A 40,993-nucleotide genomic window follows, 5' to 3' on the forward strand; every position below is an offset into this window, starting at 1 on the left:
GCCGTGTTTACGATCATCCGGGTAACGAGACTCAGATAACGCAAACAAACCTTTCTCACGCATTGAGAGCAGCTGTTCATAACGGCGATCTGTGAAGAAGTAATCTTGTTCGGTGTATTGATGGCCTTGTTCAAAAGCAAACTTCTCAGCGCCTTCACCAACCAACAACACATGGTTGCTGCGAAGCATCACATCCCGAGCCAACTCGATCGGGTTTTTAATGTGTCTAACGCCCGCGACAGCACCTGCGGCAAGGTTGCGACCATCCATCACAGAGGCATCCATTTCTACCATTTCGTTGTGAGTAAGAACCGAGCCTTTACCCGCATTAAAGTTGGGAGAGTCTTCCAGTACTTTTACCGCAGCGACCACCGCATCAAGCGCTTCTCCGCCTTGTTCGAGTATTTGGTGTCCTGCTTTTACCGCTGCTTCTAAGTCTGCCAAGATGGATTGCTGAAGTTCATCACTCATTTGTTCACGCAAAATGGTGCCTGCTCCGCCGTGAATGGCAATTGAGAACGGTTTCGTCATCGCTTTGTCCAACTGTTATTCCTTGTATGATTTGCACTACACCGCAGATAAACAAAAAGCGCAAGTTGAAACCTCAACTTGCGCTTTTTTAAAGCTTTACTAGATGCGTTTATCTAGTGAAGAGCATGCGATTAGTGAGAACCGCAACCGCCGCCGCCACAACATTCGTGGTCGTCGCCTTTCTCTTCGCCGCCACAGCAGCCGCCTTCATGATCGTGATCGTGGTCATGACCACCACAACAACCACCAGCTTGGTGAATGTGACCGTGTTCGATCTCTTCTGCTGTTGCTTCACGAGTTGCCATTACTTCAACTTCGAATGTTAGCGTTTGACCTGCTAGCATGTGGTTACCATCAACAACCACTTCGTCGCCGTCTACTTCAGTTACTTCCACAGGGATTGGACCTTGGTCAGTGTCTGCTAGGAAACGCATGCCAACTTCGATTTGCTCAACACCTTGGAACACGTCAGCAGGAACGCGCTGAACTAGAGCGTCGTTGTGCTCACCGTATGCATCTTCAGGAGCTACAGTTACTGAGAACTTGTCGCCAGCCACTTTGCCTTCAAGCTCTTTTTCAAGACCTGTGATTAGGTTGTTGTGACCGTGAAGGTAATCTAGAGGCGCGTCTGCAGTTGATTGGTCAACTACTACACCGTCTTCCATCATTACTTTGTATGCAAGGCTTGCAACAACGTTCTTTTCAATTTTCATACTAACTCCAGAGAGATTAATTGACTTAACCAGAATGGGGTTAAGTACTGCGATGGTAGTATTATGGGGATCAATTATCGAAGTTCAATTACTCAGGCTTAAAAATCCCAATCATTTCCTGCGCGGAGTGTTTATTTTTCTCTACAGATTGCGGTTTACGCTGCTCGGTGTAGTCACACTCAACGCACTCGACTAACTCAATATTGTTTTCTATCCACCAGCGTAGGGTATCTTGCTGGCTGCACTGTGGGCAAGTTGCCCCCGCGATAAAACGTTTCTTGGCTTTCACTTTTGTTCCTTTTCCCGCTTAGGTCTGCGGGTACTACTTCCAATGATTAGGCGACAGGTGATCACTTTCCATCTCACGACCAAAAATTTCTTCTAGCTCTTTACGAGCTTCTTTGGCTCTTTGGGCGAGCTTCTTATCTTCATTATGCTGAGGCAGCAAGTCTTTAAGCATAGCATTATCGAGCTTACGAAAATGTGCTTCTGCCCGCTTTGCTTGATATGGGTGCATGCCTAACTCAACCAGAGTTTGACGACCAAGATCCAGTGCGCCTAAAAAAGTCTCACGCGAATAGTTTTGCACACCATGGCTCATCAACTGATAGGCCTCAACTCGGCTTCGAGCACGAGCGAGCAATTTGAGATTCGGAAAATGCGTACGGCAGATATCGACAATCGCCATCACTTCATCCGGCGAGTCTGTACAAATCACTAACGCTTCCGCTTTGTCTGCGCCAGCGGCGCGCAACAAATCGATTTGCGTGGCATTGCCATAAAAAACTTTGTAACCGTACTTACGCAGTAAGTGAATTTGGCTGGCGTCACTTTCCAATACCGTAACTTTGATTTTATTGGCGTACATTAAGCGCCCAACGATTTGCCCAAAACGACCAAAACCCGCAATGATGACACGAGGACGACGATCAACCACGTGACTGGTGACGCTCTCTTCTTCCTGATTAAGCGTATGAGCGAACCACTTCTTTTGTCCCATCAACAAGAGTGGCGTGGTCACCATCGATAGGCTCACCACAACCAACAAAAACGCCACTTGTTCTTTGGATAAAATGCCTTCTTGGCTTGCCGCGGTGAAAATCACAAAAGCAAACTCACCACCTTGGCTCAAGATGGCGGCCATACGGCTACGTGCTTTTTCTCGCACTCGACCCGCCCTGGCTAGGGCGTACAACACCAAACCTTTCACCACAACCAAAGCCACCACCGCACCAAGAATTTCAAGAGGATGCAACGCCAGTAAGCCTAAGTTTACCGCCATGCCAACCGCAATAAAAAACAGACCAAGCAGCAAACCTTTAAACGGCTCGATAGCGATTTCTAGCTCATGGCGATATTCACTTTCAGCCAGCAGCACTCCAGCTAAGAAAGTTCCTAGCGCCATGGACAAGCCCAGTTTTTGCATCACCACCGAAATGCCTAGCACCACCAAGAGTGAAGCCACGGTAAATAACTCGCGAACCCCACTCATCACGACAAAACGAAACAGAGGACGCAATAAAAAGTGACCACCAATCAACAAGGCTACGACACTGCCTAAAACGGTAAAAGCATCGAACCAACTGCCTACATTCTGTTCACCAGCTAAAAGCGGTAACATAGCCAACATCGGTATGACGGCGATATCTTGAAAAAGCAGCACAGCAAAACCAGACTGCCCGGTTTCGGTGCCATTGAGGCCTTGCTCTTCAATCACTTTGAGTGCAATAGCCGTAGAGGAAAGAGCGAGGCCCATGCCGATGACCAAACTCACCTGCATACTCAAGCCAAACAAGCTGACAATGCTACCAATAACCGCCGTCGTCACTACAACTTGCGCGCCGCCAAGACCTAAAATCGGCCCTCGCATTTGCCATAATTTTTTCGGATTCAATTCCAAGCCAATTAAGAACAGCAGCAACACAACCCCGAGCTCGGCAAAATGCAGAATCGCATCGACATCGCTAATCAAGCGTAATCCCCAAGGGCCAATCAATACTCCTGCCAACAAATAGCCAAGCACCGAACCTAAGCCAAATCGCTGCGCCAAAGGAACAGCAATCACCGCCGCCGACAGAAACACAACACTGCTTTGTAGAAACTCACTGGTTATCGCCATGCTGACCTCCTTGGTGCTCTGCTTCCCACTCATCAAGAGGATTACTCAGCCATCGACGATACTGCTCCGCGTGTTCATAGCGTTCAATATCAGAAACATTGCGCGACCAATACAACACCAGCGGCTCCATCCAATGCATCTGACATAGTGCAGCCGTCAACTCGAACGGTTGCAGAATCTGCTCTAACGGATACTTGTTATACCCCCTAGCACTGAAGGCTTCTTCTTTACCACCCGTGGTGATCACACTGCGCCAATATTTGCCTTCCAGTGCAGAACCGTCGCCAAACGCAAAGCCCTTGCCGAGTACACGGTCTAACCACTCTTTCAACAACGCCGGACATGAATACATATAAAGAGGATGATGAAAGACAATCACATCATGATTCATCAGTAGATCATGTTCGTGATTCACATCGATAAAGAAATCAGGATAAGCGCCATAAAGATCGTGCACCGTCACGTGCTCAAGTGATTGCACTCGCTTTATCATCACTTGATTGGCAATGGAGTTGTGTGGCTCTGGGTGAGCATAAATGACCAGAACTCTTGGGAGAATAGACGCTGCTACAGCCAAATGGTCGTCCTTGTGGTGATTTTTATCCGTTATCAAATTGTTATACTTTTTTGTATAGCATAATGCAATTAAAGCTCAGTGATCGACTTTTCCCGTCAATAGCCCTACTATTCATCGCGAGATCAACGACCAAGAAACGCGCGCTGCGCAAAGTGAACAAAAACCCTATGATTACCTTCTCTGATATTCAGTTACTGCGTGGCGGTAAACCTCTTTTAGACCAAGCATCGGCAACCATTCACCCAGGTGACAAAGTGGGTCTGGTTGGCAAAAACGGCTGTGGTAAATCGACCTTATTTGCTCTACTGAAAGATGAACTGTCGATTGACGCGGGCTCGTTCAGCCAACCTCAGCATTGGGAATTGGCGTGGGTAGCGCAGGAAACACCTGCTTTAGAACGCAGCGCACTGGAATACGTCATTGATGGTGATCGCGAATACCGCGGTCTTGAGCAGCAGCTAGCGATTGCCGAAGAAAAAGACAACGGTACGCTGGTGGCCGAAATTCACGGCAAGATCGAAACCATTGGCGGTTATAGCATCCGTGCCCGTGCGGCAGAATTGCTTGACGGCCTTGGCTTTAGCCAAGAACAGATGAGCTGGAACTTAACTCAGTTCTCTGGTGGTTGGCGTATGCGCCTTAACTTGGCTCAAGCACTATTGTGTCGTTCCGATCTACTACTGCTCGACGAACCAACCAACCACTTGGATTTGGACGCCGTAATGTGGCTAGAACGCTGGCTGCAAAACTACCCTGGCACACTGATCTTGATCTCGCACGACCGAGATTTCCTAGATCCGATCGTTGGTCGCATCATCCACATAGAAAACCAACAGCTGAACGAATACACGGGCAACTATTCGTCATTCGAAAATCAACGTGCGCAAAAAATGATGCTGCAACAAGCGATGTTCGAGAAGCAACAAAAGCAAATGTCGCACATGCAAAGCTACATCGACCGCTTCCGCTACAAAGCGTCGAAAGCGCGCCAAGCGCAAAGCCGAATCAAAGCGCTAGAACGCATGGAAAAAGTCTTGCCCGCGCAGTTCGATAACCCATTCAGCTTTGAATTCCGTCAACCAGCTGCGCTGCCAAATCCAATCATGATGATGGACGACGTATCGGCAGGTTACGGCGACAACCTAATTTTAGAAAAGATTCGTCTGAACTTAGTACCGGGCAGCCGTATTGGTTTGCTTGGCCGCAACGGCGCAGGTAAATCGACCTTAATCAAACTGCTTTCAGGTGAACTTAAAGCGCAAGGCGGCGATCTCACCTATTCGCAAGGCGTAAAGATCGGCTACTTTGCTCAGCACCAGTTGGAAACGTTGCACCCAGAAGAAACACCACTGCAGCACATGATGCAGATTGCACCGGATCAAACAGAGCAGCAACTGCGCGATTACCTAGGTAGTTTTGGTTTCCAAGGCGACAAAGCGCTAGAAAAAGTCGCACCGTTCTCTGGTGGTGAAAAGGCACGCTTGGTGCTGGCATTGATCGTGTGGCAAAAACCAAACCTATTGCTACTCGACGAACCAACCAACCACCTAGACTTAGACATGCGCCAAGCGTTAACCATGGCTCTGCAAACGTTCGAAGGTGCGATGGTGATTGTTTCACACGACCGTTACTTACTGCGCGCAACCACTGATGATTTGTACTTAGTGCATGATCGTCAAGTTGCACCATTCGATGGTGACCTAAACGACTACTACAAATGGTTGACCGAACAACAAAAAGCCGAGCGAAAAGAAGCACAAGCGTCGCAACCAGTTAAAGATACCGCAAACAGTGCCGCTGCGAAGAAAGAGCAAAAACGTCGCGAAGCGGAATTTCGTAAACTGACGGCGCCAATTCGCAAAACCCTGACACAATTAGAAAATAAAATGGATAAGTTAGGTGTAGCACTGGCAGAGGCTGAAGAACAATTGGCGGATAACTCACTGTATGAAGCCGAAAATAAAGCTAAACTAAATGAAGTGCTGGCCCTTCAAGCTTCGAGCAAATCAGAACTTGAAGAAGTGGAAATGGAATGGATGTCTGCTCAGGAAGAACTGGAGCAGATGGAGCTAGAGTTTAACCAATGACAAACAAACACGCGGAATACACTCTTACCCTAGAACACCTTTGGCAGTTCAGCCTGCAGTTTTATGGCGTGCGAGAAGTAAAAGAAGCGTGTTTATCATTGCAAAACAATTACCACGGTAACGTGAATCTATTACTGCTGCTCCGTTGGCTCGACGAGCAGCAGCTTATCTTCCAAGAGAAAGATTGGCATTTGGTTCAAAGCTGTCTTGGCCGCAGTGAAACGCTGCTGCACTCTTTTCGCGACCTGCGACGTCATCTAAAATCCCAAGTGAACGATGCGTTGTATCGAGAAAGCCTGCAGTTTGAGCTGCAACTCGAAAAGCAACAACAAGCCGATTTAGTCGACTGTATTAACTCACTTACACTGGTTAAAAACGATGGCGATCCACTCACGCTCAGATACTGTCGTCAGCTTGGTGGAGAGCATTTGCAACAAGCCTTTGCTATCCCTGTGCCAAACATTCACCCACCAAAACACTCATAACGCTGTAGAATACCTATAATCTTTATAAAGGATTATATTAATAAGTTCTTCAACTGACATGAAGGACCATATAAGAGCAGTTAGGTATGACACAATTTTTCGCAGCCGCCGGGATCAAGAACCCGCACCTTCAGACCCTTTTACCGCGCTTTATTCGTAAAAAAGCACTGTTTACGCCTATTTGGCAGACGCTGGATACCGACGATGGCGACTTCCTCGATCTCGCTTGGAGTGAAGATCCCACCAAAGAACGTGCGCAGAACAAACCCATCTTCGTTTTGTTTCATGGCTTGGAAGGATGCTTCTACAGCCCGTATGCAAACGGCCTGATGAATGCGTTTGCGAAATCTGGTTGGTTATCGGTGATGATGCATTTTCGTGGCTGTAGCGGCAAACCGAACAAAAAAGCTCGCGCATACCATTCAGGAGAAGTAACGGACGCTCGCTTCTTTTTGGAACACCTTCATCTGCGCTTTCCAAACAATCCAAAAGTCGCCGTCGGCATCTCCCTTGGTGGCAATATGCTGGCGAACTACTTAGCCCAATACAAAGATGACCCGATTTTAAAAGCGGCCACCATCGTCTCTGCACCACTGGATTTGGCGGCTTGTGCCAATCGAATTGAGCAGGGCTTTTCCAAAGTGTATCGCCGTTACCTACTCTCTTCGCTCAAACGGAATGCTCTACAAAAACATCATTTACTGCATGGCGAATTGGCGCTGTCGTACAACTCCATCAAGCGCGTTACTCGTCTGTACGAATTTGATGACTTGATCACTGCACCTCTGCATGGTTTTAAGGATGCACAAGATTATTACGATCAATGCTCAGGATTGAGCAAGTTACAGCAGATCACCTTGCCAACTTTGATCATCCACGCCAAAGACGACCCGTTCATGACCGAAGAGGTGATCCCCAAATTTGTTCTGCCAGATAACATTGATTACCGTCTGTTTGAGCACGGCGGACACGTTGGTTTTCTGACTGGTACGGCATTAAAACCAAAGTTCTGGTTAGAGGAAGCCCTGCCCGCGTACTACGAAAGTGTCGCGGCAGAGTACCTTTCAGCTGTATCCAAACCGCGAACACAGTAAACTAGCCTTTCATCATAAAAGTTTGAGGTATTTATGATCATTCCTTGGCAAGACATCGCGCCAGAAACACTGGAAAATCTAATTCGTGAGTTCGTACTACGCGAAGGCACCGACTATGGCGCGGTTGAAATTTCACTGCAAAACAAAATCGATCAAGTGAAGACGCAACTAGAAAAAGGTGAAGCCGTCATCGTGTTCTCAGAACTGCATGAAACGGTTGATATTCAACTCAAAGCAAAGTTTTAGCACGTTCACATTTTTACCGTATCCCACTCGATGACAAGTCGTTGTTACATGCTATAGTGGGTTATCGACCGTGCAGCGGTTCGCTGCTGCACTTTACAGGTACGTAATTTTCGACAAGGTTTGTCATGTCAGCTAAACACCCAATCATTGCGGTTACTGGTTCATCCGGTGCCGGCACAACCACGACGTCTGAAGCATTCCGCAAGATGTTCAATATGATGAACATCAGGCCGGCATGGGTGGAAGGAGACAGCTTCCATCGCTTTACTCGCCCTGAAATGGACATCGAAATTCGCAAAGCCCGCGAGCAAGGCCGACACATCAGTTACTTTGGTCCGCAAGCGAATGACTTCCCGGGATTAGAAGAGTTTTTCCGTAAGTTCGGCCATGACGGCACTGGCAGCGTGCGCCGTTATCTGCATACGTTTGACGAAGCGGTTCCCTACAATCAAATGCCAGGCACATTTACACCGTGGCAAGACTTACCTGAAAACAGCGACGTGCTGTTTTATGAAGGGCTGCATGGTGGTGTGGTTGATGGCGATGTTAATGTTGCTCAGCATGTGGATTTCTTGATTGGCATGGTGCCAATTGTGAACTTAGAGTGGATCCAAAAATTCGTGCGCGACACTCGCGATCGCGGCCATTCGCGTGAAGCGGTGATGGACTCAATCGTGCGCTCAATGGACGATTACCTCAATTACATCACTCCGCAGTTTTCTCGTACTCACATCAACTTTCAACGCGTCCCAACCGTCGATACCTCCAACCCGCTTAACGCCAAAGGCATTCCGAGTTTAGATGAAAGTTTTGTGGTGATTCGTCTGCGCGGCATTAAGAATGTCGACTTCCCATATCTACTGGCCATGATTGATGGCTCATTTATGTCGCGCCACAACACCATTGTTGTGCCAGGCGGCAAAATGAGCTTTGCAATGGAGCTCATAGTTAGGCCTATCCTACAACAGCTGATTGAAACAGGAAAAATTGGCTAAAAACGTAGCGGGCTAGATGTTTACTTTTCATACCGTGATCATGTGCACAGTTTTGCTTACAAAATCTCAATCATGGCACGATTAAAATCAAGAAATCGTTTTCGAAAAAGGATACTATTTCTTACCGAAACACAAGAGAGCTTGCAGCATATAAAAAGTGCTCTTATTCTAGTAAGCCTAATTCAGGCTTAGCTAAAATATGGATAGCGCAAGCGTACCCTGCAGAGGAAGTGAGATATTATGGTTCTAGGTAAACCTCAAACCGACCCAACATTAGAGTGGTTTCTTTCACACTGTCATATTCATAAGTACCCATCAAAGAGCACGCTAATTCACGCAGGTGAAAAAGCTGAAACGTTGTACTACATCGTTAAAGGCTCTGTTGCGGTTCTTATCAAGGACGAAGAAGGTAAGGAAATGATTCTTTCTTACCTAAACCAAGGTGACTTTATTGGTGAACTTGGTCTATTCGAAGAAGACCAAGAGCGTACAGCTTGGGTTCGCGCTAAATCTCCTTGTGAAGTTGCTGAAATTTCTTTCAAGAAGTTCCGTCAGCTTATCCAAGTAAACCCAGACATCCTAATGCGTCTTTCTGCGCAGATGGCTCGTCGTCTTCAAGTAACTAGCCAAAAAGTGGGTGACCTAGCGTTCCTAGACGTAACTGGTCGTATCGCTCAGACGCTTCTGAACCTTGCTAAACAACCAGATGCGATGACTCACCCAGACGGCATGCAAATCAAGATCACTCGTCAAGAAATCGGTCAAATCGTTGGCTGTTCTCGTGAGACAGTAGGTCGTATCTTGAAGATGTTAGAAGAGCAGAACCTAATCTCTGCGCACGGTAAAACTATCGTTGTTTACGGTACTCGTTAATCTCAATTTAGAGTGACACGAACAAAATTATAAAAGCCACCAATGGCGACATTGGTGGCTTTTTATTTACTTTGTTATTTACCTTGCAACTCAGTCAAACCCTAGGTCGCAAGAGGCTAACAAACAACAACGTTAGCCCGAGGTATTCCATGGCGTTTAGGCATTAGTACTTTCAAAAATTTTGTCTGCTGATGCTGCAACAAAGCCTGGATACAACTCGCCATTCGCCATTGGGTAACGTTTAGCAAACTCGTAAAAGCCACCTGGGATAATTTCCGAACCTTCTTCGAAGGTCACAGACACTTTGTCTGCCATCGTCGACGATTGCTCAAGCAGCACTTCCGGCGAGCCTTTCACCTCACCGCCCGACTCATTGATCACAAACCTTGCCTGACGAAGATGGTCGTTAACCTGTTTGACTTCATCGTGTTGATTCAACTGATTCACACTCACCGTAAAGTGATTAGCACCATAACCGTGCGCGGCCAGCCAAGACGCATACTCGCTCTCTTTAGCCAACGTTTGGTAATCAGCAAAGCTTAGCTCCCATAAGCGACCGCCATGCAGAAATGCACTGCCCGACAGTGTTTCAGCATCCACTTGCGCAACCAGTTTCGCCACAATATCTTGCAGCTCTGGCGAACACTCTTCGACTTTCAGCTCACTGATGAAGACTTTAGGCTGCTTCGGATCTGGGTGCTCATAGTGTTTTGCGACCAGTTTTTTGTTCTCAAATACGTAGTCCCCACACGCTTTATAGCCAGCAGCTAAAAACGGTTTCGCCAATGTCTCGATACCTAGCGGTTCAACATTGAAAGTGCGTAAAGCAATATGATCATTAATCAGAGCCTCATCTTCTTGTAGAAGCTGATGCACCTTAGCAGCAGAAGGACAAAGACGTTGGATGTAGTCTTGCCATAGCGATTCAAATAACACATCGGGCGTCATAACGACTCCTTGTTACGAGATGTAGGATTAAGATAAGAGTGTGGTCGCTCGTTCACAGCCCAAAAGCTGTCCAGAATAATGAACGAGCAACCATCAACCTGTGACGGTAAATGTCAGTCAGTCAAACACGCTTTTTGAGTCTGTGCTCACTTGCCGTGTAATGCCAACGCGTACTACCCAAACCTAAATGATGCGTCAGCACATTGGGCCACGATGCATGGTCGTGACCCTGTTATTGAAACTTAAAGCGTCACGCCAGGGCTCAATGTCGCAGGTAATTCCGTCTCCTGCCCTTCCATAGATGCCATAGGGTAAGCACAGTAATCCGCCGCGTAGTAGGCGCTTGGACGAAGGTTGCCTGATGCACCAGGGCCACCAAACGGTGCGTCACCACTTGCGCCCGTCAATTGACGGTTGCGGTTTACGATGCCTGCGCGAATGTGGTCAACAAAGTATTCCCATTCTTGATCGTCTGTTGATACAAGACCTGCCGACAGGCCAAAGCGCGTGTCATTCGCCAGCTCTACGGCTTTATCCAAACCTTCATAGCGCACGACTTGCAGCAGCGGTCCGAAGTATTCTTCATCTGGCAACTCGGCAATGTTAGTCACATCGATGATGCCTGGAGAAACAAACGCCGCCTCTCCTGCTTTCGCTTCAATCAAGCTTTCACCGCCTAGAGATTGCAGGTTTGCTTGCGCATCAAGTATGAACTTCGCCGCAGCCACAGAGATTTGTGGGCCCATAAATGGCGCAGGTTCTGCGAATGGTTGATCCATGCGAATGTTTTTCGTCGCTTCCACCAGCTTAGTGATCAGAGCATCCCCTTTCTCACCAAACGGCACGTATAAACGACGAGCACAAGTACAACGTTGACCAGCACTGATGAATGCCGATTGGATGATGGTGTACACCGTTGCATCCAAATCACCGTAGTTATCAGAGATGACCATCGGGTTGTTGCCGCCCATTTCTAGCGCTAACATCTTGCCTGGTTGACCTGCAAACTGACGATGCAGAATGTGACCCGTGTTCGCACTGCCCGTAAACAGAATGCCATCAATACCTTTCGCATCAGCCAACGCAATACCGGTTTCCTTCGCACCTTGAACAAGGTTGATCACGCCTTTTGGCAAACCCGCTTCTTCCCACAATTTCATAGCTAGCTCGCCAGTCCAAGGCGTTTGCTCAGATGGTTTGAACACAACTGTGTTCCCCGCTAGCAAGGCAGGAACGATGTGGCCATTCGGTAAGTGACCAGGGAAGTTATATGGCCCAAACACCGCCATTACGCCAAGAGGGCGATGTCGCAATACAATCTGGTTGCCCGCAGCTTCGCGAGTCGCTTCACCAGTACGGTCATGGTAGGCACGAATAGAAATAGCGATTTTTCCAGCCATTGCAGCCGCTTCTGTGCGCGTTTCCCAAATTGGTTTACCCGTTTCTTTCGCGATCACTTCGGCAATTTTTTCACTGTTTTCTTTCACTTTTTCAGCAAAAGCCAACACAATTGCTTCGCGTTCAGCGAATGGACGTTTTTTCCATTCGACGAACGCAGCACGCGCTGCAGCAACGGCTTGGTCTACTTGTTCCGCCGTTGCACCGTTACCGCGCCAAATTACTTCTTGGTTGTACGGCGACAGAGACACAAACTCTTCACCCTGACCTTGTACCCATTCACCTGCAATCCAATGTGTCATTGTTACTATCCTTAAATTCTGTCGTCTGTTACTGCGGTAGAAGGCGAACGAAATCCCCTTCCTTCACCAAGAGCGCATCAGCTAATTCAGGCGCCAACACAACGCTTTGCGTTTCTGCGTCGTACGCAGCTTTTGCTGCAGCGGCACGGAAGTTCTCGAATGACGAGTTACACATCAAGAAGTCTTGAGTGCTGGTATGCGCTGAGATTTTGACTTGAGCACGGAATGAGTGACGCACCGATTCGATATTGCGTAAGTCACACTCAACCGTTGGACCGCCATCGAAGATGTCGACGTAGCCACGGTTGGTAAATCCTTCACGCTCCAACAGCTTAAGCGCAGGGCGCGTGTTGTCATGCACTTGGCCAATCACCGCTTGTGCTTCTGGGCTCAATAGGTTGATGTAAATTGGCAGCTTTGGCATCAAGTCAGCGATAAAGCCTTTCTTGCCGATGCCGGTAAGATAATCTGCAAGAGTGAAATCAATAGAGAAGAAGTGCTCTTGTAACCATTGCCAGAATGGAGAATTACCATTCGCATCAGAGACGCCACGCATCTCGGCAAAGATGGTTTTAGAGAAACGCTCTGGGTGCTCCGCCATCATAAGAAAGCGGCACTTAGACATCAGACGGCCATTTAGGCCCTGGCGATATTTTTCGCGTAGAAACAGCGTACAAATCTCACTGTTCCCCGTGTAGTTGTTGCCAAATGTCAGTAGTTTAACGACGTTATTTACGCCGAGTTTTGGCGAAGAGTGAACCACTTTACTGATGTGATATGAGTAGAACGGTACGTCCCAGCCAATAGATGCTTCGATTCCGGTGGTACCCGCAACCTCACCCGATTCAGAGTCAAAACCCACCATTAGGTAGCCTTCGTCACCGGGCTCGGTCACGTCGGGCTTACCAAAGCTGTACTCCGAGTGTTTGATTCGATTGGTTAACAGTTCTTCGTTAACCGGTAGAGATGTAAATCCGTGACCAGACTCCACCGCACAAGTGTGCAGCGCGTCATAATCCGACATCGCGATAGGGCGAACTACTAGCATCAATACTCCCTCCAGATGCAAGAAGATCCTAACTATATTGTAGGAACAATTCCCCCATCAGAGATCCTTGACGGGGGTGTCTGCGTTGACGTTTAAACTGATATCGCGCTTAAACTAAAGTCGCGATAGCTTTATCCAGTTTCGCCAAGCCTTCTTCAATTTCTTGTTGTGTGATAACGAGTGATGGTGTGAAACGCACGACATTGGCACCCGCAACCAATACCAATAGACCTTGTTTACCTGCAGCAACCAGCACATCACGTGCACGGCCTTGCCACTCTTCATTCAGCGCAGCGCCTAGCAATAGACCTTTGCCACGAACTTCAGAGAATAGGTTGTACTTCGCATTGATCTTTTCTAGACCAGCGCGGAACAGCGCTTCGCGCTCTAAAACACCAGCAAGCACTTCTGGTTTCGTTACTTCGTTAACGACCGCTTCTGCCACTGCACATGCCAATGGGTTACCACCGTATGTTGAACCGTGAGTGCCCACTTTCAGGTGCTCAGCCAGTTTTGCTGTTGTTAGCATTGCGCCGATAGGGAAACCACCACCCAGTGATTTCGCTGTGCTTAGAATGTCTGGCGTGATACCTAGACCTTGGTAAGCATAGAAATGACCCGTACGTCCGTTACCCGTTTGAACTTCATCAAAGATAAGTAGCGCGTTGTGCTTGTCACACAGTTCACGTACTGCTTGGGCAAATTCCGGAGTTGGTGGCACGATGCCGCCTTCGCCTTGTAGCGGCTCCATCATAACCGCACATGTGCGATCTGACATGTGTGCTTGAAGTGCTTCGATATCGTTGTATGGTAGGTGCGTAACATCGCCTGGCTTAGGACCAAAACCGTCTGAGTAAGCCGCTTGACCGCCAACCGTCACAGTAAAGAATGTACGACCGTGGAAACCTTGTTTAAATGCGATGATTTCTGATTTTTCAGGGCCATGAACATCTGCCGAGTAACGGCGTGCTAATTTCAGTGCCGCTTCGTTTGCTTCTGCGCCCGAGTTAGCAAAGAATACGCGCTCAGCAAAGCTCACTTCAGTTAGCTTTTTCGCAAGGCGAAGTGCCGGCTCGTTCGTCATCACGTTACTTAGATGCCACAGCTTGTTGCCTTGCTCAGTCAACGCATCAACCATTACTGGATGACAATGACCCAAGCAGCTCACTGCAATACCACCAGCAAAGTCGATGTACTCGTTATCGTCCTGATCCCAAATACGTGAGCCTTTGCCTCTTACAGGGATCATTTCCATCGGGTTATAGCAAGGTACCATCACCTCATCGAATAAACCGCGCTCTACTTTAATTTCCGTTGTCATTGCACATTCCTTCTTGATACCGCATGCGTAGCAGATAAGCGAATTTAACCGGCCATCGTTGCCAGCAAATAATGTTTTGCATTTAAGCTATTGCGGCATTGTATTTACATTTAATTAACCATTTCAATAGTGATTTATTCTTTTCGTATTGCTGCGCAACTGCCATTAATCACTACTTATGAGTATTTATGCATCAAGAAAGTAAAATAGAGAAGTGAATTTTTATAAAAGTTATGTAATACAGGGGTTAGACGAGTCAAAATGGCGTGCATAAGCAGACCATCAACCATGAAACGCATAGTTTTGCATTCCACTGACACCGTCAAAAAGATGAACAATTTGTTAAGAAAAGTGATCGAGATCAGATCGCTCTGCGTGCAAGAAAGTTGGCTAACAGCTCATGTCCTTGCTCAGTTTTGATTGATTCTGGATGAAACTGCACAGCATCAATAGGCAGGGTTTTGTGCTGATATCCCATAATTTCGTCCATGCTTCCATCAGGCAGTTCCGTCCAAGCGGTCAATTCAAACACATCGGGTAACGTGCCGTTTTTCACCACGAGAGAGTGGTAACGGGTTACCGTAAGTGGGTTATTTAAATTTTTAAACACACTGCGACCCGTATGGCGGATAGGCGATGTTTTACCATGCATGACTTGTCTCGCACGCACAACTTCGCCACCGAACACTTGCGCAATGGCTTGATGACCAAGGCACACCCCCAAAATAGGAAGCTTACCGGCAAAATGCTCTATCGCTTGCAGGGAAATACCCGCTTCGTTTGGCGTACAAGGCCCAGGGGAAATCACCAAATGGGTTGGATTGAGGGCTTCGATACCTTGAATGTCGATTTCGTCATTGCGCACGACCTTTACCTGAGCGCCAAGCTCGCAAAAGTATTGGTAAAGGTTGTAAGTGAAAGAATCGTAGTTATCGATGATCAACAACATAGCGTGTCGGCTGCTCCAATCCGTTTTGGCAAGGCTTAAGGATCAATTGTCTGGTTTACCACAATTGAGGGCGGTATTTTGCAACACCCAATTAGAAAGGCAAGTCTTTGCGCAATAAAAAGGCCAGCATCGGCTGGCCTTTGAGTTTTACAGCTATGTTTTTAGGAAAGGAGTGGCTTAACGGCGGCGGCGGAACAAACCAAGTCCAAGCATTGCTAGCAGTGCACCAAACCCAAACGAACCACCATCAGAGTCTTTCGAATCTGTGGTGCCCGTTTCAGGTTGAGTCATAGAGACTGCACGAGCAGAGCTAAACTTAACGACGTTGCCAGTCGAGTCTGTCACTTTCTCTTCCAGTTGGTAGTTACCTTGCTCTGGCGCCTGTTCAAACTCAACATTCACGCTGCGCGCTTTAATGTCCGTTTGATCTAAAGTCTTGCTCGCTGAGTAAGCTTTCGCATCACTACTTACAGCGGCAGCTTGAGTCGCGACGGTTAAGCTAACAGTCACGATGTCACCTGCAACCGCATTTGGTGGCAAACGTACATCTACCGCTAAGTTTTCACCCGCTTTCGGTAAATCGATATCCGTATCAGGTAAATCAATCGCGATAATCACAGGATCGTGGTCAGATGCCGAGAACGCGTCTTTGTATTTCGGCATGTCACCTGTGTATTTGCTGCCGTACTCAAACAAGTTACTTTCTAGTGAGTTAATGTGCCAATCTTCAATCGCTACCACTTTTTGCGCCAAACTGTTGCTTGCCAAGGCATGGTCTAAATTACCCAGTTCACCAGAATAGGTGTACGAGAACGTGTCTGTGCCATGCAGCAAGGTATTAAGGTTGTTCAGGCCGTAACCTTGTTTGATTTGCGTTTGCTCAACTTGCAACCCACCACCGTTGATTGTGGTGTAACCCGCTGTGTAGATATCACGTCCGTATTTCTCTTTCGAGTAATCAGTCAGTGTCAGTAGTGGATCTTCCATGCCATACGCATTGAGGTCCCCCATCAGCAACACATCGCCTTTCACGTCTTTCAACGCTTCACCCACTGCGTGCGCAGCAGAAACACGGAAGTTGTTACAGTTACCTTGCAGATCCGCAGGCTCCGAGTCTTCTACGCCGGCAATCCACTCTTCAATACATTCAGAACCTTTCGATTTGAAGTGGTTAACGACGATAGAAAGATCTTCACCGCTCTCTTGTACCGTGAAGGTTTGCAGCAAGCTGTGGCGTTGGTATTTGTCGTACGCAGGGTTGCTCTCAGCACCATCTTTACGAGTAATGGTGTTTTCGGCAATGTGCTGCTCTGGCGTGAAGATCACTTTCGCCGCTTCTTTTGGCGTGACCACTTTCGCGCGGTACAAGATAGCAACCATGATCGCATCGCTTCCGAAGTACTCTTCTTGGTACTTGTCTTTATCTGCGATTTCAACGTAAGTGTAATGATCGTCTGCGTCATCGATTTCCGCATTCAATGCATCCACCAAGTTTTGCACAGCACTGCCATCACCGAAGCCGTTATTCTCCACTTCCATCAAACCAATGATGTCAGCATCCATCTTATTCATCGCAGACACGATTTTCGCTTGTTGGATCAAGAACTCATCGTGATTCGTCGCTCCACGGTTTTGGCCTGTCGGGTTGTTGTTTCCGCTGTCTGCAACCGAAGTGAAGTAATTAAGCACGTTAAAGCTTGCAACGCGTAAATCCGACTCTGCGATAGCTGGCGCCGCTTTACGCTCTACATCAAAGCCATCACCTGCTGCCACAAAGTTAGTGTTATTTACATCGTTCGTCGCGATCAGACGGTATTCGTTGTAGCTGTAATTCACTACGCCCTGTAAACCTTCAACGCGCGAACCTAAGCGAATGTGCTGTTCAGATGAACCGTCTTGATCCAAATCTTGACCAAACTCAGGGTAGTAAGGAATTTTGCCGTTCGGTGCTTTGGCATCAGATTCTAGGAAAACTCGATTCTCTGCATTTTGTTTTGCTAATGCGACCGCTTCTGCACTGTCTGCTGCGTGAAGCTGAGTTGGCTTAAAGAGTGGAGCTTGGTGCGACAACATCATGTTGTTACGTTTTGAATCGTAATCGTAAGAGAAGTTGCGAGTAACAAACAAATCACTGGCTGAGTTCAGCGTCACTTGCATCCCTTCATGGCGCTCTAACGCATCACGCAGAGTTTCGCCTTCTTTGATCACAAGCGGCGTCACCAATGGAATGTCTGACGTGCCAGTTTTTACATAGCTGGTTGCGTCAGAAGAAAGCTGAGTATTGCTGTAGTACTCCTGAACCTTACCTTTCACACAAACTACGTCACCAGGCTTTAGCTCGGTATCTGCAGCGTTCGTATGAATAAATAGACCTTCTGACGTCTTATCGTTGTTATCGTTCTCGATAGCTTGCAGGTAGAAGCCTTTCGTCAAACCGCTAGTAACAGCGCTCACGACACCAGTAACAAAATGCTCTTCTGTCGTAATGTATGGGTAACCATCGATAAATGGCGAAGAAGCACCTTCACCTTGAATGTCTTGAATGGATGTGAACGTTGGCGCGTGGCCATCCACTTCACACACAAATGCTACAGGTGGCTCAGCTGCGTTCAGCTCGCCCAAGCCATCAATGTTGTCTTTCGTTAATGTTGTCCATTGAGAAGATTGGAAAGTCGCAGAAGGCGTCAGTGCGTCACCGTTGCGTACCAAAGTGGCGTCTTTGCCAAATGCCACGCCACCCATCACGCCAACCATGTCGTGAACTTCACCATCTTTTAATAGTGCGAGAGGATCGTCACCATTAAAGTTCGCCACGTTTTTATCGGTCTGGTCAGCCACTGCTTTAATCGCATCGCTGGCATCGCCATGGGCAAGAACAAACACCTGCTTCGCTTGCAACGTTACTTGGCTCAAATCGATCTTGCTGCCCCAAGTGCCACCACCATTAGATGATTTCGCTAGCTCATAACCTGTTAGCGTGACTGCGGCATCACCGGTATTCGCGATCTCGACCGCTTTATTATACGAGCCACCTTCTACGTACTGGGAAATGATAATTTCTGCATTCGCGTTAGCGCTAAGCGCACTGGCGATGGTTAATGCAAGTATTGAGGGTTTGATTAACGTGTCCATTGTCGTACCTGATATTTATTTAAATGCAAACTAAGCTCCGATCAGAGCCTACCATTTGCGTCTACTATCAGGTTTATTTATGAAATAAATAAGAAAGAGCAGTAAAAGCCGTGAAATAAATCACATGTGAATCTATAAAAATATGCCAAAACAGCGTATTCAAACATATTTTGTAATAAATACAGTTCAGTAGTGCAGCAGGAAAGCAAAATTAGACTAATTGCTCAGTTTATTTTTCCATTCCATGTTATGGAATACATCAATACTTTCTTGGTACACCAAGTTATTATTTCGAGCGCTTTCATGCTTCATTAAATATAATTAATTACTAATTTAGAATATTGCTACTTTGGTTTATTTCAGAATCTCGCTTGTTATTTACTCCCCCGCTTTCCGCACTCGCCATTTACACTTCAAATTTTTATCAATCAAAAATGATAAATTCCAACAACACAGTGGAGAAAAACATACACAAGCGTTATAACACCAACGCGAGACAATAAGATCTCATCCATCATCTATCGTGGAAAAATCAATGAAAACAATTCAACGTATTGGACTAGCTCTCTCCGCGTTTGGGCTTATGACGGGCTGTCAGCTAACATCTTCTAAACCGCTTTACCCAACCGCCAATCAAAAAACTATCCAATCAGCAAAAAATGAGTTCAAGGGAATGGAAGAGTTTGAAGTCAGTGACGATGGTGTCATTTCTTTTCGTGCCCGCCTGCCTGGACCAGACTATTACTGGGAGCCATATAAAATCAAACAGTTAAGTTACGAGATATCCTGTGTTTTCCTCACTAATTATGTGGATCGTGGGATGGTGGTGAAATCGTCGTTTTTAGGCGCTCGTGGCCGCGTTGAGTACTATGATATGGAGCGCTGTATGGACAACACGCCCTTTGAGTAATTTTCTCAGCACATAAAAAAAGCTCCACCGAAGTGGAGCTTTTTGGGTATTGGATTACTTGAGATTACGGACGAGCAACAAAACCGACAGCTTCGTATGCTTTCTTCAGTGTTTCCGCCGCGCGAGCCGATGCTTTCTCCGCGCCTTGCTTCATCACTTCATCCATAAACGCGCGATCTGCGCGAATACGACGGTATTCTTCTTGAATTGGCTCAAGCATCGCAACAACCGCTTCACCCACGTCTTTCTTGAATGGGCCGTACATTTCAACGCCTTTGTATTTCGCTTCAATCTCTTCAAAGCTCATGCCTGTCGCTGCAGAGTAAAGACCCATTAGGTTAGCAATACCCGCTTTGTTTTCAACATCATGGCGAATGCTTGGTGGCGTTTCGGTATCCGTTTGCGCTTTGTTGATCTTCTTGATGATCGATTTCGGCTCTTCAAGCAGCGTGATAACGTTCTTACGGTTATCATCAGACTTCGACATTTTCTTCGTCGCATCTTGAAGGCTCATTACGCGCGCGTTAACCGTTGGAATGTATGGCTCAGGCACCGTAAAGATTGGGCTTTCTGGCGAGTAAATGTTGTTGAAACGCGTTGCGATATCACGCGCTAATTCTAGGTGCTGCTTCTGGTCGCTACCTACTGGCACTTGGTGTGCGCCGTAAAGCAGGATGTCTGCTGCCATTAGCACTGGGTAATCAAACAGACCCACGTTTACGTCGTTCGCGTAACGTGCAGACTTGTCTTTAAACTGAGTCATACGGCTCAGTTCACCCATTTGAGTGTAACAGTTAAGAAGCCAACCAAGTTGAGCATGCTCTGGTACGTGTGACTGAACAAATAGCGTGCTCTTCTTCGGATCAACACCAACTGCCAGACAGATCGCCAATGCGTCTAGAGTCGCTTCATGTAGGGCTTTAGGATCTTGGCGAACCGTAACCGCGTGAAGGTCTACAACACAGTATTGGCAATCATAATCGTCTTGCATCTGCTGCCATTGACGTAGAGCACCCAAGTAGTTACCGATACTTAGTTCACCTGACGGTTGAACACCACTCAATACAATGGGTTTGCTCATTAGAATGATTCCTTTGACTTCTTAATCTAATTAAAATGAAAAACCATGGGTTTGCTCATTAGAATGATTCCTTTGACTTCTTAATCTAATTAAAATGAAAAACCGTGCGGCTTTTAGCGCACGGTTTACTCAGTGTACTCATTAACAAGTATTTTGGAAGCTCTTTTGTTACCGTTATGCAGAAACGGCTACTACTTCCAATAATTCAGATAAACTGTCTGCGACAAAATCTGGGTTTGAAGCTGAAATAGGCTCACCATGGTTGTAACCGTATGTTAAACCAAACGAAGCACAACCTGCGTTTTTCGCCGCAAGGATGTCATTCTTCGAGTCGCCAACCATCAGCATTTCGCTCGCTTTCACCTGATGTTTTTCCATCAACCAGTTCAGTGCGACTGGGTTTGGTTTTTTCTCAGGGAATGCATCACCACCCAATACGTCCACAAAGTATTTTGCGATGCCATGTTGCTCTAGAATTTCTGGAACAAACTTCGATGGTTTGTTCGTTACAAGCGCCATCGTAAAGCCTGCCTGATGTAGCTCTTCTAGCGTCTCTTTTACTGTTGGGTAAAGATGGCTCAGCTGATGACCGCTTTGCGCGTAAAAGTCATCAAACAGCTCGCGTCCTTTTGCACGCAGGTCTTCACTAAGATCGCTACTGATGGTCATGCTTTGGCTTAGTGCGCGGCCAATCAGGACGTCAGCACCGTTACCTACGTAATCACGTACTTGCTCTTCCGATACCGCAGGGTAACCCAAAGCTTGTACAGCTTGGTCTGCAGCAACGGCCAAATCAGGTACGCTGTCCAACAATGTGCCATCCAGATCGAACGCAATCAGTTTAATATCTTGTTGAGTCATAATTTCCCTAGCTAAAAATAACAAAGGATGGTTTCCCATCCTATGTGTTTGATTCTTCAAGCCACTAAGCCTTTGGGCTCAGTGACATATGTTCTCATTCGCTTACTTCGCAGCCAAGCGCTGACGAACTGCTTCGAATAAACAGATGCCTGATGCAACCGACACATTCAAACTCGATACGCTACCTGCCATTGGGATTTTAATCAAATCATCGCAAGTTTCTCGCGTTAGACGGCGCATACCATCACCTTCTGCGCCCATGACAATTGCCAGAGGACCAGTCAGTTTTGCTTGATAAATGTCGTGTGTCGCTTCACCCGCCGTACCCACGAACCAGATGCCCTGCTCTTGCAGAGTACGCATTGTGCGCGCTAGGTTGGTTACACGAATCAAAGGCACCACTTCTGCAGCGCCACAGGCTACTTTGCTTACTGTCGCATTCATTGGTGCTGATCGATCTTTAGGAACGATAATCGCAGCAACACCAGCAGCATCGGCGTTACGTAAACAGGCACCAAGGTTGTGGGGGTCAGTTACGCCATCCAACACCAATAGCAACGGTGTCTCATGCTGAGCTAGGATGTCGTCGATGTCGTTTTCGTTCAGCTGTTTTGCTGGTTTTACGCGCGCGATGATGCCTTGGTGGTTTGCACCATGTGCTTTGTCATCCAAGGTTTTACGCGTCATTTGCTGGATAGAAACACCACACACCTGCAAATCGTTCAAGATTGGCATTAGGCGATCGTCTTGGCGTCCTTTTAGAACGTACGCTTCAATAAAACGTTCTGGTTCGCGTTCCAATACCGCTTTCACGGCATGAATACCGTAAATAAATTCGTTACTCATTACTTAACCTGTTTCTGTGCTTCGCTCACCGCCAATCTGCGGTAACAGATTGGCGCTTCAGCCTACTGCGCGTCTTGCTTAGTGCGCTTGGTTTTCTTTGGCTTACTGTGTGGCTTTTTCTTGTGGGCTTTCTTCACCTTTGGCTTCTTTGCGCTGTCGTCATCCCCACGTTTTGGCCCTTTGCGTTTACGGCCAGAATCCGTTTGTTCTGGGCGCTTAGTTGGCTCAATAGCAGGAACAGCGCGCGCTGTAGCACCTTCTTTTGATGAAGAACGTGTCGCCGCACGTTTTTTCTCTTTGGCTTTGCGTTTCGCTTCCGCAGCTCGTTTCTTAGCTGTCTTACCTTCGCCGCGTAGCTTACGACTTGTTTCGACCAATTCAAAGTCAATTTGCTTGTCATCTAGGTTAACAGCCAGCACTTTTACTTTGACCGCATCACCCAGACGATAGATGTTACCGAAGCTTTCACCGATAAGTCTTTGACCAATAGGATCAAACTGGTAGTAGTCGTTCGCAAGCGTTGAAATATGCACCAAACCATCGATATGCAGATCGGTCAAGCGCACGAAGAAGCCAAAACTGGTGACGTTAGCAATCACGCCTTCCAGCTCATCGCCGACGTGATCTTGCATGTATTCACACTTCAACCAATCCGCAACTTCACGCGTTGCATCATCAGCGCGGCGCTCTGTCATTGAACATTGTTCGCCGTAGAAGTCCATGTCATCGAATGAGTAATGGTAACCACCCGTTGGCGTCCAACGGTCTTGGTTGCGGCCTTCTTCTTTAGCGATCAAATACTTGATAGCACGGTGCAGCAACAAGTCAGGGTAACGACGAATTGGTGACGTAAAGTGCGCGTAACGCTTAAGCGCCAAACCGAAGTGGCCTGCGTTGTCCGCGTTGTACACCGCTTGCTTCATGGAGCGCAGCAGCATGGTTTGGATCAGCTCTTGGTCTTGACGACCTGCAATTTGACGCGCGAGATCGGCGTAGTCTGTCGGAGAAGGCTCTAAACCACCTTTCAACTCTAAACCTAGCTCACTTAGGAAATCGCGGAAGCCTTGCAAGCGCAGCTCACCCGGAGATTCGTGAATACGATACAGTGCAGGCTCTTTGGCTTTTTCTACCAATGATGCCGAGGCAATGTTAGCTAAGATCATACATTCTTCGATGATCTTATGCGCATCATTACGAATCACTGGCTCAATGCTTTCAATCTTGCGCTCAGCATTAAAAATGAATTTGGTTTCGACGGTCTCAAACTCAATCGCACCACGTTGATCACGCGCTTCTTTCAACACTTTGTACATCGCGTGCAACTCTTCAAGATGCGACACGAGTGGCTGGTAGCGTTCACGCAGTTCTTCATCACCTTCAAGAATCGCGCTCACTTTGCTGTATGTGAGACGAGCGTGGGAATTCATTACCGCTTCGTAGTGCTTGTAGCTTGAGAGCTTACCGCTTTCAGAAATGGTCATCTCACACACCATACACAAGCGATCCACTTGCGGGTTAAGCGAACACAAACCGTTTGAAAGCACTTCAGGCAACATTGGGACAACTTGCGATGGGAAGTACACAGAGTTACCACGGTTGATGGCTTCTTTGTCTAACGCTGAGTCTGGGCGCACGTAGTAGCTTACGTCTGCGATTGCGACCCAAAGACGCCAACCACCATCTTTTTTCTTCTCACAGAAAACGGCGTCATCGAAGTCTCGCGCATCTTCACCGTCAATGGTAACGAGCGGCAATTCACGCAAGTCAACACGGCCAACTTTCGCTTCTTCAGGCACTTCTTCGCCCAAGTTTACGATTTGTTTTTCGACCGCTTCTGGCCACTCATAAGGGATTTGATGGGTGCGAATTGCGATTTGTGTTTCCATACCTGGCGCCATATTTTCGCCAAGAACTTCAACCACTTTACCCATCATGCCACGCGAGCGAGAACCACGATCGGTAATTTCAATCACCACGACGTTACCCATACGAGCGCCAGCTTTATGCTCGTTCGGGATCAGAATATCTTGGCTGATGCGCGAATCATCCGGCACAACATATGAGTAGCCGTACTCAAGGAAGAAGCGGCCAACAATCTGGCTATTGCGCTCTTCAAGTACGCGAACTAAGCGACCTTCACGACGACCACGCTTGCTGTTGTCTGTTGGTTGCACCAGCACGAAATCACCATGAATGATGTTCTTCATTTGGTGATGTGGCAGCAAAATATCATCGTCCTTGCCGACGCTGCCTTCTGGACGTACCCAACCGTGACCATCTTTGTGGCCAATCACGTAACCTTTCACCATTTCAAGTTTTTCAGGCAATGCGTAGCATTGACGGCGGGTAAACACCAGTTGACCATCTCGTTCCATGGCACGTAAACGGCGGCGCAACCCTTCGTATTGCTCTTCGCCCGCTAACTTTAAAGCTTCGAACAAGTCATTGCGATTCATTGGTACGCCCGCTTGCTCAAGGAACTCGAGGATGAACTCTCGGCTTGGAATTGGATTTTCGTAATTTTGGGATTCACGATCTGCGAATGGATCGTTTGGAATATTGTCTGACATAGGCACGCCTATCTAGCAAGGAAGGTATAGAGCTAGTATATCTGAGTCTCTCGATAACCTACAGAATTGCTTTGAAAAAAGAATGATCGAGATCGACTCTGGAACTGCAAATAAACTAAGGGCGAGCAAGCAGGATCAAAAGCTCAGAGTTATCGCTCAGTAAGGATTCAATGGTGCACTCATCCAACTCGGCGAGGAAGGCACTTTTTGCTTTGGCAAGCTTATCTTTGAGGCGACATGCGGGGGTAATGTGGCAAAACTCCACCCCACAATTGACCAAATCTAACGGCTCCAAATCTCGCACGACACCACCAACGGTGATCTCAGACGCTGGCTTCATCAAGCGAATACCACCGTTTTTACCGCGTACGGTATGTACGTAGCCTAGCTGCCCTAAACGGTTGATTACTTTGACCATATGATTACGAGACACACCAAACAAATCCGTCACTTCGGTGATATTGGTCAGCTCATCTTTTGGCAATGATGCTAAGTAAATCAAGGTTCTCAGCGCGTAATCAGTAAAGCTCGTTAACTGCATGTTCTCTCCCAGAGTGCGACTTAATAGCTCAATGTCAGTGACGAAACAACTAACTTACGCTATCGACAAAAGTGTAAATCTTTTCTTGATCGAAAGATACATTTGAGATACAACTTTAAACATGCATTACAAATACAACTTAAAAATAGGAAGTTCTTATGCTCAGCAATCAAACCATTGAGATCGTGAAAGCGACCGCGCCACTAATCGCAGAAACAGGACCAAAACTGACCGCTCACTTCTATGACCGCATGTTTACTCACAACCCTGAGTTAAAAGACATTTTCAACATGAGCAACCAGCGTAATGGCGATCAGCGTGAAGCGCTATTCAATGCCATCTGTGCATACGCAGCTAACATTGAAAACTTGCCTGCTCTGCTTGGCGCTGTGGAGAAAATTGCGCATAAACACACCAGCTTTTTGATCACGAAAGATCAGTATCAAATCGTAGGTAAACACTTGATCGCTACGATTGATGAATTATTCAATCCGGGCCAAGAAGTTTTAGACGCGTGGGCTGAAGCTTATGGCGTATTGGCTAATGTATTTATCCAGCGCGAAGAGCAAATCTATCAAGCGAATGCATCGCAAGAAGGTGGCTGGCGAGGGCTACGTGAGTTTGAGTTGGTCGGTAAACAATTGGAAAGTGAACACATTTGCAGTTTTGTTTTCAAACCGACGGATGGCAGTAAAGTGACGAAGTACAAGCCTGGGCAGTACCTCGGCATCTACATCAACAGCAATAAGTTTGAAAACCAAGAGATACGTCAATACAGCCTATCTTCTTCAGTTCAAGAGAACACTTACCGCATCTCCGTAAAACGTGAACAAGGCGGTAAAGTATCCAACTACCTGCACGATGAGCTAAACATCGGCGATAAAGTAAAACTCGCAGCGCCAGCGGGTGATTTCTTTATGGATGTAGACACCAATACACCAGTGGTGCTGATTTCTGCAGGTGTCGGCCTTACGCCAACACTGTCAATGCTAGAAAGCTTGACGGAACATCACGCGCCAGTGACTTGGGTACATGCAACAGAAAACAGCAAACACCACGCCTTTAAAGAGCACGTAAACCAGCTAGTCACGGCGAAAGAAAACATGAACGCGCTCATTTGGTATAACCAACCAACGGCAGAAGACAAGATAGGTGAAGACTTCCACTTTACCGGCTTTGTAAACCTGCATGAAATCGAAGCCGCACTCAAACAAGACAACGTACAAGTGTACTTCTGTGGTCCGGTGGGCTTTATGCAGCACGTCGCGAAACAGCTACAAGAACTTGGCGTCCCTCAGGAACAATTCCATTACGAATGCTTTGGCCCACATAAGGTGGTTTAAGCGCGTTCACCTATCGGGAAAACAACAAAGCCCACGAAGTGTGGGCTTTGTTGTATGAAGTTACCGAGAATTTTCTGGAGATCTACCAGAACATGTCACGCCTTTTTGCGCGTGCAATGATGTTTTGTGGCATACGCTGTTCTAGCCCACGCCTTAACACGGCAATGCGTTTGTGTTGACGCTGATCGGCGGTCACCGAGTTGTACAACCAGCGGTAAGCATCTTCATAGTCCAACGGACTACCGTAATCGCGTAGCAGCAATTCAGCCAGATGAATACGCGCGTTTAAATTACCCATAGAAGCCGCTTCACGCAAATACGGAATCGCACGCTCTTTGTCTTGTTGCACCAAAGTACCGCGCGAATAGTAACGTCCAATCTGCTCTAATGCCGCAGGTAAGCCTTGCTGCGCGGCATTTTCCATGTAGTAGAGCCCCAGCTCGACATCTTGCTCGACACATACGCCCCACGCCAACATGTCGCCATATAAGAACTCGTAAGCAGGCAAGTTAATTCGAGTCGCACGAGCTACGATATCTTCCACCAGCTGGCAGTTATCAGCGCGCACGCGTTGTAAATGCTTATTCTGCTCAATAAGCTTTATCAGTTCTGCTTCGGTGTAGATGGGGACTGGCGCGCCAACATCAGCAGCACTCGCTCGCACTGTTGTGGCAGACAGCATCAGTAACAGTGAAGCAGCCACTGTTCGTAACTTCATAAACGTACTCTTCAAGGTATCTGAGAAACCAAAGATCAGCCAAGGATCTCCTCTGCTTGATAAACTTATCGGCAATCAGCAGCTAAGCTTTAGACAATTTTTGCCTCTTCCTTAAGCTTAACGGCAATAACTTGCCATATGCAGATTATTTATCGCTGTGGGTATTTTTATCTCAGATACAAAAAAGCCGACCTTGAGGTCGGCTTTTAAAATCTCTAACGAGTACTTATTAAGCTTCGAATGGGTGAACCTTAATGATAGTTTCGTTACGGTCTGGACCAGTTGAGATGATGTCTACTGGTACGCCCGTTAGCTCTTCGATACGTTTGATGTAGTTTAGAGCTGCTTGTGGTAGAGCATCTAGTGACTTAGCACCAAATGTGTTCTCAGACCAACCTGGCATTGTTTCGTAGATTGGCGTCGCTTTTTCGAATGCTTCAGCAGCCATTGGCGAAACTTCTAGTACAGAGCCATCTTCCATCTTGTAACCAGTACAGATTTTAAGCTCTTCTAGGCCATCTAGTACATCTAGCTTAGTTAGACAGAAACCAGATACAGAGTTGATTTGGATTGCACGACGCATAGCTACAGCATCGAACCAACCAGTACGACGTAGACGACCAGTGGTTGCGCCGAACTCGTGACCTACAGTACCTAGGTGCTTACCTACTGGGTCTTGCTTCTCTAGACCATCGTACAGTTCTGTTGGGAATGGACCTGCACCAACACGAGTACAGTACGCTTTCGCGATACCTAGAATGTAACCGATGTGACGAGGACCGAAACCAGAACCTGCAGCAACACCACCAGCAGTCGTGTTAGAAGAAGTTACGTATGGGTAAGTACCGTGGTCGATATCAAGTAGTGTACCTTGCGCACCTTCGAACATGATCTTGTCGCCGCGTTTGCGTGCTGCGTCTAGTTCGTCAGTTACGTCGATAACCATTGAAGTTAGTAGCTCTGCGTAGCCTTTTGCTTCTTCAAGCACAGCTTCGTAGCTTACTGGCTCAGCTTTGTAGAAATTAACTAGTTGGAAGTTGTGGTATTCCATAACTTCTTTAAGTTTCTCAGCGAAAGCTTCCATATCGAATAGGTCGCCAACGCGTAGACCGCGACGAGCAACTTTATCTTCGTATGCAGGACCGATACCACGGCCAGTTGTACCGATAGCTTTTTTACCGCGAGCGATTTCGCGAGCTTGGTCCATTGCAACGTGGTAAGGAAGAATTAGAGGACATGCTTCAGAAATGAAAAGACGTTCGCGTACTGGAATACCACGCTCTTCAAGAGGTTTCATTTCTTTAAGTAGAGCTTCAGGTGATAGTACAACACCGTTACCGATAACACATTTTACGTTATCGCGAAGGATACCTGATGGAATTAAGTGAAGAACGGTTTTTTCACCGTCAATTACAAGAGTGTGACCTGCGTTGTGACCGCCTTGGTAGCGCACCACGTATTTTGCATCTTCAGTTAAAAGGTCTACAATTTTACCTTTACCTTCGTCACCCCATTGGGTGCCTAGAACGACTACGTTATTTCCCATCTTTCCAAGTCTGATTGCTAGTTAAAAATGGATTCTAGCACCGAATCGCAATTCTTGCAGTCATTTTTTGTTCACAGAGTTGATACCAGAATGTAATCTCATCAACGCTGTACATTTCGAAATCAATACATCACTGATAATATTTACTTTTCTAAATTCGACTGGAAATCTTTATGTCTGACTCTATTTGGCTAGCGATTGGACTTGTTTTAATTGTCGAAGGCATAGGCCCTTTGATCGCGCCAAACGGCTGGCGAAACATGGTGGCACAGCTGAGTGAACAACCGGACAACCAGCTACGGCGCATTGGTGGCTGCCTTGTGGTGGCGGGAGCCGTCATCGCATTTATGATGAGCTAATGTTTGGTGGCATACCAAAACCAACGGTACAACCGATACAAAAAAGGCTCCTTACGGAGCCTTTTTAGATTTCAGATGGTTCGCTTATTCAGCTTTCGCACCTTTCGCGTTATTCATGTACTGGAAGAAGTCACTCTTCGGATCCAGAACAAGAATGTCGTTCTTAGAGCTGAATGATTTTTCGTATGCTCTTAGAGAACGTAGGAAGCTGAAGAACTCAGGATCTTTGTTGTATGCATTCGCATAGATCTTCGCCGCTTCTGCATCCGCTTCACCGCGTGTAACACGAGCGGTTTTATCCGCTTCTGCAAGAATGGTTGCTACTTCAAGTTCCGCTTGTGCACGAATGATTTCTGCTTTCTCACGACCTTGAGAACGGTGCTTACGAGCTACCGACTCACGCTCAGCGCGCATACGACGGTAAATCGACTCACTGATTTCATCAGGAAGGTTGATTTTCTTCATACGGAAATCGACAACACGAACACCCAAGTCTTTCATTGCACTTTCACGAGTATCTCGCAGTACATCCGACATGATTAGGTCACGTTCACCATCAATTTCTAACGCTTCACGTGCCGCTTCTGTGTTCACTTCATCACTGCTTGCGTCTTCTGGTAGCACGTCATCATTACGTGGACCAGAAACGATTTGCTTGATTTCACGAGCACCGATTTCAGAACGAAGTACGTCTGTGACTTTACGCTCAAGAAGTGCTTCAGCTGTCAGAGAGTTACCACCGCCTGTTGCTAGGTAGTAACGGCCGAAGTCTTCAATACGCCATTTCACGTACGAATCGATGATAACGTCTTTTTTCTCTGACGTTACGAAACGGTCAGCACGTCCATCCATCGTTTGAATACGAGCATCTAACTGCTTCACGCGATCAAACAGTGGCATTTTGAAATGCAGACCCGGCTCATAAATTCGAGTGATGTCGTTGTTGTCTTTAAGAACACGACCAAATCGAACCACAATACCGCGCTCACCTTCAGGAATCACAAACAGAGACATCAGCATCAATGCTAGTGCGATTACCAGTACAGGGATCATTAACTTACGCATTCTTAGTATCTCCCTTGACGTGTACCTGTTGAACGAGACTGCGTGTTCGATGTTTCTTCTTGTGTACGCTCAGACTCTAGTTGAATGTGATCGTAGGTTGAAGAAGATTTCGATTTACGTTTAGTGTCTGTTTGGCCTTCTTGACCTGCCAATTTATCGATTGGTAGGTACAAAAGGTTGCCGCTTGATTCAGAGTCAATCAACACTTTAGATGTGTTGGTGTAAACCTCTTCCATCGCGTCAATGTACAGACGGTCACGTGTTACGCCAGGAGCCGCTTGGTATTCAGGTAGTAGTTTTTCAAACTGTGCTACTTGACCTAATGCTTCGTTAGTTACACGCTCGTTGTAACCTTGAGCTTCTTTCTTCAAACGTTCAGCACGACCCGTTGCCTTCGGCAAGATTTCGTTCTTGTAAGCTTCTGCTTCACGGATGAAACGCTCTTCATCCTCACGCGCAGCAATCGCGTCATCAAACGCATCTTTTACTTGCTCTGGCGGACGTGCAGACTGGAAGTTCACGTCAACAATCACCAGACCCATATCATAGCTATCGATGATTTGGTTTAGTGTTTCTTGAGTGCTTTGACGAATTTGCTGACGACCACTGGTTAGAATGCTATCCATTAGTGAATCACCAATTACCGCACGTAGCGCAGAGTCTGTTGCTTGACGCAAGCTATCATCTGCATTGGTCACGCGGTATAGGTATTTGTATGGGTCAGCAACTCGGTATTGAACGTCCATTGCAACCGTTACTACGTTTTCATCTTTCGTCAGCATTAGACCAGATGCACGTAGTGAGCGAATCGCTTGTACGTTAACCGCTTCGTATTCATCAATAAAACGAGGACGCCAGTTAAGGCCTGGGTCTACGATACGATCGTATTTACCTAAACGCAGTACAACACCACGCTCTGCTTCACCGATGGTGTAAAAACCAGCGAAAATCCACACCGCAATTGCAATGATCGCAATGACACCAAAGCCAATTGCACCACCGCCACCGCCGATAGAGGAACCACCGCCGCCTTTTTTACCAAACTTGCCACCCAGCTTTTGACTCAGTTTGTTGAACACTTCATCTAAATCTGGCGGACCTTGATCTCGGCCACCAGGACGCTGGCCACCACGATTATTATTACCCCAAGGGTCATTATCGCGGCCATTGTTGCCGTTGTTATTTCCAGGCTCATTCCACGCCATTAGAAAGCTCCATCATTTGATATGACGTTATACTGTAGCAGTCCTTTAAGTGACTATAAAGTCAGTCAAAACTGCCCCTTCTCTTTTTTCAAGTCTAGACCAATCTACTTGCTGCATTCGAATATCGATCAACAAGTTACCATCCTGGTCGTATTCCTCACGTTGAATACACTTCATTTGGAAGAATGTACTACGGAATCTTCCTTGATACTGTGGAGGAATTCGCAACTGATGCTCGACCATTTGCGACGCCAGACGTTCCGTCAGCGCATCAAACAGGAGCTCAATGCCCAATCCTTCCATTGCAGATACCCAGACCGCACGAGGAACCCCTTCCTCATCACGTTCTATACGAGGTGTCTGCGACTCTAGATTGTCGATTTTGTTCATGACGACAAGCGTCGGCACTTCGTGCGCGTCGATCTCTTCTAATACTTCATGAACAGCTTGAATATTCTCACGAAAACGCTCATCACTGGCATCAACAACATGTAACAAAATGTCAGCTTCTTGCGTTTCCTGCAAGGTCGCTTTGAAGGCAGCAACCAAGTCGTGAGGCAAATGTCGAATAAAACCAACCGTATCTGCCAGTATGGCTGGGCCAACATCCGCTAACTCCATCTTACGTAGTGTAGGATCCAAAGTAGCAAACAATTGGTCTGCGGCATACACGCCAGCTTCGGTTATTCGGTTGAAGAGTGTCGACTTACCCGCGTTGGTGTAACCCACGAGAGAAATTGTTGGGATTTCAGCTCGATTTCGGGCACGGCGTCCTTGTTCACGCTGCTTGGCTACCTTTTCTAGGCGGCGCAGGATGGCTTTGATTCGTTCACGCAATAAACGACGGTCGGTTTCCAGCTGGGTTTCACCCGGGCCACGTAAACCGATCCCCCCTTTCTGCCTTTCAAGGTGCGTCCAACCACGAATTAAACGAGTAGAAATGTGTCGAAGTTGGGCCAGCTCGACCTGTAGCTTACCTTCGTGTGTTCGTGCTCGTTGAGCAAAGATATCGAGGATGAGACCAGTGCGGTCGAGAACTCGACATTTGCACAGTGCTTCGAGGTTACGTTCTTGGGCAGGAGAGAGGGAGTGATTAAAAATCACAATTTCAGCACCAGTCAATTGTACCGTAGTAGCAATTTCTTGGGCCTTACCCTCTCCGACATAGTATTTCGGGTGTGGGGATTGACGACTACCAGTTATAACTTGCAGCGTCTCAACCCCAGCGGAAGAAACCAGCATCTCGAACTCAGCCAGATCTTCCCATTCACCTTCTTGCGTGAAGTTGATATGAACAAGTACGGCTCGCTCACCGGATTCATAACGGTCAAACAAGCAATCAACTCCTTATTTTAAAAATACTCGATGAAGAATTAATCTTCTGATTTCTCTTGTGGACGGTCGCCTTGAGGACGATCACCGCTGTGGTGGCTCACTGGACGAGCCGGCACAACTGTAGAAATCGCGTGCTTGTACACCATTTGGTTTACAGTATTTTTCAGCAGGATCACGAATTGATCGAATGATTCGATCTGACCTTGTAGTTTGATACCGTTCACAAGGTAGATAGACACTGGAATACGCTCACGACGTAGCGCGTTTAGAAATGGGTCTTGTAGAGATTGCCCCTTAGCCATTTTATTTTCCTTATTTAATTTGTAGTTGTAATTATTTAGCTAGTGGTGCAATGCAAAAAGTACTGCTTTTGCATCTGAGCTAAACGAATCAAAAATGCACTCTAAGTAATTAGCAGCATAGTATAAAAACTGCCAACAACAGATCCTTTGAGAGTGCGTTCACGCAAAAACGATCACATTATACACAGCTATCTCAATCAGATGCTATTGCTTCTGACATGGTTTCGAGCGCCTGCTCAATGTTATCGCTATCCAACCAAGTTAAGTCATCCCAGCTGCGTAACCAGGTGATTTGACGCTTGGCCAATTGACGAGTCGCACATACGCCACGAAATACTGCTTCATCACGTGTGCACTCCCCATCTAAATACTCCCACATCTGTCGGTAACCAACGCAACGAATAGAAGGAAGATCCGGATGAAGATCTTTGCGCGCATACAACGCTTTCATTTCATCTTCAAAACCCGCTTCCATCATTTTGTCGAAACGCAGTTCAATGCGACGGTGAAGTTCTGCCCTATCCTTGGGAGCTATTGCAAACTGTTTAACTCGGTACGGCAGGCTTTCACCTTTAGTTTGAGTCAACTCAGTAAGAGTTTTACCTGAAATACGATACACTTCCAACGCCCTAGATAAACGCTGGGGATCATTTGGATGTATTCTCGCAGCTGATACAGGATCAATTTCTTTCAGTTCATCGTGCAACACTGACCAACCTTTAGTCAATGCTTCTTGTTCAATTTGCTGACGAATTTCAGGATTTGCAGCAGGAAGAGGTGATAAGCCTTCAAGTAATGCCTTGTAATACAGCATTGTCCCCCCCACTAGGAGCGGAATTTTTCCTTCTGCAACAATATCATCCATCGCTTGCAAAGCATCGCGGCGAAAGTCCGCCGCCGAATAAGATTCGCTAGGATCTAGGATATCAATTAAGCGGTGCGGCGCTAAACTCAACTCTCTTTCGTCAGGTTTTGCCGTACCGATATCCATTCCTTTGTAGATCAATGCAGAATCCACACTGATGATCTCAACCGGAAACTTTTGACGCAAGCGAATCGCTAGCTCGGTTTTACCTGATGCAGTTGGCCCCATCAAGAAAAGAGCCAAAGGTAGTTTGTCTGTCATGGTTTTAATTTGGCTATCGTGGCAGAGAAATCAACAGCAGATACGAATGTTTTATCGTCTAGTGGCAATTGACCATGCCTTAACTGTTCAAGTTCCGCAATAATTTGAATGGCTTCAGAGAGAGTATAGTGACTCTTGACCGTTGTGACCTGCACAGCAAGCCAATCGATCAGCGCAGGAAGCATCTGAGTTGACGCCTTTTCTCCCTTCATCCACGTTTGCGCGTAAGATAACAGATCTGGCACTAAATTTTGTAAGTTTTGTTGGCGTAATGGTGCTGGCACGCCCATGACCATTAGCGCTTTATCATTTCTGGCTTTTAATTGGATACCCAACTGAGCAAAGTCTTGTTGATAATCTTGTGCCAACTTCACTAAGCCAGTGTCCAACTTCATCGACAACGGTACTAATAAAGGCTGCGCTTTTAACGCTCCTTCACTTGGCGTCAACTTACCTTTGGTGCGATAGAACTCAGCTCGAGGTAATGAAACTAATGCTACGCCACTGTCGCTGCTCATCAGAACAAATTGTTCATCCACAGCGGCCAACGCTTTCCCCAACGCTGTAACTTGAGGCAAACTCACTTCTCGAACGGACTCAGTCGATGTCGGTTGCTCAGCTTGTTGAGATTCGAAGTCGGGTGTTTTTAGCAGTTCATGGTAAGCGTGGACTTCTCGCTTGCTTGGTGCAGGTTCAGCATGACGCTCTTTACCGACACTTGGTTTAGGCGCAGGTTTGGATTCAATCCAATCCGTTCGCTTAAAGGAGTCTGCAATGCGCGCTTCACGCACAGATGAATCACTCGGCGCACGATCGCGTGGCTTTATCTCATAATCAGTACGTCCAGGGTACGTAGGCGTTTTATCAATCGCTTGATACACACGCTCTGGGACAGTAGTACTCACTGATTGTGGCGAGTATTGAGGCGTCGTTTCCGGTTGGCTTTCTCGCTCTTCAGGCTCTGCTCGATGGAACGCGGACTCATTGACTTGCGGCTTATCAATCACAGAGCTTTGTGCCAGTGCATCAGCCAAAGCTTGATAGATAAAGTCATGTACCAATCTTGCTTGATGGAAACGCACTTCATGCTTCGCTGGATGAACGTTCACGTCCACCTGATGCGGGTCTAGCTCGATGAACAACACATAAGCGGCAAATTGATCCGGCTTTAAGCTCATTTCATAACTTTGACGAATCGCATGATTGATCAGTTTGTCCCGCATCATGCGGCCATTCACGTAACAATACTGCAAATCGCTTTGCTGACGAGCCCCATCCGGGGTGGTGATCCAACCATGCAACTTGAGACCTTGATGCTCAAGCTCAATACGAAGCATATTACGCACAAATGCATTACCACACACCGCCGCTATACGCTTTTCGGTTTGCAGTTGATTCTTAGCCGCACGGTACTGGCGGATCACTTTGCCGTTATGACGCACGTTGATCGAGACATCAAAGCGGCTCAGTGCAATGCGTTTTAACAGCTCGTCAATGTGAGCAAATTCCGTTTTTTCGGTACGCAGAAACTTACGGCGTGCAGGAGTATTGAAAAACAAATCCAGCACTTCAACCGTGGTACCAATGGGATGGGCAGCAGGCTGCAATTTGACCTGCATATCACGCCCTTCCGAATATGCACTCCACGCTTCTTCTTGCGCAGCTGGGCGAGAGGTTAATGTAAGACGAGAAACGGAACTGATACTCGCCAATGCCTCTCCACGAAAGCCCAAGCTCATGATCGCTTCTAAATCATCTAAGGTATGGATTTTAGACGTTGCATGACGACTGAGTGCCAGCCCGAGCTCATCTTTCGCAATCCCTTTTCCGTTGTCACGAACACGAATAAGCTTGGCACCGCCTTTTTCGATATCGATATCGATTCGGGTTGCGCCAGAGTCGAGGCTATTTTCCACCAACTCTTTGATGACAGAGGCAGGTCTTTCGACCACTTCCCCTGCCGCAATTTGGTTGGCGAGCCTAGCTGGCAAAATTTTTATCGTCATAATGAGTTAGAAGCTCACTTACTTATTTGTTTGGAATGATCAAGACTTGCCCAACAGCAAGCTCGTCCGAGCGCAAGTTGTTTGCTTGGCGAATACTCGCAACGCTCACGCCATATTTGGACGCAATCTTACCAAGGTATTCCCCTCGTGCCACTTTGTGCTTGCGAATCGGTTTATCTTTCACTGCTACGGTGATCTTAAGTTTTTGACCAACCCATAAGGTATCGGATTTTAAGTTGTTCTCACGACGAATATCCGACAGCTTCACTTTATAGTGACTTGCGATCTTACCCAAGAACTCACCCGATTTAACGGTATGAGTAATCGTTTCAGTCTCTACTGTAATAGGCTTGCTTGGCACTTGGATCTTGCCAGCTGACGGAATACGCAGTTTTTGTCCAACCGCTAAGCTGGTCGATTTCAACTTGTTCTCGGCCATCAACGCTTTCGAGTTAGTACCGTATTTATTCGCAATCACAGACAGCGATTCACCACGCTTAACAATGTGCACCATTGGTTTAGAGGAAGGTGAGAACACCGTGCCTTCAGGTGGGTTATCTTTTAGATATTTAACCACCGCTTTAGAGATAGCCTGCGCTAACTTATCTTGGTGCGCGCGTTGGAACAGCAGTTTCTCTTCTGTTGGGTTAGAGATAAATCCAGTCTCTACAAGGACCGATGGAATTTGTGGCGAACGCAATACTGCCAGACTAGTGTTGATTGGCTTGGTGTTGTGTAGATGCGCGACGCGTCCCATTTCACCCAAAATTTCGGTCGCCAACTTGTAGCCTTCTTTTTGCGAATGGCTGAACTGGAGATCGAGCAAAGTTTGGTTCACGTTGCGGTCTTTCGTGTTCGTGACAAATGCATTGCCAGAACCACCGAGCAGCTCGGACTGTTTCTCGTGGTTCTCAACCCAACGAGCAATCTCAGTGTTTGCGCGACGCGTATTCAATACGAATACCGATCCCCCACGAGGTTGTGGTGACGTGAACGCATCCGCGTGAACTGAGATTAACAGGTGCGCGTCATTTTCGCGGGCAAATGCAACACGGCGGTTTAAGTTAACAAAGTAGTCACCGGTACGCGTCATGCGCGTTTTGATTCCCGGCGTCGCATCAAGTTGCGCTGCAAGCTTACGAGAAATGCTCAGTACCGCGTCTTTTTCATACTTGCGACGAGATGGACCAATTGAGCCAGGGTCTTCACCACCATGACCAGGATCGATCACGATCAATACTTCTTGAGCACGCTGTACGGTACTCATGTCTTTGCTGGTTGTCGTCGGTTTGCTTGGTTTCGCTGCTGCTGTCGCGGTTTTCTTACCGTGTGGCAGGTCAATCACCAAACGATGCCCATATTGGCCGCCCGGCGTTGGACTGAGTTTGAATAACTCTGCCTGAACGTTTTTCTTTAATTCAAAAACAAGGCGATAGGTGCCTTTCTCTGGAGGCGAGCTTTTACGCACCAATTTAAGCACTGGGCTATCAGAAACGGTCACTGGCAATTTAGCTTGCATGGTGGTGTCTTTCATATCCACCACAAGACGGTCCGGCCCTGACAGAGAAAAATAGGAATAGTCCGCTTCCGAGCCTAAATCGATGACAACACGAGTCTCATCTGGGGAAGGCCACACTCGGAAACTTTTAACGACGTTAGCAAATGCTACATTGGGGATGATAAGGAGAAAAGTGGCGACAAACGTCGCCACTGCTCTAAAATTTGAAAGACTCAACATAGCTCCAATCGACTGAGTAACTGCACACCGTAATCATTGTTCGCCGTTATCTCAGCGACGCGTTGCTCACCTTGATAACGAATTTCTACATCTAAATCTGGTTGTGGTAGCAATCCTTGCCCTTTTTCAGGCCATTCAACCAAGCAGATCGCATCATCTGTGAAGTAGTCTCGGATCCCCATGAATTCCAATTCTTCAGGATCTGCCAATCGGTAAAGATCAAAGTGGTAAACCTGCCACTTATCTAATTGGTAAGGTTCGACAAGCGTATAAGTCGGACTTTTCACGTTTCCTTGATGCCCAAGAGCACGGACAAAACCACGACTGAAGGTTGTTTTACCTGCACCTAAATCACCATGCAGATAAATAGTGGTTTGTTGAGAACAAAGTTGAGCCAGCTCGGTGCCCAGTGCTACCGTTTCTTGCTCATCTTTTAAAGTAAATTGTTTCGTGCTCATTGATGCTTCTCTAACTAATGATCGTTGACTATATAAAAATCAAAAGAACAGGAATAGTAAACCGTGTTGGTTTTGAGAGACAAGCTTTCAAATGTCATATGTGCGAAAAAAGTAGCCAAAAACTGTAACTTATTTACCGAGTATTAACTTTGATCGAAAAGAGTTTAACTCACAGTTATAAGAACGCCGTACATAGCAAAAGGTTCCGTGATACATGCATAATGATTTTGCTGATAAAAACGCGCCAATGGCCATTCAGCCTGAACTTTGAGAAACGAATTTACGAGTACTAACCTCAACTTTACGGTAGCACCAATAGAATAGATCCGTTAAGATCCCGCCCCCTTTATCTCGGTGATAAAACATGAACTACGAACAACTCGCACAACAAATCAAAGTTTGGGGAAAAGAGCTCGGCTTTCAAAAAGTAGGCATCTGCGACGTTGATCTTAGTGAACATGAAGCCGCACTACAAAAATGGCTAGATGCTGGCTATCACGGCTCAATGGATTGGATGGCTCGTCACGGAATGATGCGCGCCAGACCCAATGAGTTATTACCGGGAACCGTTCGCGTTATCAGCGTCCGGATGGACTACCTACCGCCAGAAGCGCAATTTGCTTCAAATCTCGCAAATAAAAATCACGCTTATATTAGCCGCTATGCGCTAGGGCGTGATTACCATAAGCTGGTCAGAAAACAACTCAACAAGTTGGGTAAGCTCATAGAAGAAGAAGTGGGTCAGTTTGGTTATCGCCCTTTTGTCGACTCTGCGCCAATACTTGAGCGGCCTCTAGCCCAAAAGGCCGGATTGGGTTGGACAGGTAAACACTCACTGATCTTAGATAAAGAGTGTGGTTCTTGGTTCTTCCTTGGTGAACTGCTGATTGACCTACCTTTACCAGTCGATACTCCAAGTGTCGACCAATGCGAAAAATGCCGAGCATGTATTACGTCATGCCCGACTCAAGCCATTGTAGAAGATAAAGTTGTCGATGCGAGACGCTGTATCTCTTATCTCACGATAGAGTTTGATGGTGTCATCCCTGAAGAATTCCGCAAACCGATGGGTAACCGCATCTACGGTTGTGATGACTGCCAACTCGTCTGCCCATGGAACCGCTATGCAGACGTAACCAAACAAGAAGATTTCCATCGCAGGGAAAGCTTTCACCATCCAGACTTAGTTGAATTATTCCAATGGGACGAGGCGACGTTCTTAAAAAATATGGAAGGTTCTGCTATCCGTCGTATCGGTCACGAACAATGGCTACGTAATATATCTGTCGCACTTGGTAATGCAGAATACAACCAACGGGTGATAGACGCACTTAATGCGCGACTTGGTGAAAGTAAATTACTGGATGAGCACATCGAATGGGCACTTACCCAGCAGCTCAACCATATCCCTTCTGTAGATGCAGAACCGATTGAGACGAAGAAAAAGCGTTTAATTAGAATTGTTGAGAAAGGCTTACCTAGGGATGCCTAGTGCGTAGCCTATATGCAAGAGATTGAAAACACTTTTTGCATGCTCAATACATGACCCTGTTCTCAATTCTGTAATGTGGAAAAAAATTCTAGATTTGATTAAAAATGGGTTGCAAAAAAAAGTTAAACACAACCTGAGTAAATGACTAGGATCAAAAAAAGACAAGGTTATGATCGTATTTTAACGTATTCGATCCGATGAAATAATACATTTAGCCTTAAATAACAACAAGTTAAGACCAAATCACCAGCAACCAAGACTTCCTAAAAAAGAAAAGATCTTTCTTTACCCATCAAAATCCTCAAGCTAAAAACACTTTATCAACCAACTTATCCACAGAACGTTATATGTGGATAACTCTGTTAATTAACATAGGTAAAACGCTCCGAACATCATGAAATGATTACGCCAGCCGATTCATATCGTGTTTTAAACACAAACGAAACCGTCCGACATCATTTGATGCGGATTAAGATATGCTTTTAGGGGATTCATGCTTCGCAGCATTATGAAAAGAGCGATGGAATGGAGCGAAAGCCAAAGTGAACTGGGCGGCGCATCCGTAACGATCTGAGAGCTAGAAAATACCAACCACTCAAACTGTAACTATCGTCTGAAATTGGTTGCGGGGGCCGGATTTGAACCGACGACCTTCGGGTTATGAGCCCGACGA

The 40,993-nt window shown here is 46.8% G+C and carries 36 protein-coding genes (1 of these 36 running past the window's edge); 10 read left to right on the plus strand and 26 right to left on the minus strand.

What is annotated here, in order from left to right; genetic code table 11:
- The 5 genes from OU793_RS13155 to kefG form a co-directional block, all read right to left on the minus strand.
- Nucleotides 1–531 carry the 5' portion of an isoaspartyl peptidase/L-asparaginase family protein gene (locus OU793_RS13155; protein WP_029784730.1) on the minus strand. 411 nt of this gene lie to the left of the window's left edge, so the window shows 531 of its 942 coding nt (coding positions 1–531); its start codon is at nt 529–531; its stop codon lies off the left edge, out of view.
- Nucleotides 532–662: 131 nt separating this feature from the next.
- Nucleotides 663–1,244, minus strand: coding sequence for a peptidylprolyl isomerase (slyD, locus tag OU793_RS13160; RefSeq protein WP_005485547.1), 582 nt, complete (start codon nt 1,242–1,244; stop codon nt 663–665).
- 88 nt (nt 1,245–1,332) lie between these two features.
- Nucleotides 1,333–1,533, minus strand: a complete 201-nt coding sequence (locus tag OU793_RS13165; protein ID WP_005464767.1) for a YheV family putative zinc ribbon protein — start codon at nt 1,531–1,533, stop codon at nt 1,333–1,335.
- 33 nt (nt 1,534–1,566) lie between these two features.
- A complete protein-coding gene (gene kefB / locus OU793_RS13170) occupies nt 1,567–3,363 on the minus strand; it encodes a glutathione-regulated potassium-efflux system protein KefB (RefSeq protein WP_159404019.1) in 1,797 nt (598 codons plus the stop codon).
- A complete protein-coding gene (gene kefG, locus OU793_RS13175) occupies nt 3,347–3,940 on the minus strand; it encodes a glutathione-regulated potassium-efflux system ancillary protein KefG (protein WP_024699767.1) in 594 nt (197 codons plus the stop codon). Before kefG ends, kefB begins: the two co-directional genes overlap by 17 nt.
- A 167-nt stretch (nt 3,941–4,107) precedes the next feature.
- Between kefG and OU793_RS13180 the strand changes: the two genes are divergently transcribed.
- From OU793_RS13180 to crp, 6 genes are all read left to right on the plus strand, one after another.
- A complete protein-coding gene (locus OU793_RS13180; protein ID WP_025605488.1) occupies nt 4,108–6,027 on the plus strand; it encodes an ABC transporter ATP-binding protein in 1,920 nt (639 codons plus the stop codon).
- Entirely contained in the window at nt 6,024–6,512 is a 489-nt protein-coding gene (locus OU793_RS13185) for a TIGR02444 family protein (RefSeq protein WP_017449503.1), read from the plus strand. Before OU793_RS13180 ends, OU793_RS13185 begins: the two co-directional genes overlap by 4 nt.
- An 86-nt stretch (nt 6,513–6,598) precedes the next feature.
- Nucleotides 6,599–7,606, plus strand: coding sequence for a hydrolase (locus tag OU793_RS13190; RefSeq protein WP_020904540.1), 1,008 nt, complete (start codon nt 6,599–6,601; stop codon nt 7,604–7,606).
- A gap of 33 nt (nt 7,607–7,639) precedes the next feature.
- Entirely contained in the window at nt 7,640–7,852 is a 213-nt protein-coding gene (locus OU793_RS13195) for a YheU family protein (protein WP_005458136.1), read from the plus strand.
- Nucleotides 7,853–7,977: 125 nt separating this feature from the next.
- Nucleotides 7,978–8,847, plus strand: a complete 870-nt coding sequence (locus OU793_RS13200; RefSeq protein WP_005458134.1) for a phosphoribulokinase — start codon at nt 7,978–7,980, stop codon at nt 8,845–8,847.
- 240 nt (nt 8,848–9,087) lie between these two features.
- Nucleotides 9,088–9,720 carry a cAMP-activated global transcriptional regulator CRP gene (crp, locus tag OU793_RS13205; RefSeq protein ID WP_005381432.1) on the plus strand — a complete coding sequence of 211 codons (633 nt, stop codon included), beginning with the start codon at nt 9,088–9,090 and terminating at the stop codon, nt 9,718–9,720.
- 156 nt (nt 9,721–9,876) lie between these two features.
- Here crp and OU793_RS13210 read toward each other — a convergent pair whose 3' ends face one another.
- The 6 genes from OU793_RS13210 to OU793_RS13235 form a co-directional block, all read right to left on the minus strand.
- Entirely contained in the window at nt 9,877–10,668 is a 792-nt protein-coding gene (locus OU793_RS13210) for a DUF1338 domain-containing protein (RefSeq protein ID WP_140103418.1), read from the minus strand.
- A gap of 242 nt (nt 10,669–10,910) precedes the next feature.
- The gene (gene astD / locus OU793_RS13215) at nt 10,911–12,368 is read right to left on the minus strand and encodes a succinylglutamate-semialdehyde dehydrogenase (RefSeq protein WP_005480036.1); all 1,458 of its coding nucleotides are present in this window, start codon (nt 12,366–12,368) and stop codon (nt 10,911–10,913) included.
- A 28-nt stretch (nt 12,369–12,396) separates the two neighbouring features.
- Nucleotides 12,397–13,416, minus strand: coding sequence for an arginine N-succinyltransferase (gene astA / locus OU793_RS13220; protein ID WP_005458129.1), 1,020 nt, complete (start codon nt 13,414–13,416; stop codon nt 12,397–12,399).
- Nucleotides 13,417–13,525: 109 nt separating this feature from the next.
- Nucleotides 13,526–14,737 carry an aspartate aminotransferase family protein gene (locus tag OU793_RS13225; protein WP_025612106.1) on the minus strand — a complete coding sequence of 404 codons (1,212 nt, stop codon included), beginning with the start codon at nt 14,735–14,737 and terminating at the stop codon, nt 13,526–13,528.
- A gap of 361 nt (nt 14,738–15,098) precedes the next feature.
- Nucleotides 15,099–15,686, minus strand: a complete 588-nt coding sequence (locus OU793_RS13230; RefSeq protein WP_005458124.1) for an aminodeoxychorismate/anthranilate synthase component II — start codon at nt 15,684–15,686, stop codon at nt 15,099–15,101.
- A gap of 177 nt (nt 15,687–15,863) precedes the next feature.
- The gene (locus tag OU793_RS13235; protein WP_140103416.1) at nt 15,864–18,818 is read right to left on the minus strand and encodes an ExeM/NucH family extracellular endonuclease; all 2,955 of its coding nucleotides are present in this window, start codon (nt 18,816–18,818) and stop codon (nt 15,864–15,866) included.
- Between the two features lie 535 nt (nt 18,819–19,353).
- On the opposite strand from OU793_RS13235, the gene OU793_RS13240 reads away from it, so the two are divergent.
- Nucleotides 19,354–19,728 (plus strand): hypothetical protein, encoded by a 375-nt coding sequence (locus OU793_RS13240; RefSeq protein WP_021484688.1) that lies wholly within the window; start codon nt 19,354–19,356, stop codon nt 19,726–19,728.
- A 64-nt stretch (nt 19,729–19,792) separates the two neighbouring features.
- Here the strand turns inward: OU793_RS13240 and trpS are convergent, their stop codons facing one another.
- From trpS to nsrR, 5 genes are all read right to left on the minus strand, one after another.
- On the minus strand, nt 19,793–20,809 hold the full coding sequence (trpS, locus tag OU793_RS13245) for a tryptophan--tRNA ligase (RefSeq protein WP_005468382.1): 1,017 nt from the start codon (nt 20,807–20,809) through the stop codon (nt 19,793–19,795).
- Nucleotides 20,810–20,983: 174 nt separating this feature from the next.
- A complete protein-coding gene (locus OU793_RS13250; RefSeq protein WP_005480027.1) occupies nt 20,984–21,670 on the minus strand; it encodes a phosphoglycolate phosphatase in 687 nt (228 codons plus the stop codon).
- A 102-nt stretch (nt 21,671–21,772) separates the two neighbouring features.
- A complete protein-coding gene (gene rlmB, locus OU793_RS13255; protein WP_005455666.1) occupies nt 21,773–22,516 on the minus strand; it encodes a 23S rRNA (guanosine(2251)-2'-O)-methyltransferase RlmB in 744 nt (247 codons plus the stop codon).
- Nucleotides 22,517–22,578: 62 nt separating this feature from the next.
- Nucleotides 22,579–25,086, minus strand: coding sequence for a ribonuclease R (rnr, locus tag OU793_RS13260; RefSeq protein WP_015297413.1), 2,508 nt, complete (start codon nt 25,084–25,086; stop codon nt 22,579–22,581).
- Nucleotides 25,087–25,201: 115 nt separating this feature from the next.
- Complete coding sequence (gene nsrR, locus OU793_RS13265; protein ID WP_005460673.1) at nt 25,202–25,627, minus strand: nitric oxide-sensing transcriptional repressor NsrR; 426 nt, start codon at nt 25,625–25,627, stop codon at nt 25,202–25,204.
- A gap of 158 nt (nt 25,628–25,785) precedes the next feature.
- Between nsrR and hmpA the strand changes: the two genes are divergently transcribed.
- A complete protein-coding gene (gene hmpA, locus OU793_RS13270) occupies nt 25,786–26,970 on the plus strand; it encodes an NO-inducible flavohemoprotein (protein WP_005460672.1) in 1,185 nt (394 codons plus the stop codon).
- A gap of 82 nt (nt 26,971–27,052) precedes the next feature.
- Here hmpA and OU793_RS13275 read toward each other — a convergent pair whose 3' ends face one another.
- Together OU793_RS13275 and OU793_RS13280 are read right to left on the minus strand one after the other, a co-directional pair.
- Complete coding sequence (locus OU793_RS13275) at nt 27,053–27,688, minus strand: tetratricopeptide repeat protein (protein ID WP_005496512.1); 636 nt, start codon at nt 27,686–27,688, stop codon at nt 27,053–27,055.
- Nucleotides 27,689–27,917: 229 nt separating this feature from the next.
- Complete coding sequence (locus OU793_RS13280; protein ID WP_005460670.1) at nt 27,918–29,234, minus strand: adenylosuccinate synthase; 1,317 nt, start codon at nt 29,232–29,234, stop codon at nt 27,918–27,920.
- A 173-nt stretch (nt 29,235–29,407) separates the two neighbouring features.
- Between OU793_RS13280 and OU793_RS13285 the strand changes: the two genes are divergently transcribed.
- Nucleotides 29,408–29,593, plus strand: coding sequence for a DUF2065 domain-containing protein (locus tag OU793_RS13285; protein ID WP_005480030.1), 186 nt, complete (start codon nt 29,408–29,410; stop codon nt 29,591–29,593).
- 84 nt (nt 29,594–29,677) lie between these two features.
- Here OU793_RS13285 and hflC read toward each other — a convergent pair whose 3' ends face one another.
- The 8 genes from hflC to tsaE form a co-directional block, all read right to left on the minus strand.
- A complete protein-coding gene (gene hflC / locus OU793_RS13290) occupies nt 29,678–30,658 on the minus strand; it encodes a protease modulator HflC (protein WP_005460668.1) in 981 nt (326 codons plus the stop codon).
- A gap of 2 nt (nt 30,659–30,660) precedes the next feature.
- Nucleotides 30,661–31,863 (minus strand): FtsH protease activity modulator HflK, encoded by a 1,203-nt coding sequence (hflK, locus tag OU793_RS13295; protein ID WP_005460667.1) that lies wholly within the window; start codon nt 31,861–31,863, stop codon nt 30,661–30,663.
- Between the two features lie 45 nt (nt 31,864–31,908).
- On the minus strand, nt 31,909–33,198 hold the full coding sequence (gene hflX / locus OU793_RS13300; protein ID WP_015297415.1) for a ribosome rescue GTPase HflX: 1,290 nt from the start codon (nt 33,196–33,198) through the stop codon (nt 31,909–31,911).
- A gap of 38 nt (nt 33,199–33,236) precedes the next feature.
- Complete coding sequence (gene hfq / locus OU793_RS13305) at nt 33,237–33,500, minus strand: RNA chaperone Hfq (RefSeq protein ID WP_005438329.1); 264 nt, start codon at nt 33,498–33,500, stop codon at nt 33,237–33,239.
- Nucleotides 33,501–33,693: 193 nt separating this feature from the next.
- The gene (gene miaA / locus OU793_RS13310) at nt 33,694–34,626 is read right to left on the minus strand and encodes a tRNA (adenosine(37)-N6)-dimethylallyltransferase MiaA (RefSeq protein WP_005496505.1); all 933 of its coding nucleotides are present in this window, start codon (nt 34,624–34,626) and stop codon (nt 33,694–33,696) included.
- Nucleotides 34,623–36,632 carry a DNA mismatch repair endonuclease MutL gene (gene mutL, locus OU793_RS13315; protein ID WP_140103414.1) on the minus strand — a complete coding sequence of 670 codons (2,010 nt, stop codon included), beginning with the start codon at nt 36,630–36,632 and terminating at the stop codon, nt 34,623–34,625. The genes miaA and mutL overlap by 4 nt, the downstream gene beginning before the upstream one ends.
- 22 nt (nt 36,633–36,654) lie before the next feature.
- Nucleotides 36,655–38,370 (minus strand): N-acetylmuramoyl-L-alanine amidase, encoded by a 1,716-nt coding sequence (locus OU793_RS13320; protein WP_025818664.1) that lies wholly within the window; start codon nt 38,368–38,370, stop codon nt 36,655–36,657.
- Nucleotides 38,364–38,828 (minus strand): tRNA (adenosine(37)-N6)-threonylcarbamoyltransferase complex ATPase subunit type 1 TsaE, encoded by a 465-nt coding sequence (tsaE, locus tag OU793_RS13325; RefSeq protein ID WP_005457080.1) that lies wholly within the window; start codon nt 38,826–38,828, stop codon nt 38,364–38,366. The genes OU793_RS13320 and tsaE overlap by 7 nt, the downstream gene beginning before the upstream one ends.
- Nucleotides 38,829–39,192: 364 nt before the next feature.
- Between tsaE and queG the strand changes: the two genes are divergently transcribed.
- A complete protein-coding gene (gene queG, locus OU793_RS13330) occupies nt 39,193–40,320 on the plus strand; it encodes a tRNA epoxyqueuosine(34) reductase QueG (RefSeq protein WP_140103413.1) in 1,128 nt (375 codons plus the stop codon).
- The last annotated feature ends 673 nt before the right edge of the window (nt 40,321–40,993 follow it).

Origin of the sequence: Vibrio sp. VP6, assembly GCF_028823755.1 — a bacterium.
Classification (GTDB): Bacteria; Pseudomonadota; Gammaproteobacteria; order Enterobacterales; family Vibrionaceae; genus Vibrio; species Vibrio parahaemolyticus.

Coding starts and splice junctions, on each gene's coding strand:
- slyD (WP_005485547.1), bottom strand. CDS start 1,244: ATGAAAATTGAAAAGAACGTTGTTGCAAGCCTTGCATACAAAGTAATG.
- kefB (WP_159404019.1), bottom strand. CDS start 3,363: ATGGCGATAACCAGTGAGTTTCTACAAAGCAGTGTTGTGTTTCTGTCG.
- OU793_RS13180 (WP_025605488.1), top strand. CDS start 4,108: ATGATTACCTTCTCTGATATTCAGTTACTGCGTGGCGGTAAACCTCTT.
- OU793_RS13185 (WP_017449503.1), top strand. CDS start 6,024: ATGACAAACAAACACGCGGAATACACTCTTACCCTAGAACACCTTTGG.
- OU793_RS13190 (WP_020904540.1), top strand. CDS start 6,599: ATGACACAATTTTTCGCAGCCGCCGGGATCAAGAACCCGCACCTTCAG.
- OU793_RS13195 (WP_005458136.1), top strand. CDS start 7,640: ATGATCATTCCTTGGCAAGACATCGCGCCAGAAACACTGGAAAATCTA.
- OU793_RS13200 (WP_005458134.1), top strand. CDS start 7,978: ATGTCAGCTAAACACCCAATCATTGCGGTTACTGGTTCATCCGGTGCC.
- crp (WP_005381432.1), top strand. CDS start 9,088: ATGGTTCTAGGTAAACCTCAAACCGACCCAACATTAGAGTGGTTTCTT.
- OU793_RS13210 (WP_140103418.1), bottom strand. CDS start 10,668: ATGACGCCCGATGTGTTATTTGAATCGCTATGGCAAGACTACATCCAA.
- astD (WP_005480036.1), bottom strand. CDS start 12,368: ATGACACATTGGATTGCAGGTGAATGGGTACAAGGTCAGGGTGAAGAG.
- astA (WP_005458129.1), bottom strand. CDS start 13,416: ATGCTAGTAGTTCGCCCTATCGCGATGTCGGATTATGACGCGCTGCAC.
- OU793_RS13225 (WP_025612106.1), bottom strand. CDS start 14,737: ATGACAACGGAAATTAAAGTAGAGCGCGGTTTATTCGATGAGGTGATG.
- OU793_RS13230 (WP_005458124.1), bottom strand. CDS start 15,686: ATGTTGTTGATCATCGATAACTACGATTCTTTCACTTACAACCTTTAC.
- OU793_RS13235 (WP_140103416.1), bottom strand. CDS start 18,818: ATGGACACGTTAATCAAACCCTCAATACTTGCATTAACCATCGCCAGT.
- OU793_RS13240 (WP_021484688.1), top strand. CDS start 19,354: ATGAAAACAATTCAACGTATTGGACTAGCTCTCTCCGCGTTTGGGCTT.
- trpS (WP_005468382.1), bottom strand. CDS start 20,809: ATGAGCAAACCCATTGTATTGAGTGGTGTTCAACCGTCAGGTGAACTA.
- OU793_RS13250 (WP_005480027.1), bottom strand. CDS start 21,670: ATGACTCAACAAGATATTAAACTGATTGCGTTCGATCTGGATGGCACA.
- rlmB (WP_005455666.1), bottom strand. CDS start 22,516: ATGAGTAACGAATTTATTTACGGTATTCATGCCGTGAAAGCGGTATTG.
- rnr (WP_015297413.1), bottom strand. CDS start 25,086: ATGTCAGACAATATTCCAAACGATCCATTCGCAGATCGTGAATCCCAA.
- nsrR (WP_005460673.1), bottom strand. CDS start 25,627: ATGCAGTTAACGAGCTTTACTGATTACGCGCTGAGAACCTTGATTTAC.
- hmpA (WP_005460672.1), top strand. CDS start 25,786: ATGCTCAGCAATCAAACCATTGAGATCGTGAAAGCGACCGCGCCACTA.
- OU793_RS13275 (WP_005496512.1), bottom strand. CDS start 27,688: ATGAAGTTACGAACAGTGGCTGCTTCACTGTTACTGATGCTGTCTGCC.
- OU793_RS13280 (WP_005460670.1), bottom strand. CDS start 29,234: ATGGGAAATAACGTAGTCGTTCTAGGCACCCAATGGGGTGACGAAGGT.
- OU793_RS13285 (WP_005480030.1), top strand. CDS start 29,408: ATGTCTGACTCTATTTGGCTAGCGATTGGACTTGTTTTAATTGTCGAA.
- hflC (WP_005460668.1), bottom strand. CDS start 30,658: ATGCGTAAGTTAATGATCCCTGTACTGGTAATCGCACTAGCATTGATG.
- hflK (WP_005460667.1), bottom strand. CDS start 31,863: ATGGCGTGGAATGAGCCTGGAAATAACAACGGCAACAATGGCCGCGAT.
- hfq (WP_005438329.1), bottom strand. CDS start 33,500: ATGGCTAAGGGGCAATCTCTACAAGACCCATTTCTAAACGCGCTACGT.
- miaA (WP_005496505.1), bottom strand. CDS start 34,626: ATGACAGACAAACTACCTTTGGCTCTTTTCTTGATGGGGCCAACTGCA.
- mutL (WP_140103414.1), bottom strand. CDS start 36,632: ATGACGATAAAAATTTTGCCAGCTAGGCTCGCCAACCAAATTGCGGCA.
- OU793_RS13320 (WP_025818664.1), bottom strand. CDS start 38,370: ATGTTGAGTCTTTCAAATTTTAGAGCAGTGGCGACGTTTGTCGCCACT.
- tsaE (WP_005457080.1), bottom strand. CDS start 38,828: ATGAGCACGAAACAATTTACTTTAAAAGATGAGCAAGAAACGGTAGCA.
- queG (WP_140103413.1), top strand. CDS start 39,193: ATGAACTACGAACAACTCGCACAACAAATCAAAGTTTGGGGAAAAGAG.